The sequence below is a fragment of the Companilactobacillus sp. HBUAS56275 genome (assembly GCF_036913655.1).
In the GTDB taxonomy this organism is placed as follows: Bacteria; Bacillota; Bacilli; order Lactobacillales; family Lactobacillaceae; genus Companilactobacillus; species Companilactobacillus pullicola.
On record NZ_JAYKKK010000002.1, the window covers coordinates 1 to 57671 of the forward strand.

The 57671-nt window shown below is 36.5% G+C and carries 48 protein-coding genes and 1 rRNA gene; 15 read left to right on the forward strand and 34 right to left on the reverse strand.

Annotation, left to right across the window (positions count from 1 at the left end; genetic code table 11):
- The 3 genes from U8526_RS03665 to U8526_RS03675 form a co-directional block, all read right to left on the reverse strand.
- Positions 1–198 (reverse strand): 16S ribosomal RNA (locus U8526_RS03665); the annotation flags it as partial.
- A gap of 319 nt (positions 199–517) precedes the next feature.
- The gene (locus tag U8526_RS03670; RefSeq protein WP_334340618.1) at positions 518–2062 is read right to left on the reverse strand and encodes an ABC-F family ATP-binding cassette domain-containing protein; all 1545 of its coding nucleotides are present in this window, start codon (positions 2060–2062) and stop codon (positions 518–520) included.
- A gap of 75 nt (positions 2063–2137) precedes the next feature.
- Complete coding sequence (locus tag U8526_RS03675; protein WP_334340619.1) at positions 2138–3406, reverse strand: LCP family glycopolymer transferase; 1269 nt, start codon at positions 3404–3406, stop codon at positions 2138–2140.
- 266 nt (positions 3407–3672) lie between these two features.
- Between U8526_RS03675 and U8526_RS03680 the strand changes: the two genes are divergently transcribed.
- Positions 3673–5124 carry an amino acid permease gene (locus tag U8526_RS03680; protein ID WP_334340620.1) on the forward strand — a complete coding sequence of 484 codons (1452 nt, stop codon included), beginning with the start codon at positions 3673–3675 and terminating at the stop codon, positions 5122–5124.
- 314 nt (positions 5125–5438) lie between these two features.
- Here U8526_RS03680 and U8526_RS03685 read toward each other — a convergent pair whose 3' ends face one another.
- Together U8526_RS03685 and U8526_RS03690 are read right to left on the reverse strand one after the other, a co-directional pair.
- Positions 5439–8105 carry a transglycosylase domain-containing protein gene (locus U8526_RS03685; RefSeq protein ID WP_334340621.1) on the reverse strand — a complete coding sequence of 889 codons (2667 nt, stop codon included), beginning with the start codon at positions 8103–8105 and terminating at the stop codon, positions 5439–5441.
- Positions 8106–8114: 9 nt separating this feature from the next.
- The gene (locus tag U8526_RS03690; protein ID WP_334340622.1) at positions 8115–9410 is read right to left on the reverse strand and encodes a hypothetical protein; all 1296 of its coding nucleotides are present in this window, start codon (positions 9408–9410) and stop codon (positions 8115–8117) included.
- 72 nt (positions 9411–9482) lie between these two features.
- Here U8526_RS03690 and U8526_RS03695 point away from each other — a divergent pair, with 72 nt between their 5' ends.
- The gene (locus U8526_RS03695; RefSeq protein ID WP_334340623.1) at positions 9483–10412 is read left to right on the forward strand and encodes a hypothetical protein; all 930 of its coding nucleotides are present in this window, start codon (positions 9483–9485) and stop codon (positions 10410–10412) included.
- A gap of 77 nt (positions 10413–10489) precedes the next feature.
- Here U8526_RS03695 and U8526_RS03700 read toward each other — a convergent pair whose 3' ends face one another.
- The 19 genes from U8526_RS03700 to dnaA all read right to left on the reverse strand — a co-directional run bounded on the left by U8526_RS03700 (position 10490) and on the right by dnaA (position 30245).
- Positions 10490–10939, reverse strand: coding sequence for an Rrf2 family transcriptional regulator (locus tag U8526_RS03700; protein ID WP_334340624.1), 450 nt, complete (start codon positions 10937–10939; stop codon positions 10490–10492).
- Positions 10940–10999: 60 nt separating this feature from the next.
- Positions 11000–11848, reverse strand: a complete 849-nt coding sequence (locus U8526_RS03705; RefSeq protein WP_334340625.1) for an SDR family oxidoreductase — start codon at positions 11846–11848, stop codon at positions 11000–11002.
- Positions 11849–11989: 141 nt separating this feature from the next.
- A complete protein-coding gene (locus U8526_RS03710) occupies positions 11990–12841 on the reverse strand; it encodes an NAD(P)H-binding protein (RefSeq protein WP_334340626.1) in 852 nt (283 codons plus the stop codon).
- 354 nt (positions 12842–13195) lie between these two features.
- Positions 13196–14482: an adenylosuccinate synthase gene (locus tag U8526_RS03715; RefSeq protein WP_334340627.1), complete on the reverse strand. Its 1287-nt coding sequence runs from the start codon at positions 14480–14482 to the stop codon at positions 13196–13198.
- Positions 14483–14502: 20 nt separating this feature from the next.
- Positions 14503–15879 carry a replicative DNA helicase gene (gene dnaB / locus U8526_RS03720; RefSeq protein WP_334340628.1) on the reverse strand — a complete coding sequence of 459 codons (1377 nt, stop codon included), beginning with the start codon at positions 15877–15879 and terminating at the stop codon, positions 14503–14505.
- A gap of 7 nt (positions 15880–15886) precedes the next feature.
- The gene (gene rplI / locus U8526_RS03725; protein ID WP_334340629.1) at positions 15887–16342 is read right to left on the reverse strand and encodes a 50S ribosomal protein L9; all 456 of its coding nucleotides are present in this window, start codon (positions 16340–16342) and stop codon (positions 15887–15889) included.
- 11 nt (positions 16343–16353) lie between these two features.
- Positions 16354–18354, reverse strand: coding sequence for a DHH family phosphoesterase (locus tag U8526_RS03730; protein WP_334340630.1), 2001 nt, complete (start codon positions 18352–18354; stop codon positions 16354–16356).
- 131 nt (positions 18355–18485) lie between these two features.
- Positions 18486–19022: a DUF3278 domain-containing protein gene (locus U8526_RS03735; RefSeq protein WP_334340631.1), complete on the reverse strand. Its 537-nt coding sequence runs from the start codon at positions 19020–19022 to the stop codon at positions 18486–18488.
- Positions 19023–19051: 29 nt separating this feature from the next.
- Positions 19052–19591 (reverse strand): DUF3278 domain-containing protein, encoded by a 540-nt coding sequence (locus U8526_RS03740; RefSeq protein ID WP_334340632.1) that lies wholly within the window; start codon positions 19589–19591, stop codon positions 19052–19054.
- Entirely contained in the window at positions 19578–19781 is a 204-nt protein-coding gene (locus tag U8526_RS03745) for a helix-turn-helix transcriptional regulator (protein WP_334341129.1), read from the reverse strand. The genes U8526_RS03740 and U8526_RS03745 overlap by 14 nt, the downstream gene beginning before the upstream one ends.
- A gap of 399 nt (positions 19782–20180) precedes the next feature.
- Positions 20181–20417: a 30S ribosomal protein S18 gene (gene rpsR / locus U8526_RS03750; RefSeq protein WP_025085410.1), complete on the reverse strand. Its 237-nt coding sequence runs from the start codon at positions 20415–20417 to the stop codon at positions 20181–20183.
- Between the two features lie 20 nt (positions 20418–20437).
- The gene (ssb, locus tag U8526_RS03755; RefSeq protein ID WP_334340633.1) at positions 20438–20998 is read right to left on the reverse strand and encodes a single-stranded DNA-binding protein; all 561 of its coding nucleotides are present in this window, start codon (positions 20996–20998) and stop codon (positions 20438–20440) included.
- Between the two features lie 37 nt (positions 20999–21035).
- Entirely contained in the window at positions 21036–21332 is a 297-nt protein-coding gene (rpsF, locus tag U8526_RS03760) for a 30S ribosomal protein S6 (RefSeq protein ID WP_025085412.1), read from the reverse strand.
- Between the two features lie 200 nt (positions 21333–21532).
- Positions 21533–24037 carry a DNA gyrase subunit A gene (gyrA, locus tag U8526_RS03765; protein ID WP_334340634.1) on the reverse strand — a complete coding sequence of 835 codons (2505 nt, stop codon included), beginning with the start codon at positions 24035–24037 and terminating at the stop codon, positions 21533–21535.
- Positions 24038–24053: 16 nt separating this feature from the next.
- Positions 24054–26003 carry a DNA topoisomerase (ATP-hydrolyzing) subunit B gene (gene gyrB / locus U8526_RS03770; RefSeq protein ID WP_334340635.1) on the reverse strand — a complete coding sequence of 650 codons (1950 nt, stop codon included), beginning with the start codon at positions 26001–26003 and terminating at the stop codon, positions 24054–24056.
- The gene (gene recF, locus U8526_RS03775) at positions 26003–27124 is read right to left on the reverse strand and encodes a DNA replication/repair protein RecF (protein WP_334340636.1); all 1122 of its coding nucleotides are present in this window, start codon (positions 27122–27124) and stop codon (positions 26003–26005) included. The genes gyrB and recF overlap by 1 nt, the downstream gene beginning before the upstream one ends.
- Positions 27124–27333, reverse strand: a complete 210-nt coding sequence (gene yaaA, locus U8526_RS03780; RefSeq protein ID WP_025085416.1) for a S4 domain-containing protein YaaA — start codon at positions 27331–27333, stop codon at positions 27124–27126. Before yaaA ends, recF begins: the two co-directional genes overlap by 1 nt.
- A gap of 240 nt (positions 27334–27573) precedes the next feature.
- Positions 27574–28710: a DNA polymerase III subunit beta gene (gene dnaN, locus U8526_RS03785; RefSeq protein ID WP_334340637.1), complete on the reverse strand. Its 1137-nt coding sequence runs from the start codon at positions 28708–28710 to the stop codon at positions 27574–27576.
- A gap of 158 nt (positions 28711–28868) precedes the next feature.
- Positions 28869–30245, reverse strand: a complete 1377-nt coding sequence (gene dnaA, locus U8526_RS03790) for a chromosomal replication initiator protein DnaA (protein ID WP_442886189.1) — start codon at positions 30243–30245, stop codon at positions 28869–28871.
- A 504-nt stretch (positions 30246–30749) separates the two neighbouring features.
- Between dnaA and rpmH the strand changes: the two genes are divergently transcribed.
- The 7 genes from rpmH (at position 30750) to U8526_RS03825 (ending at position 39317) form a co-directional block, all read left to right on the forward strand.
- Positions 30750–30890 carry a 50S ribosomal protein L34 gene (rpmH, locus tag U8526_RS03795; protein ID WP_025085419.1) on the forward strand — a complete coding sequence of 47 codons (141 nt, stop codon included), beginning with the start codon at positions 30750–30752 and terminating at the stop codon, positions 30888–30890.
- Between the two features lie 67 nt (positions 30891–30957).
- Complete coding sequence (gene rnpA, locus U8526_RS03800; RefSeq protein WP_334340638.1) at positions 30958–31299, forward strand: ribonuclease P protein component; 342 nt, start codon at positions 30958–30960, stop codon at positions 31297–31299.
- Positions 31300–31327: 28 nt separating this feature from the next.
- Positions 31328–32182 (forward strand): membrane protein insertase YidC, encoded by an 855-nt coding sequence (gene yidC, locus U8526_RS03805; protein WP_334340639.1) that lies wholly within the window; start codon positions 31328–31330, stop codon positions 32180–32182.
- 140 nt (positions 32183–32322) lie between these two features.
- A complete protein-coding gene (mnmE, locus tag U8526_RS03810; RefSeq protein ID WP_334340640.1) occupies positions 32323–33711 on the forward strand; it encodes a tRNA uridine-5-carboxymethylaminomethyl(34) synthesis GTPase MnmE in 1389 nt (462 codons plus the stop codon).
- A 25-nt stretch (positions 33712–33736) separates the two neighbouring features.
- Positions 33737–35644, forward strand: a complete 1908-nt coding sequence (gene mnmG, locus U8526_RS03815; RefSeq protein WP_334340641.1) for a tRNA uridine-5-carboxymethylaminomethyl(34) synthesis enzyme MnmG — start codon at positions 33737–33739, stop codon at positions 35642–35644.
- Positions 35645–35861: 217 nt separating this feature from the next.
- On the forward strand, positions 35862–38396 hold the full coding sequence (locus tag U8526_RS03820) for an excinuclease ABC subunit UvrA (RefSeq protein ID WP_334340642.1): 2535 nt from the start codon (positions 35862–35864) through the stop codon (positions 38394–38396).
- A gap of 12 nt (positions 38397–38408) precedes the next feature.
- Positions 38409–39317, forward strand: a complete 909-nt coding sequence (locus U8526_RS03825) for a Gfo/Idh/MocA family protein (RefSeq protein ID WP_334340643.1) — start codon at positions 38409–38411, stop codon at positions 39315–39317.
- Positions 39318–39637: 320 nt separating this feature from the next.
- On the opposite strand, the gene U8526_RS03830 is transcribed toward U8526_RS03825, so the two are convergent.
- Together U8526_RS03830 and U8526_RS03835 are read right to left on the reverse strand one after the other, a co-directional pair.
- Complete coding sequence (locus tag U8526_RS03830; RefSeq protein WP_334340644.1) at positions 39638–40177, reverse strand: DUF1700 domain-containing protein; 540 nt, start codon at positions 40175–40177, stop codon at positions 39638–39640.
- Positions 40170–40487 carry a PadR family transcriptional regulator gene (locus tag U8526_RS03835; protein ID WP_334340645.1) on the reverse strand — a complete coding sequence of 106 codons (318 nt, stop codon included), beginning with the start codon at positions 40485–40487 and terminating at the stop codon, positions 40170–40172. Before U8526_RS03835 ends, U8526_RS03830 begins: the two co-directional genes overlap by 8 nt.
- A gap of 289 nt (positions 40488–40776) precedes the next feature.
- Between U8526_RS03835 and U8526_RS03840 the strand changes: the two genes are divergently transcribed.
- The gene (locus tag U8526_RS03840; protein WP_334340646.1) at positions 40777–41979 is read left to right on the forward strand and encodes a chloride channel protein; all 1203 of its coding nucleotides are present in this window, start codon (positions 40777–40779) and stop codon (positions 41977–41979) included.
- Positions 41979–43055, forward strand: a complete 1077-nt coding sequence (locus U8526_RS03845; RefSeq protein WP_334340647.1) for a S66 family peptidase — start codon at positions 41979–41981, stop codon at positions 43053–43055. Before U8526_RS03840 ends, U8526_RS03845 begins: the two co-directional genes overlap by 1 nt.
- A gap of 40 nt (positions 43056–43095) precedes the next feature.
- On the opposite strand, the gene U8526_RS03850 is transcribed toward U8526_RS03845, so the two are convergent.
- Complete coding sequence (locus U8526_RS03850; RefSeq protein ID WP_334340648.1) at positions 43096–44469, reverse strand: amino acid permease; 1374 nt, start codon at positions 44467–44469, stop codon at positions 43096–43098.
- Positions 44470–44664: 195 nt separating this feature from the next.
- On the opposite strand from U8526_RS03850, the gene U8526_RS03855 reads away from it, so the two are divergent.
- Positions 44665–46410 (forward strand): 1-deoxy-D-xylulose-5-phosphate synthase, encoded by a 1746-nt coding sequence (locus U8526_RS03855; RefSeq protein ID WP_334340649.1) that lies wholly within the window; start codon positions 44665–44667, stop codon positions 46408–46410.
- A gap of 409 nt (positions 46411–46819) precedes the next feature.
- Here U8526_RS03855 and U8526_RS03860 read toward each other — a convergent pair whose 3' ends face one another.
- Positions 46820–47524 (reverse strand): glucosamine-6-phosphate deaminase, encoded by a 705-nt coding sequence (locus U8526_RS03860; protein ID WP_334340650.1) that lies wholly within the window; start codon positions 47522–47524, stop codon positions 46820–46822.
- A 179-nt stretch (positions 47525–47703) separates the two neighbouring features.
- Here U8526_RS03860 and U8526_RS03865 point away from each other — a divergent pair, with 179 nt between their 5' ends.
- A complete protein-coding gene (locus U8526_RS03865; protein WP_334340651.1) occupies positions 47704–48555 on the forward strand; it encodes an alpha/beta fold hydrolase in 852 nt (283 codons plus the stop codon).
- Between the two features lie 155 nt (positions 48556–48710).
- On the opposite strand, the gene U8526_RS03870 is transcribed toward U8526_RS03865, so the two are convergent.
- Entirely contained in the window at positions 48711–49229 is a 519-nt protein-coding gene (locus tag U8526_RS03870; RefSeq protein ID WP_334340652.1) for a hypothetical protein, read from the reverse strand.
- Between the two features lie 150 nt (positions 49230–49379).
- Between U8526_RS03870 and U8526_RS03875 the strand changes: the two genes are divergently transcribed.
- Positions 49380–49937: a cysteine hydrolase family protein gene (locus U8526_RS03875; protein ID WP_334340653.1), complete on the forward strand. Its 558-nt coding sequence runs from the start codon at positions 49380–49382 to the stop codon at positions 49935–49937.
- Between the two features lie 67 nt (positions 49938–50004).
- Here the strand turns inward: U8526_RS03875 and U8526_RS03880 are convergent, their stop codons facing one another.
- Positions 50005–52032 (reverse strand): KUP/HAK/KT family potassium transporter, encoded by a 2028-nt coding sequence (locus tag U8526_RS03880; protein ID WP_334340654.1) that lies wholly within the window; start codon positions 52030–52032, stop codon positions 50005–50007.
- A 206-nt stretch (positions 52033–52238) separates the two neighbouring features.
- Here U8526_RS03880 and U8526_RS03885 point away from each other — a divergent pair, with 206 nt between their 5' ends.
- The gene (locus U8526_RS03885; RefSeq protein WP_334340655.1) at positions 52239–53414 is read left to right on the forward strand and encodes an ammonium transporter; all 1176 of its coding nucleotides are present in this window, start codon (positions 52239–52241) and stop codon (positions 53412–53414) included.
- A gap of 46 nt (positions 53415–53460) precedes the next feature.
- On the opposite strand, the gene U8526_RS03890 is transcribed toward U8526_RS03885, so the two are convergent.
- From U8526_RS03890 to U8526_RS03905, 4 genes are all read right to left on the reverse strand, one after another.
- On the reverse strand, positions 53461–54219 hold the full coding sequence (locus U8526_RS03890; protein ID WP_334340656.1) for a DUF1003 domain-containing protein: 759 nt from the start codon (positions 54217–54219) through the stop codon (positions 53461–53463).
- Between the two features lie 283 nt (positions 54220–54502).
- Positions 54503–55687, reverse strand: coding sequence for an NAD(P)/FAD-dependent oxidoreductase (locus tag U8526_RS03895; RefSeq protein WP_334340657.1), 1185 nt, complete (start codon positions 55685–55687; stop codon positions 54503–54505).
- A gap of 82 nt (positions 55688–55769) precedes the next feature.
- Positions 55770–56918, reverse strand: coding sequence for a cation:proton antiporter (locus U8526_RS03900; RefSeq protein WP_334340658.1), 1149 nt, complete (start codon positions 56916–56918; stop codon positions 55770–55772).
- A gap of 8 nt (positions 56919–56926) precedes the next feature.
- Positions 56927–57514 (reverse strand): TetR/AcrR family transcriptional regulator, encoded by a 588-nt coding sequence (locus U8526_RS03905; RefSeq protein WP_334340659.1) that lies wholly within the window; start codon positions 57512–57514, stop codon positions 56927–56929.
- Positions 57515–57671: the final 157 nt, after the last annotated feature.

The following is a 57671-nucleotide window of genomic DNA, read 5'->3' on the forward strand; positions in this document are numbered from 1 at the left end:
GTTATGCGGTATTAGCACTTGTTTCCAAATGTTATCCCCCACTTCTGGGCAGGTTACCCACGTGTTACTCACCCGTCCGCCACTCACCAAGGTCTGAATCATGAAGCAAGCTTCAATCTTCAGGATGGTTCGTTCGACTTGCATGTATTAGGCATGCCGCCAGCGTTCGTCCTGAGCCAGGATCAAACTCTCATATTAAAAGTTTGTGACTCATAAAAATTATACTAGCGAATTGACTTCGTTGTAAATCCAACAAATAAATGTTGGCCTACACAATTTTAGTGTTAAAACTTTGTTCAGTTTTCAAAGGTCTACCAGCTGTCAACTAAGTTAACAGCTTAATTATTATATCAAGTTAATGACAACTAGTCAAGAACTTATTTAAAATAATTATTTCAACTCGTTAGCAACTTCATTGCTAATTCGTTGATGTTGTTGTGTTTTCGTGACAACAGGTAATATCTTACCGTTAATAGTAAACCAATGCAAGTACTTTTTCATCTTTTTTTGAAAATGTCTAATTCTCTTTTATCTTTTCAATATCTAGGACCTTATCTATCCAATCACTACTATAGAAATCTTCCTCATGGGTAACCAAAATCAAAGAACCATCGTAGTTCTTTAAACCTTTACGTAGTGCGGCTTTACTTTCATCATCCAAATGGTTTGTAGGCTCATCCATAAACAAGAAGTTCGATGTATTAAACATCAAATCACCTATTTTGACCTTAGTCTGTTCCCCACCAGAAAGTGAACGTAGTGGTGACATGATTTGTTGGTTAGTCAAACCGGTTCTAGCTAGAACACGTCTAACATCCTTACCACCTTGGTCTGGGTGTTTATCACTAATATATTTAAATGGGCTCTCAAGGTTGTTTTCCCAAACAAGATCTTGCTTAAAGTACCCTATCTTAGCAACTTCAGAAAAATCATAGTTACCAGCAATAGGTTTTAAAATACCCAAAAGGGTTTTGATCAAAGTAGACTTACCGATACCATTGAATCCCTTAATAACCATCTTTTCTCCACTAACAATAGAGAAATTAAGTGACTTATCAAATAAGGGTTTGCCATCGTAACCGACTTTTAGATCGTTAACTTCCAATAACATACGAGAACTTGGTACTTCGACATATGGGAAGCCAAAACTCGATGCAGTCTTATTCCCTGGAGGTGTCAACACATCCATATGAGCTAGCTGCTTCTCCCTACTCTTAGCACTCTTTGATCTAGAACCAGCCTTAAACTTTCTAATATAGGCTTTAGTCTTAGAGATCTTCTCTTGTTGCTTAACGTAAGCCTTCATATATGTTTCTTTATTAGCGGCTTTTTGTTTGAGAGCTTGCTTGAGGCTACCTGTATACTTCGTGATCTTACCAAACTCAAAATCAGCTACACAGTTGATAATGCGGTCTAAGAATCCATAATCATGGGAAATAACGATGAAAGCTCCCTGGAAGTCATTCAAATAGTCTGCCAACCAATCGATATGGTTAGTATCCAAGTAATTAGTTGGCTCATCTAGCAAAATCATATCTGGTTTCTCTAACAAAATTTTAGCCAAGATAATTTTAGAACGTTGACCACCACTTAGTTTGGAAACGTCATGGTCATATCCAATCGCATCCAGTCCTAAACCCGTCGCAACTTGTTCAATCTTTGTATCCAATTCATAAAAATCGTTGGCATCTAAGATTTCTTGAAGTTTTCCAGCCTTTTCCAAATCTTCATCACTAGGATCATTCATGTAAATCTCGTTTAACTGTTCGCTAGTTTCATATAATTTTGAAAATGCTGTTTGGAGGTACTCATAAATGGTCATCCCCGGAGCTAATTTGGCTTGTTGGTCTAAATAACCAATCGTCATATGTTTCTTCCAGGTGATTTTTCCTTCATCAGGTTCGATTTGACCAGTCAAAATCTTAATGAAGGTACTCTTACCAACACCATTTTGACCAATAATACCTAAATGGTCCTCTTTATTTACTTGTAGATCTGCGGAATCGTACAATCTTTTATCCAAAAATTGTTGTGTTAATCCGTGTACTTCTAAAACACTCATATCTTTCTCCTTTATACAATAAGAAAAGACTGAAACCATCTGTCTCAGCCTTTATTCAAATATTATTTAACTAATTTAATAGCCGCCGCCGAAGCCACCTGAACCGCTCGATCCAGTAGACCCGCTAGAACTGCCACCAAAACTACCAGTAGAATGACTTGATTCGCCATAACTTGAACCGTATGAACTTTCAGAACTAGTAGTTGTAATTGTCGTCGTATAGTTTTGTTGCTGATTACCGGTGTAATTGAATGAAAAACCACGCTTCTCATTATATGCATTAAGCTTAGTTTCCTTATTATTCAATTCTTCCTCAGCTAAACCTAATTGTTTACGTAACTTATTAGATACTCGTCTTAATTCCTTAGTTGATGCAATTTCATAAGATGAGCCGTCGATCATTGAACCATACCCTTGTAAATGATCAGATCCAATACTCTTAGCTGCACCACTATAATTCAAGAACATTGATTGCATGTCACTGAAACTTAAGTTAGTTGTCATTGAACTAGAAATACTATCTAAGACCTTTTGATAACGTGTGAAAGTCTTAGCACTAGCCGCACTCTTAATAATAGCCGTTATAACTTGACGCTGACGCAATTGACGTCCGTAGTCACCTTGGGGATCATCATAACGCATTCTAGAGTAATCCAAGGCCTGTTTACCGTTTAAATGCATCTTACCTTTTTTAAAGTGTGACTTCTTTTCGCCTGTATCACCATACGAGAAACTGAACGGTACGTCAACATCTACACCTCCGACAGCATTAACAATTTGCTTCAAAGAATTGAAGTCAACCTTAATGTAGTAGTCAATTGGGACATTCAAAAGTTTTTCTGTAGTAACCACAGCACTTTCTTCATTACCAATGTTATATGCAGAATTTATCTTTTGAATTTTCTTCGTATTATGATCGGCACTCTTCCAAATTTGTGCCATTGTATCACGTGGAACAGACATCATTGTCGTTTTATTAGTCTTAGGGTTGACCGTTACAATAATCATTGTATCTGAATTACCACGATAATTTGTTTCGGTATCACGAACGCCGTTATCCGTTGTATCTACACCCAGCAATAAGATTGAAACAGGTTTCTTACTAACTATTTTGGCTGAAGCATTCTTTCCATCAATTGCTTTATAAGTCTTACCTAAAGAATTCTGAGCCTGAGCATAAATTCTAAAACCATAAGCTCCCATTACAAAGAACGTTACCAAGGCAACCAGTCCAATTATCTTGAGAAGCGGATGATTAATTTTCCCATTATTATTAGACGCCAAAGCGCTGTTACGCGTTCTCTTTCGACGTCCTCGTAAACCATTATTGTTGTTATTGTCCATATTTAACTCCGTTTAATTTGCTATCTACAAATCACTCTCATTATATAGTAGATAGATTACAATTATACAGTCTAATTTCAATGTATCCAAAGGAAATCTTTACTGGCCGTATTCCTAAATTATAATTTTTTAACAGTGTCTGTCAATTTTATTAAAAAAAAGTTACACAAATATAATACTGGGATATTTCGAAAAAAACATCTTATTATTACTAACCTTTTTGCTTTAAAATTCCTGTATAATCACAAATGTAGGAGGATTTGATTATGTCAGATGCAAAGAATGCAAAGTCTTTCAGATGGTGGAACATTGCCTTACTTGGCTTTACTACCGTTTGGGGTCTGAATAATGTTATTAACAACTTTGCCAACCAAGGCTTAGCTGTTATAACGTCATGGATTTTAATTATGATTCTATACTTTGTCCCATACACTTTAATGGTGGGTCAATTAGGATCAGCGTTTCAAGAAGCTGGCGGAGGTGTTAGTTCGTGGATCAGAACTCTATCTAATAACAAACTAGCTTACTTTGCGGCTTGGACTTATTGGGTAGTTCACGTTCCTTATCTAGCTCAAAAGCCACAAATTATTATGGTTAGTCTAAGTTGGCTTTTCAAAGGTAATGGATCTTTTATTAAAGATTCTTCACCAATTATCGTTCAAGGATTAAGTTTGATCATTTTCCTTGTATTCGTGTGGATTGCCAGTAAGGGTGCTGCAACATTGAATAATATCGGTAGTATCGCCGGGATTGCTATGTTTGGTATGTCAATGTTGTTCATCATCCTTGGTGTCAGCGCACCTTTTATCACTCACGTACAAATTGCTACACCTAATATGAGTGATATTCATACATATATACCGAAGTTTGATTTACAATACTTCACAACTATTTCCATGTTAGTCTTCGCCGTTGGTGGTGCTGAAAAAATCTCACCTTACGTTAACAAGACTAAAAATGCTTCCAGAGAATTTCCACTAGGTATGATCATTTTAGCCGTTATGGTTGCCGTATCAGCCGTTTTAGGTTCATTCGCTATTGGTATGATTGTTAATTCCAACCATATCCCAGCCGACCTTATGGCTAACGGTGCTTACCAAGCCTTCCAATTCCTAGGCAATAGTTTCCACGTTGGTAACTTATTTGTTTGGGCATTTGCAATCACTAATACATTGGCTAGTGCTGCAGCTTTAGCCATTTCCATCGATGCCCCATTACGTATGCTTTTAGGAGATGCCGATAAGAAATATATTCCAAAGGCCCTCTTGAAGAAAAACAAACGTGGTGTTGCTATCAATGGTTACAAGATGACTGCCATTTTAGTTTCTGTTCTTATTATTGTGCCTGCACTAGGTATTAATGGTATGAACGATCTATATAACTGGTTGCTAAACCTTAATTCAATTGTTATGCCTATGCGTTATCTATGGGTATTCTTAGCCTATATGATGCTAACTAAACAATTGGATAAATATAAATCTGATTATATGTTCGTTAAAAACAAGTACGTCGGTTTCGGAGTAGGACTTTGGGCCTTCTTCCTAACAGCCTTCGCATGTATCATGGGTATGGTTCCAAAGATGAACATGGCCCAAGATCCATCATCATGGTGGTTCCAACTAGCATTGAACATCATCACTCCATTAGCATTAATTCTATTAGGACTGATCTTGCCAGCAATCGCTAAGAGAACCAATGACATAGACGAGAGAGCGTAGCAGGGACGGTCAGCCTCCGAGGATTTGCCTAAGAACTGGAATCGCACGCGTATTTTGCGGGCAATTTCAGTTCTGTAGCAAACCACAGGAGGTTGCCCCTGCGCAGCTCGTTTCAGATAGAGAGCGGAGTAGGCCCGCTTAGATTCTGAGCATTTGCAGGACTTTGCGAATTGGCTGCGAAGCAGACAGTTTGTGAAGTCAGGCAAAGCACAGGAATCTGGCCTACGCAGCTCGTTTTCACTATAAAGCATAGAACCATGGTTATTAAAAAAGGCGACTCCCAGAAAATTAATCTGAGAGTCGCCTTTTTATATCTAATTAGAAGAACCAGAACTACTATCCGAAGAAGAATTACTGTTAACACTAATCTTAACATCAGGTACGTTACCACCATAACTCCTGATCTCATTCATAATATCAATCAACTTCTGCTTCTGATCTTCCTTATCAGAATCATTATTCTTATAAGCATCTTTAACCTTTTGCAATTGAGAATTGTATTGAGGCATCAATTTATCGACCATAGCCTGACGCTTCTGTTCCCTTTGTGTCTCAATCTCTTCTTTTTCAGATTGATATTTGGCAATCTTCTTATTATCCTTTGCTGCCTGGAACATGGCCTGACTCAAATTCAATTCCTTTTGCATCTGGAGTATCTGCTGATTAAAGTCATTCTTAGCTGATTGACGTTTAACATTAACATTCAAATAACGAATCTTCTGCAATTCACTTAATTTACTATCATACTGAGATTCTTTAGTAATTGGATTGTCATTGTATTTATCAATAGCCGACTGAACTTTATCCTCTCGCTTATACTCTTCTTTTTTCGATAAATGATAGATAATTCGATAATCGAGATTATAAAGCCGATCAGTATTCTTCTGTTCCTGCTCTGAAGCATATTTGGAAAAATCAGTATCAATAATATCTTGAATTGTTGGTTTTTCATTACTCTCATTAATCGATAGATTTTTACCACTGACAGTAATCGTATCAGGCTTCTTGAAATCAGTGTTCTTTTCCTTCATTTGATCGACCAAATACTGACCTTCGGCTTTAAATGCCTGCATCGATAAGGTCTGTTCATTACCTGTTAATGAAGAAGGCGTATCATTACCAGTCCAATTAGCAATCGTAAAGTTAGGTGTCATACCGACAAAATATGAATCCTTGCTGTCATCACTAGTACCAGTCTTACCAGCAGTATATTTATAATTATCTAATGCTGCGTCCTTACCTAAACCATCGCTAATAACTGATTGCATCGTATTGATCATCATATAACTAGCATTCTTTGTATAGACACTCTTCTTCATATGAGTATTTTGATAAATATAACGATTGTTGTCATTATCATAAATACTAGTTAAATTACTTGGATGAATAAATTGTCCACCACGTGAGAATGAACTGTAAGCTGATGCCATTTCAGTTGTCGTAGTACTAAACGTTCCTAAAGCACTAATGGCATTCTTATCCTCTGTAGGACGTAACCGAGCAAATTCCATCTTTGTCAAATCATCATAGAAGGAATACTTTGTATCTTGCAACGCCAATTTATAAGCTACTGTATTGATAGAGTTTTCCAGAGCGTGACGTACTGAAGTCTTACCCGTATATCCGCTATACCAGTTATGAACATTGCCAATTGCTGAATCAACAACCGTACTTTGTGGCAAGTATCCTCGTTCAAAAGCTGGCGCATAAGCTACTAAAGGTTTAGCCGTCGAACCAGGTTGGCTGTATCCATTTATCGCTCGATTCATCTGATCACCCTCAGTAGTTCGACCACCAACTATCGCTATAACGTCTCCCGTTTTATTATCTATAACGGTGCTCGACACTTGTGGCGATAATTTACCATTGGCCGCTCTACCTGTATAAGATTCATAAGTCTTATTAACCAAGCTCTCTATCTTATTCTGAACATCCATGTCGATAGTAGTGTTGATCGTATAACCACCATCCATCAACTTACCACGAGCACGTTCAAATTCTTGTCTGTAACGTGCAAAATAATCGTCTCTAGCTTGATTGTTTTTAAATGCATACTCCATCGTAAAACCGGAGGATTTCATTATTTCTTCAGTGGCGTTATAGACCGCGTAATTTAGAGCATAATTATTCGAAACATCATTATCATATTTACGCTTATTAACTTTCAACCCCAATGGTCTCTTGCTGGCGGTTTCGTAGGTTTTCTTTGAGATAAGGCCACGTTGATAAAAGACATAGAGAATTGTATTACGACGATTCAATGAACTCTTTGGTTGGCTAACTGGATCGTACAAGACTGGATTATTAGGTATTCCAACTAGTACTGCTAGTTTATCAATTGATAAATCTTTCTGATTCTGAGAAAAATAATACTCAGACGCTGCACTAAATCCATAAGAACCATGTCCCATATAAACATTATTAATATAAAATTCTAGTATCTGTTGCTTGGTGAATTTCTTCTCGAGTTGTTGGGCAATTACCATTTCCTTGAGTTTACGGTTCACATTTTGAGATTGATCCTGCAAAATGACGTTCTTAACCAGCTGTTGCGTCAAGGTAGAGCCACCTTCAGTTCTACGATGAAGTAGCGCTGCCCCTACTGAACGCAAGATAGCATAGGGGTCAACACCATGGTGAATGTAAAATCTCTGATCTTCAACAGCAACCAATCCCTTTTTTATTTCCGGATTGATTTCTTTGATTGGAGTGTAATTAGAACTTGATTGCGATAGTTTTTTAATTTCTTTACCGTTACGATCGTATATAACGGTGGAATTTTTAGGATGAAAATCTGATACTTTCAATCCTTGACTATAAGAATATCCATCTGCAATCGTATTTTTTATTTCATAGCCATACTTTAGCCAAAAGGCTCCAATACTTAGAATTATTATTATTAAAATTGCTAGTAAAACCCATGGCCATTTTCGTCTTTTTCTAGTTACTCTTTCTCGTAACCCAGTTTTTCTTTTACGCATAATTAGCCCCTAATTAACATAGAATGTTATTCCAGTTGAGATTTGTGACATCAAATTAGACAAGTCTGACGAACTAATTTGCATACCTTCGTTATAACTTGAACTACCTGCATAGATGAATCCTAACGTAGAACTATTAGTGAAGTAGATTGACTTATCTAGATCCGTATTATTCTTTAGCCAGAATACCGGTGTGGCAGAATTAAAGTCATCAGTTGTATTATCCGGATCAGTGATCCCTAGATTCTCAAGATCACTATCACTGGCATTCGTCACGTACTGACCATAATTGCTATTAGTGTTATCAGTTATTACCGCATCTGAACTGCCACTAGTAATAAGACGCTTAATCGTGTATTTACCTGAACTGACTTGTGAACTATTAACGTTAATATAACCATTTTCGGCAACATACTTACCATTAACCTTAGTCATCAACGCCAACTTATTAGTACTGCTATTGTAGTACAAAGCATTTTTACCTGTTATTCCCGCTTGCGTTAGACTGTCAGAAGCTCCACTAGAGAAGTTCAGACTGGAGACAATATCAACATTTGCTGGCGTATATTTCTCAGTCAAAGGTGCCTTCTTTAAAGCCTCTAATTCCTGTTTAACAGCCTCAACACGAGAACTTTCGCTTTGATGATTAGAGAAGTATTGATCCATCTTATTAACCGCTTCGTTCCAACGATTTTTAACTGTTTTATTTTTTATCAATTTGAAATAAGTATTTACCATTGAAATCTTTTTAAAACTCAAACTGGCATTATCACTATTAAAATCCTGCCAAGTTTTACTGAGATACTTATCGGCATCCTGAGTTTGTTCAAACCAAATTTGAATCGTATCTAACTTATTTCGTTGCTTTTGATAAACGTCCTGATTTTTTTCTTTTAAAAGTGTTTTATCAAGATCATTGATTTTTTGACTAGTTACATCATCACGATAATTATTTTTGCCATCATACAACTCTGAAACGTCTTTAGCACGATTTTTTCTAGCCTGAATATAATCTTCCAGTTGCTGATACTTTTTAACATTGTTAGGCGTAATAACATTTCCATCACTAACTTTAATTACTCTGCCGATGAAATTTAAGGTGGAATAATCTAAATTAGTTTTTAATACTTTCAATTCTTTATCCTGATACTGACTAGATATCTTTGAAGTCACTACAGCATTGACTACTCCTCGCGAAAGCATAATAAAGAAGATGGCGGCTGTAATCGCACCGACAACAGCAGCACTCACTAATAAATAGTGTTCTGGTTTTGTCTTACTTTTTAAATCTTTCTTATCTTTCATCATTTTCCCCAAATATCTAGTTCATCTTGTTATTATTATAGTAAATTATCATGCAAATAAAGGGTGTATATTTTGAAAAAATTAAACAAAAAATATATTAAATGGATCATTATTCTCGTATTACTAGTAATGATTGTCACCAGTTATGCCCTCAATCTTGGAAAAATCAAAGACAAAACCGTCGATGGCATCGCACAAATCACTATTCCATTCTCATTGATCGTTAATCCTAAGAACATCGATGAAGATATTGCTCCAAAGTCGATATCTTTAAATGACGGTGATATGACGGAAAACAAGCAACAAGCTCTAAATCTTCTCAGTACTATCAACGACGACTATCATAGTACTAAGGAATTATCTTTTTTATCCAATGATCAGGAAAAAACTTTATTTAAACGTATCAACAAAAAATCGCATCGTTATATCACCAATATGACAATTTTAAATTTTGGCAAAGATCTGCATGGAAAATATGTGACTGTCAGTTGCAACCGTTACGATGACACCAAAACAATCGTCAATTACCGTTACCGAATCTATCACAAAGGCGACTCAATAACTTCTGCCAAATATCTAAATACTCAAAGTAATCAATATCCACCCCAATATGTTCTTGAGGGCATTGATATGGGAAAATCCGGTATCGATCAGGCCAAGAGTTTTACTCAACGTCTCAAAACAGCCATTATCAATTCTAATCTGACCGCCACCAATGCTAATGATCCAGGAAATTTCAATCAGATTTCGATCAACTTAGGATTAAATCCCGATAAGAGTAACGCTGGACTATTCAAGTTAGCTCGTAACGCTAATTCACGGGTCAGCAATTTTGGAATTATCGGTTATCAAATTTCCGACGTACCTAGATACACCCGTATTTACTTAAAACAATTAAGTAAAGATAACACTTATTATTATACGTTAACTTACAGTCGTAATAGCAGTCGCTTTATTAATTTTCAGAAAGGTATCATTTCTACTGATACGCAGAATAAATAATTTTCATGAAAAAGAACAGCCCCTATTAGAAATTCAAGACACATTTCTGTGCTTGAATTCCTTAGTAGAGGCTGTTCTTATTCATTATTTAGATTTTGTTTCCTTTTCTTGTCGTTTTCCAAAATACCGTCAATTATCTGTTGCAAAGATACTTGCGACATACTTTTTTCAGCATCGGATTGAATTTTGTCATAAATTCCCGTTAACGTCTCTTGAATATTGCCACCAACAAGACACTTCGGATTAGTCTTTTCATCAATGTGCAATAATTTTTGATTATCTTCAATAGCTTGATAGACATCTAATAAACTAATTTCCGTTGCTGGACGTCCTAATTTTGGAGCCACTTTACCAGGCTGGCTAGTTAATAGACCAGCATTCTTTAATCGTGACATCATTCTTCTGACTAGACTAGGATTAGATTCAATACTATTAGCAATAGCATTACTAGACAAATCACCATCTTGAAAAAGGTCGACATAAGCTAATATATGAACGCCATCGCTTAACTTACTTGAAAATTTCATATTTTTCCTCCTAGCAAATACTTACTAGTTATAGTATGACATTTCAAGAAAAGATGACAATTATTTTTCACCAACAATCTCCAAAGCCTTGTCTAAAGGAGTCAATTCACGTCCCAAAACATTTTGTAGGTCGTCACTCTTTTCTGCCAAATTACCTTGACGAATAAGATCTTGGATTGCTAATACAACACCAATGGTTCCTTCATCCATTCCAGACTTCTGCAACAAGTCTTTATAATCTTCAATACTCAATGATTTAACATCGAAATCACTCTTGATAGCTGTTGCTAAATCTTGATATGTACGACTAGGACCGGCAAATTCATAAACATCCTTAGTATCATTTGAGGCTAGAACTTTAGCTGCAGCTTCAGAATATTCAGATTCCAAAGCCCAACCAACTTTACCGTCGCCAGCAGCATAAATGAATGGTTTATTATTAATTGCTGACTTGATTGAAGCTGCTTCATTTTCTAGATACCAGTTATTACGTAGGAATGAATGCTTGATTCCTGTTTCCAAGATCAATTTTTCAGTAGCTTGATGATCACTTGCCAAAGCGGCTGTAGAATCTTCAGCTTGTGGGAAACTAGTATAAGCAATATAACCTACTTCTGCCTTTTGTGCTGCTTTTACTACATTTTCATGTTGAGTTAATCTATCCACTGATCCACCAGGTTGTGAAGAAACGAATAGTAAACGATCAATACCCTTTAAAGATTTTTCCAATTGATCTACGTCTGTATAGTCTCCTGGGCGAACTTCTACTCCTGAAGGAACAATTTGCTTAGCTTTCTCGGTATTTCTTGCTAAAGCTACAATACTTGTTGCAGGTACTAATTTTGCCAATTCATTGATAGCATTTCTCCCAAAATGTCCGGTTGCTCCAGTTACTCCATATGTTGTCATAATATAATCTCTCCTCTGTGTTACTTTATTATTAACTTGTTAATATTATAATAACACCATTTTTTAGAAATACAATTATTTTGTTTCAAAAAAAATAATACCTATTCAAAGGTATTATTTAATCCACATTACTAACGATCACTACTTATTTCTCAGAACAATCTTAATGGCCTCTTCAATCGGCATCAGGTTGTGTCCTAATACAATTGGTAGATCACTCGTCTCTTCATCCAACTGTCCTTCAAGAATCGCTTGTTGATTCAGTAAAGCAATTCTAATCAATGGTTCAGATAAATCTTGATCTTCTAAATAATCTCGATACGTTTCTAAATCCGTTTCTGAAAGTTCAAAATCGCCATTCATACTCTCAGCCAATTCCCCATATGTTAAAGCTGGTCCCGCAAATTCATAAACTTTCTTAGGATTATCCATTGCTAATACTTTTGCGGCGGCTTCAGAATATTCATTTTCCAAAGCCCAGCCTACTCTTCCGTAACCAGCCGCATGAACAAATGGTTTTCCTTCGTCTGCTGCCTTTAATCGTGGTAATTCATCTTCTAAATAAAAATTATTACGTAGAAAACTATAATCGAATCCTGCATCTATAATTTCTCGTTCAGTTTCTCGATGATCAGAGGCTAAAACTGATTTACTGGTATCTGAATGTGGAAAACTCGTATAGGCTATATATTTAACACCACCTTCAATTGCAGCTCTGATAATACTACTATGTTGATCTACACGTGACATTGTGGGCGTAGCACGTGATGATACAAACAATAAACGATCTACTCCTACCAAGGACTCTGGAAGATCCTCGGGGTGTTCATAATCCCCTGGTCTTATTTCTATACCTTTAGGAACCATTTTTTGGGCTTTATCAAGATTCCTTGCAATTCCAATTACATCTGATGGAGAAACTATCTTTAATAATTCTTTAAGTGCATTATTACCGAAATGGCCTGTGACGCCCAATATTGCATATTTTGTCATCTTTAGGTCCTTCTTCCTACAATATGTTTTTACCTTATTGTAAAAAGAATGGGGTAATTATCAAGAAATCTGTTTAAACAAAAAAAGGATCAAGTAGTTACTCATTTTGAGTTGCTACTTGATCCTTTTTTTCTGTTGATAGTTATTTTTAGCGAACCATTCTTCTATATTGAATGGTTGGGGGTTCTATTTTTAGTGAACCATGGTTCTTTGCTGAATAGTGGAAACGAGTTGCGCAGGGGCAACCTCCTGTGGTTTGCTACAGTACTGGAATTGCACGCAAAAAACGCGTGCGATTCCAGTACTTAGGCAAATCCTCAGAGGCTGAGCGCCCTTACTTCGCTCTCTTGCTCTCTAGTCTTTCCAAACGTCATCTACTTCAATAGTTTGTTCTCTATCAGGTCCCACTGAAACTGTGGCATATTCAACGCCTAGTTGTTCCTTAATGAAAGCAAGATAGTCAAGTGCTTCTTGTGGCAACTCTTTCAAGCTCTTGGCTTGTGTCATGTCTTCTGTCCAGCCTGGGAATGTCTTATAAACTGGTTTGCACTTAGCTAATACGTTCAAATTAGCTGGATATTCATCGATGATCTTACCGTTCAAATCGTATCCTGTACAAATCTTAATTTCTTTCAATCCTGTTAGAACATCTAAACAGTTCAATGACAAGTGTGTAACTCCTGAAACGTTACATGAATGTTTAAGAACAACTAGATCTAACCAGCCAATACGTCTTGGACGGTGTGTAACTGTTCCATATTCATGACCAGCTTCTCTTAGGAAGTCGCCTTCTTCATTTAATTGTTCTGTTGGGAATGGACCAGCACCAACACGGGATGTGTAAGCTTTAACGACACCGATAACATTATCGATCAATGGAGCACCGATTCCGGCACCGGTTGTTACACCACCGGCTGGGTTTGATGAAGTTACATAAGGGTAAGTACCATGATCAATATCAAGCATGATTCCTTGCGCACCTTCAAATAAAACGTTTTGTCCATTCTTTAATTCTTTATTTAAATAGGCAGATGTATCAATAACACGGTCTTTAAGTTGTTGACCAATTTGATAATATTTTTCAAAAATATCGTCAAATTTCATTGGTTCAACACCATAAATTTTTGTAAATAGTTCGTTCTTTTCTTTAAGATTCTCTGTCAACAATTCCTTAAACAAGTCTTTATCAAGAATATCAGCCATTCTGATACCAACACGTGAAGCCTTGTCAGTATAAGCAGGTCCAATTCCACGGTTAGTTGTACCAACTTTAGAATCACCCTTAGCTTTTTCTTGTAACTTATCCAATTCAATATGATAAGGAAGAATCAATTGTGCACGGTTTGAAATCTTTAAATTAGTTGTATCTACACCTTGATCATGAAGACGACCTAACTCTTCTTGTAGTGATTCGAGGTTCAAAACAACGCCATTTCCAATAACACTAGTCTTATCTGAATATAAAATGCCTGATGGGACAGATCTTAACTTGTAAACGTGATTATCAATATTTAATGTATGTCCAGCATTATCTCCACCTTGGTAACGTGCAATAATGTTAGCTTCACCACTAAAATAATCAGTAATCTTACCTTTACCTTCGTCGCCCCATTGGGTACCTACTACAACAACTGTCGTCATTTCTTCTACACCTACACTATTTAATTTTCTGGAATATTTGCTATTGATGAAAACTTATTATAAGACTTTACAAACAATAGCTTTGCGGTTCCTCGAGGACCTGAACGGTTCTTGCTGACAATTACTTCAACTTCACCTACATCTTGATCCTCAGGATCCTCTTGATTATCATTGTCATCCCCATCTTCATCACGATAATAATCATCACGATAAAGAAAGGCAACGATATCAGCATCCTGTTCAATTGAACCAGATTCACGGATATCTGACAACATTGGTCTCTTATCTTGACGCGCTTCCACACCACGGGAAAGCTGTGATAGCGCGATTATTGGTACATGAAGTTCTTTTGCTAATTTTTTCATACTACGAGAAATAACTGAAACTTCTTGTTGTCTATTTTCCTGACCAGTACCTTCGATCAATTGCAAATAATCGACGATTACAAGATCCAATTTGCCGCTCTCCTTTAACAGACGACGACACTTAGATCTAATTTCAGCCATCTTAACACCAGGAGTGTCATCAATATAAACATTAGTCCTGGAAAGACTTCCCATGGCAACAACCAAACTGTTCCATTGATTCTCGTCCAATTTACCAGTTCTGAGCGAATTAGCATCAATACTACCTTCTGAACAGAGCATACGGTTAACTAACTGTTCAGCCCCCATTTCTAGGGAAAATATGGCTACAGTAGCATTTGATTTAGTAGCTGCATTCTGGGCTAGGTTCAAAGCAAAAGCTGTTTTACCAACACCAGGACGGGCAGCTAAGATGATCAATTCATCTTTGTGTAAACCTGTCGTCATCGCATCAAGATCTTTATAACCCGTCGAAAGTCCTGTAACATCACTGTCCTGATCATACAACTTGTCAATTTCTTCGAAAGAAGACTTTACGACATCAGAGATTCGTCTAAATCCCTTATGATTTCTATTCTCAGCAACATCCATGATGTCTTTTTCAGATTGATCAATGATACTGTCAACATCTTCGTCTCCTTCAAAACTACGAGAAACGATATTTGTTGCCGCATTGATCAAACGTCTCAAGACAGACTTATTTTTAACGATCTTGGCGTAATAAGCTGTATTGGCAGCGGTAGGAACAGCATTAGCCAATTCAGCTAAATAGCTCACTCCGCCGATATCCTCAATTTGGTTTTGACGATCAAGTTCACTTTGAACCGTCACGACATCGACTGGTTCTTCTTCATCATTTAAATTCATCATGGCTTGGAAAACTAGTTGATTGGCATGTTGATAGAAATCATCAGCTTCAACGTATTCCATAGCTTCAATCAAAGCATCTTGGCTCAGAAAAACCGCTCCTAATACGGCTTGCTCAGCATCCTTATCATTGGGCGGTATTCTTGAAGTTATATCATTATTCATTTATATCCTACTTCTTTTCAGCAACATGAACTCTAATTGTGGCTTCAACACCTTCGAATAATCTAATAGGTACATTAATATATCCAAGTGACTTGATACCGTCAGTTAGTTCCATCTTGTGTTTATCAACTTTAATATCATATTGTTTGTTAAGTTCGTCAGCAATCTTCTTAGTTGTTACTGAACCAAAGAGTCGACCATCGGCACCTGATTTAGCAAGAACTTCAACAACAGTCTTGTCGTCTTCAATTTTGCCTTTAAGAACCTTAACTTCAGCTTTTTCAGCTTCATAATCTTTGGCTTCACGATTTTGTTCAGCCTTCAATTTAGCAATGTTAGCCTTAGTAGCTTCGATAGCCTCATTATTTTTAATCAAAAAGTTTTGGGCGTAGCCTGTAGCAACGTTCTTAACTTCACCCTTCTTACCTTTACCTCTAACATCTTTTAGGAAAATAACTTTCATAATGACCCTCCTTATTTCTTATCATAACTTGTCAAAACATCAATTAATTGACCCTTAACATCATCCACTGTCGCATCTGGAATCTGTGTTGCGGCATCAGACAAGTGTCCACCACCGCCGAGTTTTTCCATGATGACTTGTACATTGACATTACCCAAACTACGAGCTGAAATACCAACTCGTCCATCTGGACGTTTGCTAATTACAAATGAAGCCTCAACATTATCTAATGATAACAATGTATCAGCTGCCTGGGCAACAATAACTGGATCGTAAGGTTTATCCTCTTCACCAAAACAAACTGCCATATTACCATTAACCATTGTTACTGTTTCGATTAGATGATTTCTCTGAATAAATGAATCAATATTTTCTTTCAGAACATTTTGAATAACGGTCTCATCAGCACCCACTGAACGTAAGTAACTGGCGGCATCAAATGTTCTTGTACCAGTTCTAAGTGAGAATGACTTCGTATCAACAGTAATACCAGCTAACAAAGCAGTTGCTTCGATTTTTTCAATAGCCTTCTTATTCTTAGGTTGATACTCAAGCATCTCAGTAATCAATTCACTAGTTGAAGAAGCGTAAGGTTCGATATAGATCAGCATTGGATTCTCAGGGAATTCTTCACTTCTTCTGTGATGATCAATAACAACGATCTTTTCGTTTTCACCCTTGTATAAATCAGGATTGATCGAAATACTCTGCTTAGAGTGGTCCACCATGACGATCAACGTCTTCGATGTTCTAATGGCCTCTGATTCATCTGGCGTAATAATATCCTTCTTAATATCAGGATCTTGATCAATCATGCCTAACAATCGGCTAACATCAGAATGCAAGGTATTAGGATTGATAACGACTTTACATGGTGTATTGTTCATTAAGGCAATTCTTCTAATACCCAATGAAGAGCCCAAAACATCCATATCAGGATGTGAATGTCCCATGACAATAACTTGATCGCTATCCTTCAATAATTCTTGTAAGGCCTCGCTGATCATTCTGGCACGGACACGAGTTCTCTTTTCCATTGGATCGGTATTTCCACCATAGAAACGAGCTTTTTCACCGATCTCTTTAACTACAACTTGATCTCCACCTCGACCAAGAGCTAGGTTAAGATTCTTTTGAGCTTCATCGTTTAGTTTATGTAAATCATCTACCCCATAAGAGAAGCCCATACTTAACGTAAGTGGAACATTCTGTTGGGATGTAAACTCACGAATAACATCTAAGATCTTGAAACCATTTTTCTCCATGTCGAAGATACGACCGGTATAAGCCATGATGAAGAAATGATCATCATCAATTCGCTTCAAAAACATCTGTTCTTTAGATGCCCAATTGGATAACTCATTGGTAATGTAATTATCCAAATTAGAAACATCACGGTCACTCATTGATTGCGTAATTTCTGCATAATTATCCAAATAAACTTGACCGATTACTGAACGATTATCTTCATAACGTTTTTCAATTTTTGAGTAGTGCGTGATTTCAAATAAATAAATTACCTTTAATTCGCTTTGAACTTGTACTAAGAAGTACTTATCGTCAATTTGAATCGTCTTACTATCCGCATGATTATCTTCATCAATCAATTTTGATAACTCTGCCGATATGTCCTTAACACTCATACTATTAGACGGATTAAATCCCGTCTTCTCTACAAAATAAGGATTAACCCATTGAATCTGCTTATCAGTGTCGTACAAAAGTATTCCTAATGGATACTCGACGAAACTATTATCTGTTCCCCGATCAATTCGGTACTGCAGATTATTTGTATACTTACCGGCTTTTTCGCCTAATAATAAGAACAAATAAACAAACAGTACTAATGAGATGATGACCAAAATGGCTTGGATGTACCCACTAATGGAACCGTGGAACAATCCAACTACCAAAATTGATAGCAACATCACGATCAAGGAGACTGCCGTAAGTTGAGTCGAATGGTCAACTCGCGAAAGGAAGAATTTCAGATTAGATTTTATCTTTTTCATATTGTCCCCTCTTAGATATACCCTTTAATTTTATCACAGCCGGTCCTTTCTTTCTTCATATATAACATCAGTTCCGAGCACAAAAACACCCACACTCCTTAGATGAATAAGGAAATGCCGGTGTTTTTCAATTATTTGTCTTCTTTAACAACGTGGATACTTCTTTTCTCATAGAGATACATAAATATACTAAAAATAATGGTAAATATCAATGCATCTGCAATACGATGTGGATTAAATAAGTTATCAAAAAAACTACTTTTATTTGTATTAATCGCTACGCTTACTAACCAATAAATTAAGAATTCCATTGGTGCCATTTTGATCCAGTAGTTCTTGAGCATACGCATTGTCTTTTTTTGTTTATTGGAACTAATTTCTTTGCTTAACAATTTTTTCTTCGATAAAGGAATGGAAATAAATCCAATAAGTATAGCAAAAGTCATAAATATTTGAATAAGCATAGTTATGTATAATGCATTTTCATAGTTTTTTACATTAGCATTCATGAAATATATCATCGATACCAGAGCAAATAACATTTCAAATACAAAGAAAGCAAACGTTGCTCTTATTGCGGCCATTCCCAATTCCCTTTTCGTCCGCTCATCAACTACAGCTGTTGAACCTAAAAACCATTTAATTACGTATTTATCTACCTTATTCATACTTTCCCCTTTCAAAATTTAGGTATACTTTAACTTTCTTCTTTCATCAATCGAACTTTAGAAATATCTATAATCATAAAGATAATCGTTAAAACTATCGTTGGTTGTAGAGCTTGACGTATTGAAGACCAGCTAAGCAAAGTACCGGCAAAGTCTTGACCATTAAAATCAAGGGATGTTATTAACAACCACATAATCAGAAACATCATTGGCAACTTTATCAAGTACTTATTAAAGACTGCTTTGATAGCCCGTCTTTTATCCACTTTTGTTGCGACCTCTTGATTCAGAATTCCTTTACGTTGCAATCTAAAACTGGTAAAGAAAGTGATTATTCCTATTAATAAAAATAGATGTAATGTCATTGTGAATAAGAAAAGTGATTCAAAATCCTTTACCATACCGGAAAATGCATAGATACTAATCCCCACATTGAACAATATTTCAAAAATGAATACTGCAATCAAAGCTTGAACAGAAAGTTTTCCAATCTCTGATTTTACTTGTTCATCTATTACACCTGGTATCCCGAAGAACCATCTTAATAGTTGATCATTAACCTTCTTCATCTTCATCCCTCCAAAATAACGTATCCAGATCAGTACCTAATATCCAAGCTAACTTCAAACACAAGTCCAAGGATGGATTATATTTTCCGTTCTCGATTAGATTAATCGTCTGGCGTGCAACTCCAATTTCTTCGGCCAAAGCCATTTGTGATAATTTCTTAGCACGTCGATATTCACGAACCCGATTCATTGATTCACCCGTTTTCTTAAAAGTCATATATATTTGACACTTTCAGTATAGGATATATTAATTATTGTGTCAATTATATATGACATTTTTAGTAACCGCTATCATTTAATTCATATTTAAATAAAAAAGTTAGATCCATTTTTACTTCAGGATCTAACTCTTTTATGTACTCGTTTTATATTTACTTGGTACTTTTATATTAGAACAGAGCGTACTCACAATGTACCTAACTAGCATGCTTAAAAATTGAACGCATGTGTTCTCTAAGCGACATAGCCAAAATAATGGAACGTATGTGTTCTCTCGAACACATGCATAATGCTCTCTAAGCGGCATAGCCGCTAAGAGAGCATAAAAAAAAAGACCACCTGAATGTGATCTTTAATTATTTGCGAAGAATTAGTCTTCAGCAACGAATGGTAATAGAGCCATGATTCTTGCTCTCTTGATAGCTACAGTAAGCTTACGTTGGTTCTTAGCACTTGTACCTGTAACACGTCTTGGCAAAATCTTACCACGTTCTGAGATAAATCTCTTAAGTAAGTCTGTATCTTTGTAATCGATGTATTCGATATGGTTAGCAGCGATGAAGTCAACTTTACGTCTTCTACGTCCGCCTCTTCTTTGTTGGGCCATTATAATTGCTCCCTTCTATATTAAAATGGTAAATCGTCATCTGATATGTCGATTGGTTTACTGTTGTCAGCAAATGGATCGCTCATATTATTGTTGTTTGAATTGTTAGATTGATTATTGTTATTACTATTGTTGTTGCTTTGATTATTATTGTTGCCATATGGAGACTGATTTGATTGACTTGGTTGATTGTAGCTAGGTGCTTGATTTGAATTAGCATTGTTGTTCGAACCATTGCCTGAATTTCTCTTTTCAGATTCTGAACGAGATTCAAGTAATGAGAAGTTATCAACAACAACCTCAGTTACATAAACTCTTTGACCTTGTTGGTTTTCATAGTTACGTGTTTGAAGACGTCCATCAATTCCAACAAGAGAACCTTTGTTAGTGAAATTAGCAAAATTCTCGGCAGCTTTTCTCCAAATAACACAATTAATAAAATCGGCTTCACGTTCACCTTGTGAATTAGTAAATTGTCTGTTTACAGCAACTGTAAAACTGGCAACCGCTGCCCCATTGGCAGTGTATCTTAATTCAGGATCACGTGTCAGGCGTCCAACTAGAACTACTCGATTAATCATTTATCTGCCTCCTTAAATTGTTTCACGTGAAACAAAACTAGTCTTCACGTCTAACGATCATGTGACGAAGAATGTTATCGTCGATTTTTGAAAGACGGTCGAATTCGTTAATTGCTTCATCATTTTCAGCATCTACATTGATAATATGATAGATACCTTCTTTGTAGTTAGCAATTTCATATGCTAAACGTTTCTTTTCCCAGTCTTTTGAGTCGATTACTTTTGAGCCGTTGTCAGCAATAATCTTATCGTAACGATCGATTAATGTTTTCTTTGCGTCTTCTTCAATATCAGGTTTAATGATATATGTAATTTCGTAATGTGCTTCAGCCATGGACTGTACACCTCCTTATGGTCTAATGGTTCTAATTAAAGAACAAGGAGCATAAATTAACTGCAATTTTATACTCACAAGTTATGAGTTTACCATAAATTAGTACCAATTACTAGAAAAAATTGTAATAAAAAAATCGTTTCTGCCTGACACGTATCTGATTAGGATACATATCTAAATTACGCAGAAACGATTGATTTTTAGTTATTATCTGTTTCAGAAGTTTCATCGTCAGTTGGTGTTTCACCATCTGTGGATGAATCAGCACTTTCTTCATCAGAATCGTCAGCAATCTTAGCCATAGTTGATACGATTGAATCATCATCAACCTTAATCAATCTAACACCTAAAGTTGCACGACCTGTTTGTGAGACACTTTGAACATCAAAACGAATCATAACACCCTTATCAGTAATCAACATGATATCTTCATCGCCATCGACTACTGTCAATCCAGCAATTGGACCATTCTTTTCGGTAACGTTGGCAGTTTTAATACCTTTACCACCACGTCCCTTAACAGGATACTCGCTAACGGAAGTTCTCTTACCATAACCTTTTTCGGAAATAGTTAGAATTTCTTGTCCTTCTTCAGCGATTGAAGAACCAACAACATAATCCTCTTCACGAAGTTTAATACCACGAACACCGGCAGCAGTTCTTCCCATTGGACGAACATCGCTTTCCTTAAATGTCACGGCATAACCTTTATGAGTTCCGATGATGATAACTTTTTCACCATCAGTTAAGAAGACGTTAGTCAATTCATCTTCATCCCTAAGAGTGATTGCACGTAACCCAGAGTGTCTGATGTTAGCAAAATCAGTTACTGGTGTGCGTTTAACTGTTCCATATTTAGTTACAAAGAACAAATATGAATTATCAACATCGACATCACGGTCAACATTAATTACAGTTTCAATCTTCTCACCTTTTTCGATATTCAAGAGGTTAATAACTGGAATTCCCTTAGCCGTACGACCGTATTCAGGAACTTCATAACCCTTGATTCGATAAACTTTACCAGCATTTGTAAAGAACAAGAGACGATCATGAGTTGATGTATAAATCATTTGTTCAATGAAGTCATCATCATGAATCCCCATACCTTGAACTCCACGGCCACCACGATTTTGAACACGAAATTCGTCCGCAGACAAACGTTTGATATAGCCGTTATGTGTCAATACGACTAGAATGTTTTCTTCTTCAATTAGATCTTCATCTTCGATGTTAGCAACTTCGCTAGCACGAATTTCAGTTCTTCTATCGTCACCGAATTTTTCTTGAATTTCCAACAATTCATCGTAAATGATCTTATCGACACGTTCTGGTTTAGCCAAAATATCCTCAAAATCAGCAATCTTAACTAACAAGTCTTGATATTCAGCTTCAACCTTTTCACGTTCCAAGCCTGTCAAACGAACCAAACGCATATCTAGGATAGCTTGTGATTGTTTGTCAGATAGCTTGTACTTATCCATCAAAGTTTGTTTAGCAATGGCTGAAGTCTGTGAGCCACGGATGATACTGATAATTTCATCAATATGATCCAAAGCAATTCTCAATCCTTCAAGGATATGAGCACGAGCTTTAGCACGTTTTAATTCAAATTCAGTTCTACGTCTGATAACAACTTCTTGGTGTTTCAAGTATTCAACCAAGATGCCCTTTAATGAGAAGACTTTTGGAGTCTTACCCACGATAGCAACCATATTGATACCATATGAAATTTGAAGTTGTGTTAATTTGTAAAGATTATTTAGCACTACAGAAGCACTCATGTCACGACGAATATCAATAACAATACGCATACCTTCACGGTCTGATTCATCGTTTAAATCAGTGATACCTTCAAGCTTCTTTTCACGAGCCAACTCAGCAATTCTTTCAACAAGTCTAGCCTTATTAACCATGTAAGGAAGTTCAGTAACAATAATCTGTTCTGCACCACTCTTTTTAGTAACCACATCAACTTTGGCACGAAGAATAATTGTTCCTTTACCATTTTCATAGGCTTTTCTGATACCAGAACGACCCATGATGATTCCGCCTGTTGGGAAATCAGGTCCAGGAATAACTTTCATCAAGTCAGCAACCGTAGCATCCTTATTTCTCATCAAAATATGGAGTGCATCGATAACTTCTTTTAAGTTGTGTGATGGAATGTTAGTTGTCATACCAACAGCGATACCAGTTGCACCATTAACTAAAAGGTTAGGGAATCTAGCTGGCAAAACCATTGGTTCTTTTTCTTCACCATCATAGTTAGGAACAAGATCAACAGTATCTTTGTTGATATCACGCAACATTTCAACTGCCATCTTGCTCATTCTTGCTTCGGTATAACGCATGGCAGCAGGTGGATCACCATCAATAGATCCAAAGTTACCGTGTCCATCAACTAATGGATAACGATAACTGAAATCCTGCGCCATTCTAACCATTGATTCATAAATAGCCGAATCCCCATGGGGGTGATATTTACCCATGATATCCCCAACGAAACGGGCACTCTTCTTGTATGGTTTGTCAGGAGTTACACCTAACTCATTCATACCATAAAGAATACGGCGATGAACTGGTTTTAGACCATCACGAACGTCAGGTAACGCACGTGACACGATAACACTGGCGGCGTAGTCAACAAAGGAATTCTTCATGACTTCTGTCAGGTTAACATTTTCTATTCTATGATCTGCCATTAAATTGCCATCCTCCCTAATAATCTACTTCAGCATATCGTGCATTTTCTTCAATGAACTCTCTTCTAGGTTCAACTTTATCACCCATCAACATTGAGAAGATTTCGTTAGCTTCAATGGCGTCATCGAGGTTAACACGATCTAATCTTCTCTTATCAGGGTCCATAGTTGTTTCCCAAAGTTGATCAGCATCCATTTCACCAAGACCCTTATAACGTTGGATCTTTGGTTCTGGTTTTGCTGGTAATTGTTCAACAAAATCGTCTTTTTCTTTATCTGTATCAAAGTATTGCATCATCTTACCTTGACGTACTTGATACAAAGGTGGCTTAGCAATATAAACGTATCCTGCATCAACGACCGGACGCATATATCTGTAAAGCAATGTCAAAAGTAACGTTCTGATATGAGCACCATCGACATCAGCATCGGTCATGATAATGATCTTGTGATATCTAGCTTTAGAAATATCGAAATCTTCTCCAAAACCTGTACCCATAGCTGTGAATAACGTTCTAATTTCTTCATTAGCTAAAATCTTGTCCATTGAAGCCTTTTCAACGTTCAAAATCTTACCTCTAATAGGCAAAATAGCTTGTGTCAAACGTGAACGACCAGTCTTAGCGGAACCACCGGCGGAATCACCCTCGACGATGAACAATTCAGAAATTTCAGGATCTTTGCTGGCATTATCAGCCAACTTACCTGGCAAATTACTGATTTCCAAACCATTTTGTTTTCTAGTTACTTCACGAGCACGCTTAGCAGCTAAACGTGCCTTAGTTGCAAGAGAACCTTTTTCAACGATCTTCTTAGCAATATCGGGATTTTCCATTAAGAACTTGGAGAAGTGTTCACTAAACAATCTATCTGTAATTGTTCGAGCATCACTATTACCAAGTTTTGTCTTTGTTTGACCTTCAAATTGTGGATCTGGATGCTTGATTGAAACAACCGCAGTCATTCCTTCACGAACATCTTCACCAGACAACTTTTCAGTATCCTTCATTAACTTGTTTTTATGAGCATAATCGTTAATAACACGTGTCAACGCAGTCTTAAAACCAACTTCGTGTGTACCACCTTCATAGGTATGAATGTTATTAGCGAAAGTCATCAAATTAGTATGGTATTCATCGGTATATTGCAAAGAAACCTCGACAGTAATTCCGTCTTGAACCCCTTCAAGATAAATTGGTTCATCAAAAAGAACTTCTTTATCCTTATCCATAAATTCAACGTAACTCTTAATTCCGCCTTCATAATGGAATACTAATTTTTCAGCTGTATCAGCTCTTTTATCTGTAAATGTAAGTTTGAGTCCCTTATTTAAGAAAGCCAACTCACGAATTCTTGTTGTTAAAACTTTATCATCATAAACTGTAGTTTCTGTAAAAATATCTGGATCTGGCACAAAGTGGACTTTGGTACCGTGAGCAAATTCACCAGCATCACCTAAAATGTGCATAGCATGATTTACTTTGCCACGTTTGAAGTCGATACCGTAGCGCTTACCTGCACGAACGACTTCAACATCCAATTCACTACTCAAGGCGTTAACTACCGAAGCACCAACACCGTGAAGTCCTCCAGACACTTTATATCCGCCACCGCCGAACTTACCACCGGCGTGCAAAATTGTATAAACTGTTTCAAGAGCTGGCTTACCAGTCTTCTTTTGAATATCAACTGGAATACCACGTCCATCATCGGTAACAGTAATGGAGTTATCTGGTTCAACAGTTACTTCGATCTTTGTAGCAAAACCAGCTAGAGCTTCATCAATACCATTATCAATAATTTCCCAAACAAGATGGTGTAAACCTTGTTTACTAGTAGAACCGATATACATACCGGGACGTTTACGAACAGCCTCTAGCCCTTCAAGGACTTGAATTTGACTTGCGTCATATTCTTCGACTTTTTCTTCTTTCTTTTCTAGCTCAGCTTTTCTGTCTTCAGCCATTAAATCTCCTCCTGTTGAACTTTGCCATTATTTATATTCAAAATATTAGGATTTTTCACCAAATCAGGATCCACATCGTCAATCGATGTTGTCGTGATAAATGTTTGAATCCCATGTTTTATCGACGACAGTAAATGGGTTTGGCGTTTATGATCAAGCTCCGATAAAACATCATCCAATAAGAGAATTGGATAATCGCCAACTTGATCTTTCATTAATTCAACTTCAGCTAACTTTAAACTTAGTGCAACCGAACGCTGTTGACCTTGTGAACCAAAATCCTGAGCATTTTTCCCATTAACTAAAAACTTGATATCGTCACGATGAGGCCCAGCAAGGGTCACACCACGTTGTATCTCACGTTGATAGTTTTTCTTGAAATTCTCTTTGAAAATGTCATATATATTTTCAAGAGATTTTCTATCAGTATTGAAAAATGTACTGTAAGTGATTTCTAGTTTTTCATGATCTTCAGTTATATTTGCATGAATCTTTTCAATATAGCCTTGAAGCTTTTTTAAAAATTGTAAGCGTGAAAAAACTACTTCAGCACAATAAGCCGCAAATTGATCGGATAAAACATCCAAATAAATCAAATCTTTTGCTTGATGATGCTGAAGTTTCTTCAAGTACGCATTACGCTGTTTTAAAACTGAACGAAACTGGCTCATTGTCTTTAAATACTGCGTCGACATTTGACCAAATTCCATATCAATGAATTTTCGTCTGATTCCTGGATTGCCCTTCACAATTGAAAGATCCTCGGGTGAAAAAAGAACTACATTCAAATTACCAATGTAAGTCGACAATTTACGTTGCTCCAAATTATTCAACTTAGCCTTTTTTCCAGATTTACTAATCACTAAATCTAATTTCAAGCGACTATTATTATCCTTTATTACGGTTCCAGAAATTCTGGCAAAATCATTGCCCCACTTAATTAAATCCTTGTCATTTGATGTTCGATGGCTTCTTGTTAAAGCTAAAAAGTACATAGCCTCTAATAAATTGGTCTTGCCTTGGGCATTTTCACCTAAAAATACATTAATATTCGGCGAAAATTCGACCTGCAAGGATTCATAGTTACGGTAATTTTGAAGTTTTAGTTCTTTAACAAACACTATTCAATTTCAAAAGTTTGATCACCGACAACTATTACATCACCGGAGCGCAATTTTTTACCGCGACGATCCTCAGGACTCCCATTAAGTAAGACTGAATTTTCCCTCAAAAACCATTTGGCTTGGCCACCAGTCTCAATGACACCTTCATCTTTTAAGAGTTGACCTAAAGTAATAAATTCAGTTTCAAGCTTAATTTTTTCAGACATAGTTAACACCCTATTTATTAGATTTATCCATTAATGACATATTAATATTATAGTTGTTTTCACAATAAAAAACAACTTAGAAAGACATATCAGCCGTTTAGAGCAATTTTTGCCATAATGAGTATCCACCCACTAAAATCGCTCAAAAAAAGTTTCTACGCAAAATTACGGCATTTAGCTATATAATGCGAAAAAAAATAGGCCGAACCGAAAAGTTCAGCCTATTTAGCTAATTTCACATTAAAATGTACGAACTGGAGTGATAAGTTGCACAAAATTATCACGATCTTCAACAGGTCTCAAAGTAAATGGATGCAATGGAGATGTGAAGCTCATTTCGATAGTGACATTACTACCGAATGATCTTAAAGCATCTTTCAAATAATCAGGGTTGAATGAAATTTCCAAATCATCGCCTTCAAGATTATCGAAATCTAGAACTTCCTCCACAGTACCAACTTCTGGAGAATTACCGTAAAGTGTGGCTTTTTTATCCACAGCCTTGATTTCTAATTTAATAACATTATTTCTACTTTCATGGGAAAGCAAAGATGCACGTTCAACAGATGCAAGTAATTTTGAAGAGTCAAAAGTTAGTTTTGTACTTGATTCTTCAGGAATTAAGCGATCTGTTTCTGGATATCTTCCGTCCAACAATCTTGAGTAGAACATAATGTTGTCAAAACTGAATAATACTTGATTTTCTGAGATCGACATTGAAATTTCTTTAACACTATCACTGATAGTTCTAACTAATTCCGTCAAACTCTTACCAGGAATAATCAAGTTGTAGTCTTCTTCACTAGTAATGTTAATTCTTCTTTGAGAAAGTCGATGACTATCTGTAGCAACGGCTGTTAGTCCTTCGTTGCTGATCAAGAAATTAACACCAGTTAAAACAGGGCGACTTTCTTGAGTTGATACAGCGATAACTGTTTGGTTAACAACTTCTTTAAAGACATCAGTTGGAAGAACCAATTGGTTGTCAGTTTCAACTTCTGGAAGGTGTGGATAGTTAACAGCATCTAATCCGTTAATAGTAAATTCTGATACACCTGATTTGATTAAAGTTTGATTATTTTCCAAAACTTCAAGTTCAAAATTGTCACCAGGAAGTTTCTTAATGATTTCGTTGAAAAATCTGGCTGGTAAAACGATTGAACCAGTAGATTCAATTTTCAAATCATTTTCAGAATTTTCTTTAGAGATGAAAGAAGTAATAGAAATATCTGAATTACTTCCTGTAATTGTTAAGCCGCTTTCAGAAAGATCTAGTTTCATTCCAGTCAAAATTGGAATAGTTGTCTTTGTTGAAATTGCTCTCTGAACGTTACTTGTTTGGTTTATGAATTTTGATCGATCAATAGAAAATTTCATAGGTAACTCCCTTTTTTAATTAATTAATATAAATATAGAAGTAGTAGTAGGGCCTGTTAAAACTGTGGATAAGTCACTAGAACCTAATATTCATTTGCTTTTTGAATGTTATTAACAGGTGTGGATAACTCTGGGAAAACTCAAAAGTTATGAACATGTTAATTTCTGAGGTCATCTTTTAATTCGTTGATGGAGCGTTTTAAATCGTCATCTTTTAGAGCCAATTCGGATATTTTATCACAAGAATGCATGACAGTTGTATGATCTTTTCCGCCAAATTCCATACCAATTTGTGGAAGTGATCGATCTGTCAGCTCTCGAGCCAAGTACATAGCGATTTGTCGAGGTACTACGATTGATTTTACACGTTTCTTACCTTTTAAATCTTGAACGGAGACATGATAAAATTTCGCAACTTTACTTTGAATTTTTGCGATGGATAGACCTTTTTTATCATTAGATAGTTTAAAGGCCTTTAACGCATCAGCAGCGACGGACTTAGTTATATCAGTGTTTTTGGTCGTTGAATAGGCTTGAACGCGTATCAAAGCACCTTCAAGTTCACGGACATTTGTGTCAATCTGAGCTGCAATGTAAGACAAAGTATCATTAGGAATTTCTAGATGTTCTGCTTTGGCTTTGTTCCTTAGAATAGCAATTCGAGTTTCAAGGTCAGGAGCGGTGATATCAGCTGATAAACCACTGGTGAAACGAGAAACCAATCTGGCTTGTAATTTAGGGATTTCGTTTGGTAAACGGTCAGAAGTCATAACGATTTGCTTGCCGTTTTCGTATAATTCATTGAAAGTATGGAAAAATTCCTCTTGAGTACCCTCTTTTTCGGCGAAGAATTGAATGTCATCTATTAATAGTAGATCAACGTTGCGATATTCTTGTCGAAAATCATCCTGAGTCCTCATCTGAATGGAATTAATGAAGTCATTTGCGAAAGTTTCACTAGTAACGTATTTTACTTTGGCAGTTGGATCGAGCTTGATCATTTGATGTCCAATAGCTTGCATCAGATGCGTCTTTCCTAAACCAACGCCTCCATAAATAAATAGTGGATTATAGACACCGCCTGGATCTTCAGCTGCGGCAAGTGCTGCAGCGTGGGCCATTTGGTTACCACTACCAACGATAAATGATGAAAAAGTATATTTCGGATTCAGATGTGAATTATGAAATATGTGTTTTGGTTGAGCTGACTCGGTAGCAGGCTCAATGTGAGGAGTAATTTCTTGCTCCTCTTTTTTTGTAGCTTCATCATCATTTTCAATAATTGGGTTGAGTTCAATTCCGTTTAATTCATAAGAGTAAATAGCAATTTTTTCGGTATAATTTCGTTCCCAATAGTCCTTATGAAGTTTTGTTGGGACTGAAATATAAATGTTATTTCCATCTATGTATAAGGGATTTGCACTTTCAACCCAAGTTGAATAACTAACGGATGTTAATTGAGATCTAAGTTTACTTGTAAAATAATCCCAAAATTCAGTTAGTTTTGGATCAGTTGAGTTATTTATATTTTGCAATTAGTTCCCCCCAATCTTAAGTTGTGGATAATTTTTTCCCTAAAATGACATTTTATAGTTTATCATTCTATTAAGAAGTTTTCCACAGAACACTTGTTTAAATTATGAAGAAATAACAGCTGGTATTTTTTTAATCCACAGCCTTGTGGAAAATAAAAATCGTTTTTAGTTATTAACACGGTTATCCACAATTAACAGGCCAAAAAAGTCCTTATTTACGGTTGTTACAAAGAAAAAACAAGAATTCCACCAAACTTGTGGAAAAGTAAAACACAGTGAAGTTAACAGTTGGAAAACCCTGTTTATCTATCTGTGGAAAAAATAAGTTATGAATTTTTTAAACAAATTATCCACAGTCGAAAATGCGAAAAACTTTTTTGGAAGAATTCCATTAATAGGAAATTAGCTGTTTAAATTCGAGCTAGAACATGATATTATAGTTAAGCAATTGTCTGAAGAAGTGTTATTTAAAAAAATATTTATTAAGAGTCAGGAGGTTTACTGATGACTACAAAGAGAACATATCAACCAAAGAAGCGTCACCGTGAACGCGTCCATGGTTTCATGAAGAGAATGAGTACAAGTAATGGTCGCAAAGTTCTAGCAAGACGCCGTAAAAAGGGTCGTAAAGTATTATCAGCTTAGTTTTGAAGGATCACTAAACATTTTGGTGGTCTTTTTTTATTACAAAACGAGAGTAGTCTGGTGACATATGAGAAAAAGCTATCGAATAAAAAAAGAAAATGAGTTTCAATATGTTTATTCAAATGGATATTCAGTCGCTAATCGCAATTTCGTTCTATATAAGATTGAAAAAAAGGACCAAAAACATTTCCGTGTTGGTTTATCCGTTGGTAAAAAAGTTTCACACACAGCAGTAGGACGTAATCGTATTAAAAGATACGTTCGTCAATCACTTTTGGAATTGAAGCCTGAAATTCCTGCAGAACTAGATTTCTTGATTATTGCAAGAAAGCCAGCTGTCGATTTGGACATGTTCGAAACGAAAAAGAATATTGTGCATTTATTAAAATTAGGTAAAATATTACAGTAGGGTATTAAATTTTAATAAATAAAAAATAATGGGTGTAAAAGTGAATAAAAAAAGCTTAAAGAAGTACATAGGTATTGCACTATTACTTAGTGTTGTATTGGTGCTGACAGGTTGTTCTAACTTGAATGAGCCGATCACAAGCAACAGTACTGGATTCTGGGATCACTATATTTTATATAGTTTCTCCCGATTCATTCTTTGGTTAGCATCAATTGTTGGTAATAGTTACGGTTGGGCCATCGTTCTTTTCACAATTATTGTTCGTGTCATCTTGTTGCCACTTAACTGGCTTCAGATCAGAAGTATGAATAAACAAATGAAGATTCAACCTCAAATGAAGGCTCTTCAGGACAAATATTCATCAAAAGATGTCGACACTCAACAAAAATTGAGAGAAGAGACACAAAAGTTATATAGTGAAGCAGGAGTAAACCCTGTGGCTGGTTGTTTGCCATTGGTAATTCAAATGCCAGTTATGTTTGCCTTGTATCAAGCTATTTACAAGACAACACAGTTGCGTAATGGTAGTTTCTTATGGATGCAACTAGGAAAAGCTGATCCATATTACATCATGGCCATTTTAGCTGGTGTATTTACTTTCTTGAGTACATACATTTCAAGCTATTCACAACCACAACAAAATGCAACGACAAAGATCATGACTTATGTCATGCCAATCTTTATCTTTGTTCCAGCGTTGACATTCCCATCAGCTATTACAATTTACTGGGTTGTAACTAATGCATTCCAAGTTCTTCAGACATTGGTTTTCCAAAACCCGTTCAAGTATCGTCGTGAACAAAAAGAGGCTGAGGAAGCAGAACGTGAAAAACAACGCCGAATTAGAAAAGCTAAGAAGCGTGTATATAAAAATCGTAAATAATTGACAATCTCTAAAAATCTCGTTAAGATGTTTTAGAAATTTCAATATCGAATATAGAAAAGTAGTCAAGGTGCTTTTCCGTCCAAACGGGCGGATTATGCACTTTTTTTATGCTCAAAAATAGAGAAGGGAGCTATATTATGCCAAGTGCAGTAACTGAATACGACACAATCGCCGCTATTTCAACACCTCCTGGGGAAGGTGCTATCTCCATCGTTCGTTTGTCAGGAGATCAGGCTGTTTCAGTCGCAAAGAAAATTTTTAAGGGTCGTGATCTTGCTAAAGTTGCAAGCCATACAATTAATTACGGTCACATTATTGATCCAACAGACGGATCATTAGTGGATGAAGTAATGGTCTCTGTAATGCGTGCCCCTAAGACTTTCACCTGTGAAGATGTAGTTGAAATAAATACCCACGGGGGTATAGTTGCAACGAATAAAGTGCTTCAACTTTTGATTGGTTCTGGTGCCAGAATGGCCGAACCTGGTGAATTTACAAAACGGGCCTTTTTAAATGGTCGAATTGATTTAACGCAAGCCGAATCTGTGATGGATCTGATCCGTGCGAAAACTGATAAAGCTATGCAAGTGGCTGTCAATCAGTTGGACGGAAACTTACATCATTTGATTGCTAACTTACGTCAAGAGATTTTGGATTCTTTGGCTCAAGTCGAAGTTAATATTGATTATCCGGAATATGATACTGATCAAATGACAACTAAAATGTTGTTGGAAAAAGCTCGTACTGTAAGTTCAAGTATTGATCAATTATTGAAGACCGCTGATAGTGGTGAAATCTTGCAACATGGTTTAGCTACAGCTATTGTCGGAAAACCTAATGTTGGTAAATCTAGTCTTTTGAATCGTCTTTTGGATGAAGAAAAAGCGATTGTAACTGACGTTGCCGGAACGACCCGTGATGTGGTTGAACAATACGTCAATATTGATGGCGTTCCGCTTAAATTGATCGATACTGCCGGAATTCGTGATACCGAAGATAAAGTTGAGAAGATTGGTGTTGAACGTTCTAAGAGCGCATTGAAGAGTGCTGACTTGGTAATTTTAGTTTTGGACTCCAGTCGTGAGCTAGAAGAAGACGATATTGAACTATTAGATGCAACAACGGACAAGAAACGAATCGTCATTTTCAATAAAAATGATTTGATGCCCGTTATAACGCCTAACTCAGTGGTTCAATTAAAAGCTGATGATATTGTTTTACAAACTTCAGCTATCAAAAATGATGGTATTGAAACAATCAAACAAACTATTGGTAAAATCTTTAATTCAGGTATTGAAGACAACAGTAGCAACGTCATTATCACAAGTGCTAGACAAGCAGGATTGCTTCGTAAGGCCAAAAGCAGTCTTAATGACGTTATTTCAGGAATTGAGGCAGGAATGCCTATTGACCTTGTACAAATCGATATGACAGCTTGTTGGAACACTCTCGGCGAAATTACCGGTGAAAGTTATCCAGATGAGTTGATTACACAATTGTTCTCACAATTCTGTTTAGGAAAATAGTTAATTTAAGTTAATAGGTGGAAAAATGGAAGTTAAAGAATTTGATTCAGAAACTTATGATGTTATCGTTGTAGGTGCCGGTCATGCGGGTTCAGAAGCTGCTTTGGCTGCTGCTCGAATGGGCGAAAAGACATTATTGATTACAATTAATTTGGATATGGTAGCTTTCATGCCATGTAATCCTTCAGTTGGTGGACCAGCTAAAGGAATCGTTGTCCGTGAAATCGATGCTTTAGGTGGCGAAATGGGTCGCAATATCGATAAGACTTATATCCAGATGAGAATGCTTAATACTGGTAAGGGTCCCGCTGTTAGAGCGTTACGTGCCCAAGCTGATAAGAATATGTACCATCGTGAAATGAAGAATACTTTGGAACAAGAACCTAACTTAACACTTCGCCAAGGTATTGCTGAAAAGTTGATCGTTGAAGATGGCGTCTGCAAGGGTATCGTTACAGCTACAGGTGCTAGATATCACGCTAAAACAGTTGTTTTAACAGCTGGTACATCATCCAGAGGTAAGATCATTATTGGTGAATTGACATATTCATCAGGTCCTAATAACAGTATTCCTTCAATCAAGTTATCTGAGGATCTAGAGAAGCATGGTTTCAAGTTAACAAGATTTAAGACAGGTACACCTCCACGTGTTAACAAGGATACGATTGATTTTGATCAAACTATCGAACAACCTGGCGATAAAGAACCAAACCATTTCTCATTTGAGACTCCAGATTCAAGTTATCTTCAACACCAAATTTCATGTTGGATGACTTATACAAACGCTGATACACACAAGATTATTCGTGAAAATCTTAATCGTGCACCAATGTTCTCTGGTGTAATCAAGGGTGTTGGTCCTAGATATTGTCCATCAATCGAAGATAAGATCGTCCGTTTTGCTGACAAGCCAAGACATCAAATCTTCCTAGAACCAGAAGGTAAGGATACTCAAGAATATTATGTTGGTGACTTCTCGACTTCTATGCCTGAGGAAATCCAATTGAAGATGTTGCACTCAGTTGCAGGACTTCAAAATGCTAAGTTGATGCGTCCAGGCTATGCCATTGAATATGATGTTATCGAACCATGGCAATTGAAGTTGAACCTTGAAACTAAGGTCGTTAAGAATCTCTTCACTGCCGGTCAAATGAACGGAACATCTGGTTACGAAGAAGCTGCTGGTCAAGGAATCATGGCTGGTATCAATGCCGCTTTGCGTGCCCAAGGTAAAGATCCGTTTATCTTACACCGTAACGAAGCTTATATCGGTGTATTGATCGATGACCTTGTAACAAAGGGAACTAATGAACCATATCGTTTATTAACTAGTCGTGCTGAATATCGTTTGATTTTGCGTCATGACAATGCTGATCTTCGTTTGACTGATAAGGGTTATGCTCTAGGATTAATTAGTGATGACCGTTATAACGCATTCAAAGAAAAGCGCCAAACAATCAAGATGGAACTAGATCGTCTTTCACGTAAGATGATTACTCCTAAGCAAGCATTGCCATTCTTAAAGGCACATGACTTGAAGCCATTGAAAGATGGTGTTTTAGCTGATCATTTCTTGAGAAGACCAGAAGTTCATTACCAAGATATTATTGATATGGTTGGGGAAGCTGATTTTCCAGTTGATAACCGAGTTGCTGAACAAGTTGAGATTGCTACGAAGTACGCTGGTTATATCAAGAAGGAACAACTTCAAATTGACCGATTGAAGAAGATGGAATCAAAGAAGATTCCTGATCGTATTGATTATACAAAGGTTGATAGTTTAGCTACTGAGGCCGTTCAAAAATTGAGTAAGATCAATCCTGAAACAATTGCTCAAGCAAGTCGTATTAGTGGTGTTAACCCCGCTGATATCGGTATCTTGAGTGTTTATATTGAACAGGGAAAGATTGCTAAGTTACCACAAGCTAATTAATCGTTATAACGCTACTTTGTAAAAATTAAATGTATGAAAAACCGGAAGGGCCATGTCGCAAGCGACATGGCCCTTCTTTTAGAATAGAACGAAAATTCCACTGTTCCGCCGCTATTTATCAATTGATAAATAATTGTGAAATATCCCAGATATCGTTATATTTAAGAACTATCTTATGCAATGTTATAATCAACCTGTTAATTAGACGGAGGAAATTATGACAATTAGACATAAAAACTATATTCCGGACAATATTGAAGTTGTTGGTGCAAATGCAAACAACCTCAAAAATATCGATGTAGATATCCCTTTGAACTCTTTTGTTGCTATAACAGGAGTTTCAGGTTCAGGGAAATCTTCCTTAGCCATGGATACGATCTATGCTGAAGGGGCTAGAAAATATCTCAATGCACTATCAACTTACACCAGAAGAAGAATTACCCAGATGGGACGTTCCGATGTTAAAGACATTAAGAATTTACCCTCTACAATTGCTTTAAGACAGCGTCCAGTCGTACCTGGTGTTCGTTCAACTGTGGGAACAATGACCGAAAGTTTGAATATTCTACGCCTAATGTTTTCACGTTTGGCATCAGTAGTCTGTCCCAATGGTCATCGACTAGATCCAACTTTAAAAATTTCTCAGGTCATGGACCTACCAACAAGTGACGAGGCAATGGGAATAATGACCTGTCCTATCTGCCACGCTAAATTTATGGCCTTCAGTGCCGAAGATTTCGCCTTCAATTCAGAAGGTGCTTGTCCCACATGTCAGGGAACAGGTTTCTTGAAAGAAATTGAATTAGATAAGATTATTCCTGACGAAAGTCTCAGTATCGATGAAGGTGCTGTTACATCTTGGAATTTGCCAGGACGAACACTTCAAAAAGAAATAATTAAAGAACTAGGTGTTCGGACAGATGTTCCATTTAAAGATTTAACGGCTAAAGAAAGAGATATCGTGGTAAATGGTAAAGAACAGAAGAAGGAAATTCTCGTTCCTACTAAAACAGGCCGTTCATTTAGATTGAATGCCCTTTACGAAAATGCCATTACGGCGGTTAAGAATAGTTTAAAGAGTACTAAAAATGAAAATACTTTGGCTCGCTTGGAGAGATTCTATACTGAGAAAGTTTGTCCAGCCTGTCATGGCAGTCGCTTTAATCCTAAGTTGTTTACCAATGAATTAGTTGGCAAGAATATCGCTGAAGTTTCCCAATTTACGATTTCTGAACTACAAGGATTTTCCCAGAAGATTGTGGATTGGTTACCTCAAGATATGAAGTCTTTGGGTAAAAATTTGACTAATGAATTATTGGATTTGCTATCACCCATCGTTGATTTGGGACTTAACTATTTATCCATTTCGCGTGCTGGTAATACCTTATCAACTGGGGAATTGCAGAGAATTCAGTTGGCTCGAACAATTAGAAATCAAATGACCGGAGTTTTGTATGTTCTGGATGAACCTAGTGTCGGATTACATCCTGCAAATGTGGCTGGGTTGATCAAAATCCTGCGGGAATTGGTTCAGTTAGGAAATTCATTAATCGTTGTTGATCACGATACTAGTATCATTGCAGCGGCTGACTATGTGATTGAAATTGGTCCTGATTCAGGTGCTGATGGTGGCCAGGTTATTACTCAAGGAACGGTTGATGAAATCAAGAAGCATCCCGATTCAGTAATTCAACCTTATTTAACTGGTAAAGCTGATATTATTAAACATCGACCAACTACGAACTTTAAAAAAGGGACTATCACTGTTCAAATCGGTGACCGCTATAATATTCACGACATGACGGCTAAGTTCAGCAAGGAATCACTCAATGTTGTTTCAGGGATGTCTGGCTCAGGTAAGACAACATTAATTTTTGACAGTTTATTACCAGCGTTACAGGCCAAAATTGATGGTGAAAAGTTACCGAAATTCGTTAAATCTGTCGATAATGCTGACATAAAAAATATCGTTAAAGTGGATTCAGTTCCGATTGGAAAAAATGTTCGTTCAACGGTTGGAACCTATACTAAGATTTTGGATCACATGCGAAAATTATTTGCGCAGACTCCAGAAGCTAAGGCTAAAAAATTCACGCCAACCTATTTCTCATATAATAATAAACAAGGTGCTTGTCCAAATTGTGGAGGTACCGGCGTAATTACTTTGGACATTCAGTACTTACCTGATATGGTTCAAACCTGTCCTGTCTGCCATGGAAATCGTTATAAGAAGGAAATTCTTGATATCACATGGCACGGCAAAAATATTGCTGAAATTTTAAATATGTCAGTTAAAGAAGCAACTGAATTTTTCCAAGAGGTTCCTCGAATTAAGAATACTCTGGATGTTTTAGTCAATATCGGATTAAGCTACCTCAAATTAGGCGAGAGTACGCCAACTTTATCTGGTGGTGAAGCTCAGAGAATGAAATTAGTCACTTATATGAAGCGAAGCCAAAAGAATCAACTCTTTGTCTTCGATGAACCTAGTGTCGGTTTGCATCCTAAGGATGTCGGTGTGTTATTAGATGTCTTCAATAAACTGTTGAAGCGTCACGCTACGATCATCGTGATTGAACATGATTTGGATATTATCTCTAATGCTGACTACATCAACGACTTAGGTCCCGAAGGTGGGATCAATGGTGGTAAAATTGTAGCAACGGGTACACCGAAAACGGTTGCAGATAATGCAGCTAGTTTAACTGGAAAGTACCTCAAAGAACATTTGCAATTGTTCAATCAAGATTAAGAGGTTAAATATATGGAAAAAATTGGTGTTATTGGACTGGGGAATATTGCGCAAAAAGCTTATTTACCAGTGATGGCGACTTTACAAGATAAATACGAATGGCACTTAACGACTAGAAATGAAGCTAAAGGGAAGATGCTAGAACAGAAATATGGGTTCAAACATTTCCATCAAACTCTAGATCAATTGATAGCTGAAAAACCACTGGCAGTCTTTGTTCATACGCCCACACAAACTCATTATCAGATCATCAAGCAATTATTGACATCCGGTATCAACGTTTATGTCGATAAGCCAGTTTCAGAAGATTTAGCCGAAGTAGAAGAACTTTATCATTTAGCAACGAAAAAAAAATTACTGTTAACTTGTGGCTTCAATCGTCGTTTTGCACCATTTGATCAACAGTTAAAACAAATTGCTGACAAACGGACGATCGTCTCGGAAAAAATTCGTGAGGAAGCATTACAACCAACAGCTTTCGCCATTTTTGATTTGATGATCCATTCAGTTGATACGGCCGTTTATTTGATGGATGAACCTGTCCAAAAAGTAGACAACTTCTTAGTTACTAATGACGGTAATTTAGAACAAGGCTATATTACTTTGACTGGAGCAAAGAGTCACGTTCAAATTATTACGAATATGATTGGTGGTAGTAACCTGGAAATGACTACCGTTCAGGGTTTGAAAACACGGCGGGTAGTTACTAACTTAAATCTCTTACAGACGTATCAGACAGGTGCAGTTACACAAACTTCACGCCCTGATTGGGAGAATACGTTAGTAACAAGAGGATTTGATCCTATTATTAGAGCTTTTCTTGAGGCAGTTTCTAACAATAGTGAAAATCCAGTTAGTCCAGATTCAGCTATTCTTAGTCATAAACTTTGTTTTGATTTAGTTAAAACAATCAAAAGATAATGGATTAAAATCTACCACAATATATGGTGGCGAACATATGTCTTTATACAATATGTTCCATGTGAAACAATAAATGCCAAACGGCTGAAATCATTGCGATTTCAGCCGTTTTTTTAATAAAAATAATATATTTTATAAGAGATGTTATTACTATTTCGAAGACCAATTTATGGGTGAGTAAATATTACCAGAATTTTTAATGAATTCGCTTATGTCGAATCCAAAGCAGGCAAAAATCATTATACAGAGGACTATTCCCATTAACATAAGACCTAAACCTAGTAGTATGAATTTTTTATTAAAATTAAACACATTCATGATTAAACCTCACTTTCAGTAAAATTATGGAACATGATTTTAACTAGACCATAGGCTTTTTGGAAACTAAATAAAAATAATTGCCAAAAAATTATACCCATTCCCCCAAAAATAAGGGCAGTTCCCAATTGAAATAGAAAATTTAAAATACCTGTTTTAAATAGTACTATCAAACTCCCCAATAGTAGCCAGATTCCTGAAAAAGAGAAAGCTATACTACAAATCATTACAGCAAATACTAATGCTAGTAGGATAATATATCCCGCAGCTATGATGGGACCCCAAATAGGAATCCCCATTAATAATAATGCACTTTTAATTTTACTTTTAGCTCTTGGTATTTGGACATCTTCATCGGACAAGATGGATAAAATGATCTTATTCGGTTCACCAATTTTTTTTATTGCTTCTTTTTCTGAATAGCCATCTTCAATTAGATCTTCTAAAAATTCAGAATAATAACTGATATATTGATCACTATTAGTGATTCCGTATTTTTTTAATTGAATTTTTAATTCAACTAAAAATTCTTCTTTATTCATTGATATCTCCCCCTCGAACATAATCAACAATTTTCTCTACATGATGCCAATCGTTAAGAAATTCTGTAATTTCATTTTCACCAATGTCTGTGATTTTATAATATTTTCTGATTCGATTATTATGTATTCTTTTTGTTACCGTGATTGCTTTCTTTGCTAGCAAACGTTTGAGTATTGGATACAAAGTAGATTCAGAGATTTCAATCATTGGTTCCAAATCACGAATAATGGCATAACCGTACGATTCAGAATTACGGAGTTCAGCAAGAACGCAAACGTCTAATAATCCTTTTTTTAGTTGTGAGTTCATGTAATACCTCCTTTAACATCATATTATGTATAACGAGGTATTGATTGTCAAGAATAGCTTGAAATTATTTGGATATAAAGGATATCGTTTAATACGATTTAGATTGACGGGGATGACCTGAACGTGCGATACTACATCTTGGTGCCAAACCGAGGTAAGGGTACGTGGTTGGCGCGCAAGCGTTTGGAAAATCACCGCACCTTACCACCGAAAGGGTTCTGCAGACATGCAGGACTCTTTTTTTTTATCCAAATTTCAATGCTATAATTTTGTTAATTTGTGGGAGTGGGTGAAGGCTATCAAAAAAGTTTTATTTGTCAGTTATGGATTATTATTGAGCGCTATTATTGGTCTTATTGCAGCAGTCTTTCTAGTTGTTGAGGGCTTTCTAACTAAGGTAGCTTGGATAAGCAATAATCAAATTGTTCAGACACTCTTAATTATCATTGGGAGTTTCATACTCTACTTTTTACTTAAACGTTGGCCTACATTACCCAAAACTACCAAGGACTCGCTGATGGAATTAAAACAGAATCAAACGATTGATTATCAGGACGTATTTTTGAACTTATTGGTTACGCTGGTTATCCTGAGTTTTGGAAGTGGGGTCGGTCCTGAAGCCGCCTTATTGAGTGCCATTATTTCATTATCAATTTGGCAAGCTGATAATCTACGTTACTTTTATTTCCAATATGACGAATTGAAACAGTTACCGTTTAGGTCTTCGTTGAAACGTCTTTTGAATCCTTTTAAATATCGTCAAAAGTATGATGAGAAGATCGCACCGAAAACGCCCAAACTTTTAAAATGGAAAAAATTACTCTATGTGGTTTTTTCAATCAACGGATTATTGGCATTTATGTTATTGATCAAACAAACAGATCAACCATCGTTCATTACAAAATTAGGGCGTTCACACTGGCAACTGAGTGAATTGTGGATCGTGCCGCTTTTGATGATTGTGGGTATCGCTGTTGGAATGATCTTAAAACAATTGAATCACCTATTTGAGAAGACGATTAAACATTTGAATTTAAACCTGGCTATGAGAGTTACTTTAGGAGCGTTAGGCATCATTGTCATTTCGTACTTGGAACCTAATTTGCTGTTTTCCGGTCAGCATAGCCTTCATTTATTGACTGGAGCATGGAATAATCAGTCAGCAACATATCTGTTTTCGATGGCACTGTTAAAACTAGTCTTTCTAGTCTGGTGTTTAACATTTAATTGGCGTGGAGGAGATATTTTTCCTATCACTTTTGCCACTATGACAGCTGGATTTGCGACGGCCGCACTCTTACCAAATTTTGATACTTTACTGGTAGTGGCTGTTTTAGCAACGACACTGATGAGTGAATTATTGTCACCGATTATTGCTGGAATCTTTATCATGCTATTTTTCCCAATAACACTCACCCCTATTATTATTTTGGTCGCAGGTGTACTATTTTTGAAAAACAAGTATCTGCAAAAAGTAAGGGGGAAGGTTTAATGATTAAACCATATGCTTTAAAAAAGGGAGATCACGTCGCTATTGTCAGTCTATCGGCTGGCGTATTAGGTGAGAAGTTTGCTAAACATGAATTGAATCGTGGCAAGCAACGAATTGAAGAACTAGGTTTGATTCCGGAATTTATGCCAAATAGTTTGAAGGGAATTGAATTCATTAAAAATCATCCCAAAAAACGTGCTGAGGACTTGAAACGGGCTTTTGCTGACGACCAAATTAAGGGGATTTTCTGTGCAATCGGTGGGGAAGACACTTATCGTTTAGCACCTTACCTGTTAGATGATCCTGAATTCGTTCAAAATGTGCGACAACATCCGAAATTATTCACCGGCTTTTCGGATACGACCGTCAATCATTTAATGTTATATCAATTAGGATTGACGACTTTCTATGGTCCCAATGTGATCAATGATTTGGCTGAGTTAGATACTGAATTATTACCATATACCAAAAAAACTTTGGAACATTACTTCCAAAATCCGGCTACAACTGAAATTCTCAGCAGTCCCACTTGGTATGAAGAACGAACTGATTTTTCAGAGGAAGCTCTGGATACACCTCGTGTCAGTCATCCTGAAACTAAAGGCTATCAAGTTCAGCGAGGAACAGGAGTCGTTGAAGGACAACTATTAGGTGGCTGCATAGACAGCATCAATAGTTTACTTACCGATAAACGTTATACCGATGAACCGCAGATTGCTGAAAAGTATCATTTGATTCCCGATGTTAAAGAATTCGAGGGCAAAATTTTATTCTTGGAAACTAGTGAAGAGAAGCCGACACCTGAGGAATATCGCAAGATGTTGAAGAGATTGAAATCTCGTGGAATCTTGCAAGCAGTTGCTGCTATTATCACCGGTAAGCCACAGAACGAAGTTTATTATGAAGAATACTGCCAAGTTCTAAAAGAAGAGACAGAGGACACCAAGACACCTCTGATGACAAATTTTAACTTTGGACACGCTTATCCTAGAACCGCTTTACCATATGGCTTAAAAGCTAGACTAGATTTAGATAATAAGAAATTAGAAATTATGGAACCTTACTTTGCTGAATAAAAAATGCTATAAAACACATCGCGTGTTTTATAGCATTTTTTTAATCGTTCTTTTTATAACCGTAAGCGAAGTAAATACCTACACCAATCAGAATCCAGAAGATAAAGGTGATCCAAGAATTGATGCTGACTTGAGTCATCAAAATGATACAAGAAATAGCGGAAATTATTGGTAACCACGGATATAGAGGAACCTTGAATTCACTATTTGGTAAATCTTCACGATGTCTCAATTTGATAATACCTAAAGCTACGAAGACAAAGGATATCAGTGTTCCGATATTGACCAAACTGGTTAATTCTTTCAAAGAAACGAAGCCACCTAAGAGGATAGCTAAAATTGAAATGGCATTAAGTGAAAGCATTGGCATTTTTGCTTTGGGATGAATTCTTCCGAATGCTTCAGGGATCATGCCGTCACGTCCGAGGGCGTAAATTAAACGAGAGCCACCGTAAACGGTATTGAGCATCATCGTAAACATTCCGGCTAAAGCACCGATACTGATTAAGAAGGTTACTTTGTTTAAACCGACTCTTTGGAGTGCAAAGACAACGGGATCAGAAACGTTTAAGTCTTTATAGCTGACCATTCCAGTTAGAACGGCGGATAAAATAACATAAAGGATTGCACAGACAGCTAAAGAACTCATGATACTGATAGGAATATTTTTTTGTGGATTCTTAACCTCTGGGGCTGAAGATGGGATAACGTCAAATCCTAGATAGGCAAAGAAAACTAAAGCCGCTCCTTTGACGACTCCCATGCCGCCCATTGGGAAATAGGGATGATAATTGGCTGGTTTGATGTAGAACAAACCAATAATAATGAAAGCTAAAACGACAGAGATTTTTACGAAGACCATCACGGTATTCATTCTGGCTGAAGCCAAAACACCACGACGAAGTAATAAGTAAATTAAGACTAAAACGATAACGGCAGGCAAATTAATAAAAGTTCCGTTAGAAGGCTCAAATGGACCTGTGACTGCTTTTGGCAAAGCCACGCCTAATCCTTTGAAGAGGCTGACAAAATAAGCTGAAAAGCCTGAGGATACAGCTGAGACACCTAAAACGTATTCCAGACATAATGCCCAACCAATCAACCAACCAGGAAATTGTCCAAAAATAATACTTCCGTATGAGTAAGTACTACCAGCAACGGGAAAGGTTGAAGACAATTCCGCAAAACACATGGCTGTCATGACACAAACAATGGCCGATAAAACAAAGGAAATAGTAATACCAGGACCAGCTGTCTCAGAAGCGACGATTCCGGGTAGAATGAAGATTCCTGTACCGATGATAGCGCCAATTCCCATTGAAATTAGGTTTCCACGAGTTAGCACCTTTTCAAAATGGGCGTCGCCGACTACAAATTTTTTGTAATCTGCTTTTTTAAATAATTTTTCTTTCATATTAACCACCTATTAAAAATACAACCTCATTAGGTTACTGGTTTTTTGAATCCTTTGTCAACAAAAATTCGTGATGGGGATTAATCAATTTAAAAATAAATCAATTTTTTTGATAAATGTTCTTGACCTAAAGGTAACTCTAAGTCTTAGTATGGAATCATCGATAAAAAATTGAGGAAAGTAGGAAACAAATATATGGATACACCAATTTTAAATACAATTGATCAACCTGCTGATTTGAAGAAGTTGGATTTGGCTCAATTAACACAACTAGCAACTGAAATCCGCAAGGTATTACTTAATAAAGTCAGCCAAACTGGAGGTCACGTTGGCCCAAATTTGGGTGCAGTGGAATTAACAATCGCTTTTCACACGATCTTTAACTCACCCGTTGATAAGGTTGTTTGGGATGTTTCGCACCAATCTTACACCCATAAGATTCTAACTGGGCGTAAACAGGCTTGGCTAGATCCAAAACATTTTGACGACGTTAGTGGTTATACGGCACCAGAAGAAAGTCCACACGATTATTTCAATATTGGACATACTTCAACTTCAATTGCTTTAGCAACTGGTATGGCTTCAGCTCGTGATCTACAAGGCAAGTCTGGCAATGTGATGGCCGTTATTGGTGATGGTTCACTTTCAGGTGGTTTAGCTTTAGAAGGCTTGAATATTGCTGCTACTTTGAAATCTAATTTGATCATCTTAGTTAATGATAATGCGATGGCTATTGCTGAAGATCACGGTGGTTTGTACGAAGGTCTCAAAGAATTGCGTGAAACTAACGGCCAAAGTTCTCATAACTTATTTAAAGCTATGGGGTTAGACTATCGTTATGTAGCGGATGGAAATGATATGCAGTCGATGTTGGATGCATTCAAAGCAGTTAAAGACATTGATCACCCAATTGTTTTACACGTTCATACGGAGAAGGGTCACGGTTATCAACCAGCAATTGATCACAAGGAAGCCTTTCACTGGCATGTACCTTTTGATTTAAAGACTGGTAAGACACTACACCCAGTTACAGAAGAAACTTATAACGACGTTATACATGCAGAGTTAGAAAAAGAGATCACGGAAGACAAGACACCAATTACGGCTATCACAGCCGCAATCCCTGGATCTTACGATTTGAAGAGATTCGGTCGTAAACACCCAGATCGTTATTTTGATGTTGGTATTGCTGAACAAGAGTCAATCACTTTTGCAGCTGGACAATCTCAACAAGGCATGAGACCAATTGTCTTTCATTCAGGTACATTCTTGCAAAGAGCTTACGACCAATTATCACACGACTTAGGTATCAATAAATTGCCAGTAACGATCATGGTTTCAGGTGGCAGTATCAGTGAAGGTGATCCAACTCATCAAGGTATCTTTGATATTGCGATGTTAAGTAATATCCCTGGTTTAACTTATTTGGCACCAACGACTAAAGAAGAATTAACTGCTATGATGCACTGGGCTCTTCATCAAAACGTTGGTCCCGTGGCTATCAGAGTTCCAAGTAACGGTGTTCATTCTGCTAAGTTAAATGATTTCGATGCACATAAGATGAATGTTTTACATGCTGGTAAGAAAGTTGCTGTTTTAGGCGTTGGTAGTTTATTACCATTAGCCGAGGAAGTTCAACAACAATTGAGTAAACAAGATCTTGATGTAACTGTTATTGATCCTCGTGATATCTCTGAACTTGATGGTGAAACATTGAGTAATTTGGAAAAGGATCATCAATTAGTTGTTACTTTGGAAGAAGCCAGTTTAAGTGGTGGCTTTGGTGAAAAAGTCAGCCGTTTCTATGGTGATACTGACATGCACGTACTCAATTTTGGAGCTGCAAAACGATTCAATGACCGTGAAACTACAGCTGAATTGTGGCGTGAATTCAAATTGACTCCGGAACAAATCGTAGCTGAAATTAAAGCTGCTTTATAAAGTTGAAAAGGGAATAGGAGCTAAACTCCCGTCCTCCGTGAAAATTGGGAATGCTGTTGGAACGCTATGGGCACGATTTGGAGCTAATTATTTTACACTTCGTGCAAAATAATGGATCTTCAAAGTCGGCCTCATTGTAATCGGCAAAGCAGATAACAATGATCTCATAGCTGAACGCATTCCCAATTTTCACTCCGGACTAAATAGCATGTTGATTTTTAGTTTGAAGTAAATTATCTAATTCAATATATTTCACTTCTAAAAATATTTTTAAATCAAGAAGGCCTTCATATCAACCAGTTTGGTCAATATGAAGGCTTTTTTAGTACCAATAATTCTAAATAGAGAATTAATTTTTTACAAAAAAATAGCCCTAAATTTAATTAGGACTATCGGTTAAATTAATCAATTACTTTAACTTTGATGCAGCAGCTTCATCAATGATAAGTGTTACATCTGGGTGGTTTTGTAGGGCACTTGCTGGGCAGTCTTCTGTAACAGGACCGTCAACAGTAGCGGCAATAGCATCAGCTTTAGCTTCACCATAAGCTAGAAGGATGATCTTCTTAGCTTTCATGATTGAACCAATACCCATTGAGTAAGCAAAACGTGGAACGTCTTTTTCATCTTCGAAGAAACGTGTGTTAGCTTCGATTGTTGATTCTGTCAAACCAACTTTTCTAGTTGTTCCGTCAAGTGGTGAACCTGGTTCGTTGAAACCAATGTGACCATTTCTACCAATACCAAGAATTTGAAGATCGATAGGATTTTCTTCGATGATCTTGTCGTAAGCTTTTGTAGCAGCTTCGGCATCAGGATTTGAACCATCAGGAACGTATGAGTTCTTGAAAGGTTTCTTGCTAAATAGATGTTCTTTCATGAAGTAATGGTAACTTTGTTCGTTATCAGCTTTCAATCCAACATATTCATCCAAGTTAACTGAAGTCATGTTAGAAAAATCAAGGTCACTGCTTGTCATTTCATTGTAAAGTGTAATTGGGCTACTACCTGTTGCTAAACCAAGAACCTTAGCACCGTTTTCGATGTCGGCTTTCATAAGTTTAAAGGCTTCTTTACCGCCCATTTCTGTATCTTTAACTTTAATTATGTTCATCTTCAAAAATCTCCCATCTCTATTTATCTGGTCTAGTCCAATCTAATGCATTTTCTGTAAATTGTCAATAAAATAAATCAATTAAATAAAAATAAGTTAAAATCCCGATAATCAATGCAAAATCTTCACATTTTAGGTATATTTTGTAGTAAGAGATAAAACTAAAGAGGCAGAATAATTTGGAAAAAATATTATCTACATCCGAAGGCAGTGTAAACACAAATTTGATTGGATCAATTCACAGTGACAAGATCATTATCTTGGTTCCCGGAATTGATGGTTCAATCAGCTATTTTGATGAAATGATTCCTTATTTGAAGGATAAATATACCGTTGTTGCACTTGATTTACTTGGACAAGGCAAGTCTAGTAAAGTCAAAAGCGACAACTATACAATTGATTCTGAAGCTTGGAATATGTTAGAAGCAATTGCCCGCTTAAAGATAGTTAAACAGCTGATTATTTTTGGTTATGGCGTCGGTGGTTTGGTGGCCGTTAATATGGCTGAATTACGTGGTTTCACCATATCAAAATTAATTCTGTTAAATACTCCTGCAACTGATAAATATGCCGATATGGACGCATCGTCTTCTATGGCGGCTATTCCATTGCTCGGAAAATTAGCTAAGTCACCGGTTAAAGCTGGTCTTTACTTTGATAAAAATTTTGACCGTAAGAGTCTTTCTAATCCTAAAATCGTTGATGAAGCTGCTAATATGGTCGACCATAAGGTTTCCAAGAAACTTCAAAAGATGCCAGTCGATTATTTGAGTGAAAAATTCTTAAATAAACGCCTGCGTACAATTAAGATTCCAACTTTGGCTATGTATTCAGATGGCGATCAAATTTTAGGTGAAAAGGGTATTAAAGATGCTAAGGCCACAATTGGTCGTGTACCTGGTTTGCAACTAGCTGATATCAAGGGTGCAGGACACTTAGCAATGTTGGAAAAGCCTAAAGAAATCGTTGATAAAATTATTGCTTTTGACGAAGAAAAGGTTGAAAGACAACAAGTTGATATTGAAGAATAGTACTCCTTTTAGGGGGTGCTTTTTTAGTCTTTACTAGTTTTAAAAAAGTGCCGAATTCTGGTTATAGGAGCCCACTTATTGATATATTGGTTTTACTACAATGCCGACTAAAAAAGAGATACGATCTGTCCAGATTGAACAGGTGGTATCTCTTTTTAATTGGAAACCTTTACTGGTTTAATTAGATTACGGTGTTTTTGAGAACTGGCAACAAGAATATATTTCTTGCCATCTTTATAGACGAATTGAATGACATCATCATTATTGTGTAATTTCTTTGCCTCATCAGAAATGATTTTTTGAATTGAAGCAATGTAGAGTTGTTGATCACGAGAAGATTTATCGTTTTGAACCGCTTCGTAAGTTGTTTTGAGATATTTCTGAGTTTGCGTGTCAGTCAAAATAACTAGAATGACTGTATGTGGATTCTTGCCATTCTTATCATTGATATTGTCCTCTTGTTTAATTGTGGCAATCTTGCCATTGCCGTTGAATTTTTGATCCAGATTTTTTTTGAGCTGAGTATATTCGACTTTAGGTTTAGTCTGACTGGAAGTGGATTTGTTAGAAGTTCTGAGTGTGAAAAAAGAAAGTACAGCAGCAAAAATCACGACACCGATAATAGCAATAACCAGGTATTTGATTTTTATGGGTTCACGATAATTTTTATGCATATTAAGACCCCTAATTCTTTGATTAGGGAAATTATACCATGATTACGATGATCGGTTTTTATAATCAAGGAGCGAATGAATTGACTTAATCAAAAAGATTTTGAATAATCGCAGTGTACACAAATAACAAGAGGAAAGTAGGAGAATGTGATGTCTTCACACCAAGCTTTATTAGTTATTGACTATACAAACGATTTTGTCGCTGACAAAGGAGCTTTGACCACGGGTAAGCCAGGACAGAAAATTGAATCTGCAATCGTTGATTTAGCGGATAAAATGTATCAAGAGGGTGACTGGGTTTGGTTCCCAACCGATGTTCATAAGCCTAATGATATTTATCATCCTGAAACCAAGTTATTCCCAACTCATAATGTTCGTGGGACTTGGGGACGTGAACTATACGGTGGTGTAAAAGACTGGTATGAACAGTTTAATGATGGTGAGAAAGTTAAACTATTCGATAAGACCCGTTATAGCGCCTTTGCTGGAACAGATTTGGATCTTCGATTACGAGAAAGAAAGATTGATACATTGCATTTAGTTGGTGTTTGTACAGATATTTGTGTCTTACATACAGCAGTTGATGCTTATAATTTAAATTACAAAATAGTTGTTCATGAAAAAGGAGTAGCTTCATTCGACCAAGCGGGGCATGAATGGGCATTGAATCATTTTAAAACCTGCTTAGGAGCAGAAGTTATAGATTAGAGAGCAATTGTATAGAAATAAAAAACGGGCAGTTATTCCAATAATGGAGTCACTGCCTGTTTGCGTATTACAGCTTTATCTTGATGCTATTTTTAAGCTTTTTTTCAGTTAAATATTGGTCTGTTTGAATACCTAAGAATAGAGGAACTTTCTCTTCTACCACATCACTGAACTCCAATCCGTACCAAAGTGAAGGCGAAATTGTAATGTTCTGCAATAGTAGTCGTCCACCAATCAAGAATCGGTCAAGGCTGTTCATTTGTTCCTGAGCACCTAAATCTTGGAATTGCTGGTTTTGAATGATGAATTTGAAAGAACCGACATGACGGTCAGGAACCATGGAATATGTTGGAGTCTGATCATCGATGATGTCGCGTTCTATTAAGGCATTGATGATTTGTCTGATGTAAATATTAACGTGTTGAGATTTTTTAAATCCAAGATTTAATTTAACGTTAACGACATTTCTAGTATGCATCATATCAACGCTGTAATTACATTCATAAGGAGCATTAGTTTGATCAACGGTAACAAACCAATAAACTTTGGCTCGTTTTGGAGTTTGATCCAAAATTGAATAAATTGCAGATCGTTTGATATTATAGTCGTCACCCATCTTAACCATATAAACAAGATTGGTTGCGTAATATGGAATTGATGAATCGGTGCAAAGTTTTTCCAACTGAGGAATATAGTCAAGCAAGGAGACGTTCTCACTCTCAGCTAGGTGTGCGTCACGACGTCTGTTTCCGTAATACCAAACAACCATAACGGCAAGGATTACGCAGGTGATAATAACCGTTACGTAACCGCCATGGACAAATTTAATTAAACTTGAAAGTAGGAATAAACCCTCTAGAGCAATGAAGAAAATCATAAAGATATTTGCAAAACTACGATGATTCTTCATGATCAAGAATTGATGTAGTAGGACAGTTGTCATTAGCATTGTCAATGTAATAGCTAAACCATAGGCTGCTTCCATGTGTTGTGAAGAACGGAAACACCAAACAATAGCTATCGTTACAACGCATAATATCCAGTTTATTGTTCCAATATATAATTGGCTTTCAAATTTACCAGGAAATTTTACTCTTAAACGAGGCAAAATTTTTAAACCAATGGCTTCTTGAACTAGAGTGAATGAACCAGTTATTAAAGCTTGTGAAGCTATAATTGCGGCCAAAGTTGCAATTATGATAGCAAAGACTTTAAAGTCTTCGGGCAGCATTTCATAAAATGGATTGATATTGGACATATGACTATAAGCACTGTTTTGGTAATTATTCATGATCCAGGCTGCTTGTCCAAAATAGTTTAGGATCAGCATGCTATAAACGAATGGCCAAGTAGCGTAGATATTGTGTTTTCCGACTTGCCCCATATCAGCGTATAACGCCTCAGCACCGGTAGTTGCCAAGAAGACACTACCTAAGATAAAGATACCGACTTTATTGACAGGACTGAAGAGAACTTCGATCGCATAGACGGGTGATAGTGCTCTTAGAACCGAAAGATCATTAGACAAATTGAATAGTCCAGCAATCCCGATAAAGCCAAACCAAACGAACATGATAGGTCCAAATGAGCGTCCGATACGATCAGTTCCCGATTTTTGAATGACAAAAAGTGTTAATAGAATAACGGTAACAATGATTAGAACGGATGATTGTTTATTTGAGAAAACCCAATTTCCAAGCTGTTGACCTTTAATACCTTCAATCGCTGAAGTAACTGTAACGGCAGGGGTCAAGGTTCCATCTGCTAAAAGAGCGGAACCACCAATTAGAGCAGGTATAATTAACCATTTTCCTCTTGAACGGACTAAAGCATAGAGGGCGAAGATGCCGCCTTCTTTGTTGTTGTCAGCTTTCATGGCAATCAAAACATACTTGATAGTGGTGATGAGCATTAGTGTCCAGAAAATTAATGAGACACAACCCAAAATATACTCAGGCTTGGCGTCAGCCATTGTACCTGCATCGTGTATGATGGAATTCATAACATAAAGAGGTGAAGTTCCAATGTCACCATAAACAATACCAAGAGTGATTACCATACCTAATAAAGAAAATGGTGTCTTTCTCTTCTTCATGGTATTCTCCTTTTTAATTAAACAAATCTTTATATAATTTATAAATTATTCATTGATTAATACGCCCCTATTATAATTGTTCAAATAATAATTAAAAATTTTAACGCTTATTTTAAAATGTAAATTGGTATACATGAAATTAAAATCGTAATATAATACGTCAAAAATAGATAGAGACCCTATCGAATGTAAAGAATGTGATAATTATGACACTTGATTTTATGGTTTTATCAATCATGCTAGTTTGGATAATGGTTCCAGGTATCGCGGTGTTTTATAGCGGCTTTGTACCAGAAAAAGATGTAAACAGGATTCTCTTTAATAGCTTTTTAATGTTTGGTATAGCTGGACTTTTATGGGTGGCGATTGGATTTTCAGCTTCATTTGAAGGTAATCACCTAGGTATCATTGGTAATTTTCATCATTTATTCTTGTCGGGATTAGACTTATCGTCTACTTTTGGTGCTACGGGATTACCAACATCGGTTTATCTATTGTTTCAAATGATGTTTGCCATTTTAACGCCAGCACTTTTCCTTGGTGCAGTCGCAAGTAGAGCACGAATTAAGTTTATTGCTTTGTTTGTCATTTGTTGGTCATTATTGATTTATTATCCATTGGCACATATCGTTTGGTCACCAAGTGGATTCCTAGCACAGTTGGGCGTTTTGGATTTTGCTGGTGGAACGGTTATTCATATCGATGCTGGAATTACAGCGATGATTCTAGCTATTATGTTGCGTGAACCTTACAAGTACAATAACGAACATGCAAAAGGGAACACGATGTGGATTTTGATGGGCACGGTCTTATTATGGATCGGCTGGTATGGATTCAATGCTGGTAGTGCTTTACAGCTAAATAATCAAGCACTTAATGCCTTCTTTACAACAACAATAGCTGCTTGTTCAGCTTTGGTAATGTGGGTTATCTTGGAAAATAAATATAAATCTCACGTTACGGTCAATGGTATTTGTACAGGTAGTATCTGTGGACTAGTTGGTGTCACTCCAGGAACGGGTTACGTCACTATTTTGGGAGCATTTATCATTGGAATTATTTCGGCAATTGGCAGTTTTTACTTTATGAATTATCTTAAGTACAAATTACATTTAAACGATTATCTGGATATTTTCGGATGTCACGGTATTAGTGGGATTATTGGCTCAATTGCTGTAGGATTATTCGCCACGAAAACAGTTAACCATAACGTTATAACCAATGGTTTATTCTATGGTGGTGGAATGAAACTATTAGGTATTCAAGTATTGGGTGCAGTCTTTACAATTATTTTTGTATCGATCATGGCTACAGTAATCATTATCGTTCTAAAGAAATTATTTAAAAATAATATTGGAATTAATAGAACAATTGATAATTAAAAAATAAGTGTTGAATAGGATGCAAAATCCGTTTCAACACTTATTTTTATTTGTGGGGATGTCTAGTAGAACGGTCCGGTTGTGGTTTGTTTTCTGATTTCAACGATTGAATTTCATTTTCAATTTCACTCAAGACTTCGATTTGCATCTTTTGAATATCCAAAATATGTGGCCACTGAACTTCATTGAGTTGATCTATCTTTTCATGAAGAATCCGAATTTCCATTTCGGATTTAGTATTAGTACGATAATCATTTTCAGAATCGAAACGGTCACGATCTGCTTGTCTGTTTTGACTCATCATGATGATAGGAGCCTGTATGGCAGCCACACAGCTCAAAAATAGATTAAGGAGTATAAATGGATAGGGATCGAAGTTAACGCCGAAGAGGTGCACGACGTTGATTGTCATCCAAATAACAATAATAGCAGTAAAGGTGATAATAAATTGCCAGCTACCACCAAATTTTGCTACGGCATCAGCCATTTTTTGACCACGTGTTCGTTTACCGTAGACAGTGTCATTGATATTTTTGATAACGTAAGTATCTTTCTCGAGTTCCTTTTGGAGTTGGTCGGTCATTTGGTGATCGATTTTCAAATCTTGATCGATGGTAGTTTGCATTTTTGCGATACGTAATTTTTGCATGTCTTTGAGACAAATGAAAGAGGAGTCTTTGGCGTATTTATTAGTTTGTAGAACTTGTGCTTTTAACAGGTCGCTGAGGTCTCTTAAAAATAATCCTTCTGTAATTGTGAAACGATTGCCGCAAATGGCGCATATTTGATTTTTTTTGATTGCCATAGTTTACACATCCCTTGGAGTTATTCAGGGTCAGTATATTATTTGCATGTGTGTAAAGCAATTTGTAGGTATAAAAATAAGCTGGTTCCTCTTTTTCGGGGAAGCAGCTTATTTTGGATTACAGTATTAGTTCTATTTTTAAATAACCATAGTTCTATGCAATATAGTGGAAATGAGCAACTCCTTCCGGTTAAGTCAACTAATCTCTGCCGGCACTTCGTTGCCGACTGAGATTAGTAGTCTTAATCCTCGGGAGCTGAGCGCCCTTGCTTCGCTCTCTGATTTAGATCGTTCCTTTTTTAATAGCTGTCTTCAATCCGGCTATTTCCATAATTCCTCTATCTGCTGATACGTGTTTCAATAATGAAGCAATTGTACCTTTGAATTTGAGGTTCTTACTGATTTCAGCGATACCATGGTTTTGACCTAATGATGCGACTGTACCTAATGATGTGTAAGTATATGGTTTCAAGTCTTTGCCATTTAGAGCGGCCGCAATGTTAAAGGCTGCTCCTGTTCCTTCGGATGTTGCTAATTGTCCTGTTGTTGGATATGGACGTTCTTCACCCTTAGGGATAATTGCAGAATCATCACCGATAAAGTAGGCTTCTGGATGTGCTTCTAGATTTAGGAATTCGGTTGTCATAACACGATTTCTTCTAGCTTCAATACCTGAATTTGCGATAACGTCACTACCACTTACTCCGACTGTCCAGATAATTGTGCTTCCTTCAACACTCTTTTCAGTGTCGCCATCCATGTAGACAACGGCTTGTTTGTCGATTCTCTTGATTTTGGCACCAGTCAATAGCTTGATACCGTTCTTATCTAGATAATCAACGGCGTAGCTAGCAAGGTTTTCATCAAACATTGGTAGAATTCTTGTTGCCATTTCTACACAAGTTACTTTGATTTCTGGAACATCGTATTTTGCTTTGAGAATCTTAACGGTATCAACTAATTCACCAAGAATTTCAACTCCAGTGAATCCGGCACCACAGACGATAATACTTAAGTCTTTAGGATCTTGTGATTCTTTATAGTTAGCAATATTTTTGTTAATTGTCTTATAAATATTTTGTGCTGTTTCCAAATCTTGAAGGATCAAGGCATTTTCACTAGCACCTTCAAGTCCGAAGTCCTCTGAACGAAAGCCCAAAGAAACTACGATATAGTCATAAGTAATAGCCTCATGATCTGTAAATTCAACTGTTTTGTTATCTAAGTCGAGCTTAGAAACAGTTGCCTTGATGAAGTTAACATTTGAAGGTAGAACTGAACGGATATCAAAACTTACTGCATCAGCACGGTTGGTGCCGGCTGCAATAGTATGTAAAGCAGTTTTTTCTACATGCTTTTCATTTTTATCGATTAAATCAATTTGTGTTCCTGCTGGAGTGCTCTTGGCCAAATCACGAGCAGCTCTCAAGCCACCGTAACCAGCGCCTAGTACTAAAATGTGTGCCATAATTAACCTTCTCCTTCTGTTTCGAAATTAAATGTTTACGTTATCATTATATCTCGTACATTGATTTAGTGGTAACTATAAGCTACAGAGGATTCCTACTAATAGAGTGTTTTAGGAAAAATGGTGAAATAATTGTAATCAGGATAACACTGATGATTACAGCAGAGTAATATTCTTCGGATAACAGTTTGGCACTAAACCCTATTTGACCAATGATTAGCGCCATTTCACCACGTGAAATCATTCCAGAACCAATGACATAAGAATCCTTTAAATCAAATCCTGACAATCTAGCTCCAAAGCCGGCACCAATTAATTTTCCGAGGATACCAGTAATTGTGAAGACTAAAATTAGCCAGAAATCTTTGAGGAAACTAGTGAATTCAAGATTGAGACCAATACTGATGAAGAAAACGGGAATAAAAAGGCTATAACCAATAGCTTCAATATTGCTTCCTATTTTTTCTGTATAGTATTTAGAATTAGAGACTGCAATTCCGGCCACAAAAGCACCTAAAACAGCATCTAGTTGAACTAAATCAGCAATATAAGCCATCACGAAACAAATTACTAATGCAAAAATAGTTTGTGCATGCGTCGCTTCAATATAATCTGCCAGGTGGATTATCTGGGGGATGATCCATTTGTGCAAAACGACAACAAAACTACCAAAGAGAACCCAGAGTACTAGTAACATAACGATCTTTTGTACCGAAAAGTCGCCAGTTAGAGTTCCTGACATAATACTTAAAATAGAAATCGCCAAAATATCATCGACGACCGCCGCTCCTAAAATTACCGTTCCAGAGGCACTAGAAAGGTAATTGAGACTCTTAAGAACCTCAACAGAGATAGAAACAGATGTTGCCGCAAAAACGACTGAAATAAAAATACTTTCCTTGAAATTAATGCCGAATAACAGTGACGTTCCCAGTGTTAAAGCAACAGGTAGGATAACGCCAAAAATAGCTACGGTAACGCTGGGTATGAGGTGTTTTCTGAGTAATTTTAGGTTACTTTCCAAACCAGCTAAAAACATCAATAAAATTACGCCGATCTCAGCAAATAAGTTAACATCATTATCGGCTTTAACGATATTCAAAACACCTTTACCTAAAATAACGCCCAAAATCAATTGCCCGATAACGGCTGGCAAATTTAGACGATTGAACACGTGACTAACAACGATTGTTAGAAATAACATCAATGCAAGCAGAGTTATAAATTCCATATCGACCCCTATTCTTTTTTGATGCCATTGATGAAAATATTGATAACAGTGTTGAGGTTAGCAATATTACGCTTCCTTTTGGCATCGTTATATTCAATGTAAGGCAGTAACATTGTTAGAAAAGTTCCGACTTGAACGGGAATGGCTAAATCAGAACGTAGTTCACTTTTATGCGATTGGAAAATGTTGAATAGAACCTTGTAATAACCGCCATCCCAGTTATTGTTAAGGCTAGTTCTTTCTTCAACAGTAAAGAAATTCTCAATATCATTGCGCATAACAAAGTAATTGATTCTGAAGTTCTCTATCATGTATTTTGACATATGATTCAGTAGTTCTTCAAATGGCAAGTCTTTAGTTTTACTATATTCTTCCAACAAATTCTTACTAAAGTTGTTGACAGAATACTCGATAGCCTTGATATAGAGCACTTTCTTATTCTTGTAGTAATGATACATATTTGGTTGAGTAATATTTAATTCTTGAGCAATCTTACGCGTAGATGTAGCTTGATATCCTTGTGAAAGGAACATTTTGGCAGCAACTTGTAAAATCGCGTTCTTAGTATTCTCAGCTTGTTGATCACGTACATTCATTTTATTAACCCATCCCTTGATCTATTCGTTTAACATTATATCTTAATATTTGTCGCTTATCATGTGATAACGGTTGAAGTTTTACTGATTGAAAAAGACCAGTTCGGCAAGTGATTTTAGTTGCCTTACTGGTCTTTTGGAGGTTGATTCACTAAAT

Excerpts from the sequence above, each read along its gene's own strand:
- U8526_RS03875 (WP_334340653.1), top strand. The coding sequence starts at position 49,380 with ATGTCTTCACACCAAGCTTTATTAGTTATTGACTATACAAACGATTTT.
- U8526_RS03855 (WP_334340649.1), top strand. The coding sequence starts at position 44,665 with ATGGATACACCAATTTTAAATACAATTGATCAACCTGCTGATTTGAAG.
- U8526_RS03880 (WP_334340654.1), bottom strand. The coding sequence starts at position 52,032 with ATGAAGAAGAGAAAGACACCATTTTCTTTATTAGGTATGGTAATCACT.
- U8526_RS03700 (WP_334340624.1), bottom strand. The coding sequence starts at position 10,939 with ATGAAATTTTCAAGTAAGTTAAGCGATGGCGTTCATATATTAGCTTAT.
- yaaA (WP_025085416.1), bottom strand. The coding sequence starts at position 27,333 with ATGTCTGAAAAAATTAAGCTTGAAACTGAATTTATTACTTTAGGTCAA.
- rpsR (WP_025085410.1), bottom strand. The coding sequence starts at position 20,417 with ATGGCCCAACAAAGAAGAGGCGGACGTAGAAGACGTAAAGTTGACTTC.
- U8526_RS03835 (WP_334340645.1), bottom strand. The coding sequence starts at position 40,487 with ATGAACTCACAACTAAAAAAAGGATTATTAGACGTTTGCGTTCTTGCT.
- U8526_RS03680 (WP_334340620.1), top strand. The coding sequence starts at position 3,673 with ATGTCAGATGCAAAGAATGCAAAGTCTTTCAGATGGTGGAACATTGCC.
- rplI (WP_334340629.1), bottom strand. The coding sequence starts at position 16,342 with ATGAAAGTTATTTTCCTAAAAGATGTTAGAGGTAAAGGTAAGAAGGGT.
- yidC (WP_334340639.1), top strand. The coding sequence starts at position 31,328 with ATGGGTGTAAAAGTGAATAAAAAAAGCTTAAAGAAGTACATAGGTATT.
- dnaN (WP_334340637.1), bottom strand. The coding sequence starts at position 28,710 with ATGAAATTTTCTATTGATCGATCAAAATTCATAAACCAAACAAGTAAC.
- U8526_RS03675 (WP_334340619.1), bottom strand. The coding sequence starts at position 3,406 with ATGGACAATAACAACAATAATGGTTTACGAGGACGTCGAAAGAGAACG.
- U8526_RS03830 (WP_334340644.1), bottom strand. The coding sequence starts at position 40,177 with ATGAATAAAGAAGAATTTTTAGTTGAATTAAAAATTCAATTAAAAAAA.
- U8526_RS03850 (WP_334340648.1), bottom strand. The coding sequence starts at position 44,469 with ATGAAAGAAAAATTATTTAAAAAAGCAGATTACAAAAAATTTGTAGTC.
- mnmG (WP_334340641.1), top strand. The coding sequence starts at position 33,737 with ATGGAAGTTAAAGAATTTGATTCAGAAACTTATGATGTTATCGTTGTA.
- U8526_RS03870 (WP_334340652.1), bottom strand. The coding sequence starts at position 49,229 with ATGCATAAAAATTATCGTGAACCCATAAAAATCAAATACCTGGTTATT.
- U8526_RS03885 (WP_334340655.1), top strand. The coding sequence starts at position 52,239 with ATGACACTTGATTTTATGGTTTTATCAATCATGCTAGTTTGGATAATG.
- gyrA (WP_334340634.1), bottom strand. The coding sequence starts at position 24,037 with ATGGCAGATCATAGAATAGAAAATGTTAACCTGACAGAAGTCATGAAG.
- gyrB (WP_334340635.1), bottom strand. The coding sequence starts at position 26,003 with ATGGCTGAAGACAGAAAAGCTGAGCTAGAAAAGAAAGAAGAAAAAGTC.
- dnaB (WP_334340628.1), bottom strand. The coding sequence starts at position 15,879 with ATGAATAATGATATAACTTCAAGAATACCGCCCAATGATAAGGATGCT.
- U8526_RS03705 (WP_334340625.1), bottom strand. The coding sequence starts at position 11,848 with ATGACAACATATGGAGTAACTGGAGCAACCGGACATTTTGGGAGAAAT.
- U8526_RS03905 (WP_334340659.1), bottom strand. The coding sequence starts at position 57,514 with ATGAATGTACGTGATCAACAAGCTGAGAATACTAAGAACGCGATTTTA.
- rpsF (WP_025085412.1), bottom strand. The coding sequence starts at position 21,332 with ATGGCTGAAGCACATTACGAAATTACATATATCATTAAACCTGATATT.
- ssb (WP_334340633.1), bottom strand. The coding sequence starts at position 20,998 with ATGATTAATCGAGTAGTTCTAGTTGGACGCCTGACACGTGATCCTGAA.
- U8526_RS03825 (WP_334340643.1), top strand. The coding sequence starts at position 38,409 with ATGGAAAAAATTGGTGTTATTGGACTGGGGAATATTGCGCAAAAAGCT.
- U8526_RS03845 (WP_334340647.1), top strand. The coding sequence starts at position 41,979 with ATGATTAAACCATATGCTTTAAAAAAGGGAGATCACGTCGCTATTGTC.
- U8526_RS03690 (WP_334340622.1), bottom strand. The coding sequence starts at position 9,410 with ATGAAAGATAAGAAAGATTTAAAAAGTAAGACAAAACCAGAACACTAT.
- U8526_RS03860 (WP_334340650.1), bottom strand. The coding sequence starts at position 47,524 with ATGAACATAATTAAAGTTAAAGATACAGAAATGGGCGGTAAAGAAGCC.
- U8526_RS03710 (WP_334340626.1), bottom strand. The coding sequence starts at position 12,841 with ATGACAAAATATGCAATATTGGGCGTCACAGGCCATTTCGGTAATAAT.
- U8526_RS03670 (WP_334340618.1), bottom strand. The coding sequence starts at position 2,062 with ATGAGTGTTTTAGAAGTACACGGATTAACACAACAATTTTTGGATAAA.
- rpmH (WP_025085419.1), top strand. The coding sequence starts at position 30,750 with ATGACTACAAAGAGAACATATCAACCAAAGAAGCGTCACCGTGAACGC.
- U8526_RS03715 (WP_334340627.1), bottom strand. The coding sequence starts at position 14,482 with ATGACGACAGTTGTTGTAGTAGGTACCCAATGGGGCGACGAAGGTAAA.
- U8526_RS03890 (WP_334340656.1), bottom strand. The coding sequence starts at position 54,219 with ATGGCAATCAAAAAAAATCAAATATGCGCCATTTGCGGCAATCGTTTC.
- mnmE (WP_334340640.1), top strand. The coding sequence starts at position 32,323 with ATGCCAAGTGCAGTAACTGAATACGACACAATCGCCGCTATTTCAACA.
- U8526_RS03820 (WP_334340642.1), top strand. The coding sequence starts at position 35,862 with ATGACAATTAGACATAAAAACTATATTCCGGACAATATTGAAGTTGTT.
- U8526_RS03730 (WP_334340630.1), bottom strand. The coding sequence starts at position 18,354 with ATGAAAAAGATAAAATCTAATCTGAAATTCTTCCTTTCGCGAGTTGAC.
- U8526_RS03735 (WP_334340631.1), bottom strand. The coding sequence starts at position 19,022 with ATGAATAAGGTAGATAAATACGTAATTAAATGGTTTTTAGGTTCAACA.
- U8526_RS03900 (WP_334340658.1), bottom strand. The coding sequence starts at position 56,918 with ATGGAATTTATAACTCTGCTTGCATTGATGTTATTTCTAACAATCGTT.
- U8526_RS03745 (WP_334341129.1), bottom strand. The coding sequence starts at position 19,781 with ATGAATCGGGTTCGTGAATATCGACGTGCTAAGAAATTATCACAAATG.
- U8526_RS03740 (WP_334340632.1), bottom strand. The coding sequence starts at position 19,591 with ATGAAGAAGGTTAATGATCAACTATTAAGATGGTTCTTCGGGATACCA.
- rnpA (WP_334340638.1), top strand. The coding sequence starts at position 30,958 with ATGAGAAAAAGCTATCGAATAAAAAAAGAAAATGAGTTTCAATATGTT.
- U8526_RS03895 (WP_334340657.1), bottom strand. The coding sequence starts at position 55,687 with ATGGCACACATTTTAGTACTAGGCGCTGGTTACGGTGGCTTGAGAGCT.
- U8526_RS03685 (WP_334340621.1), bottom strand. The coding sequence starts at position 8,105 with ATGCGTAAAAGAAAAACTGGGTTACGAGAAAGAGTAACTAGAAAAAGA.